Raw genomic sequence first — 47,188 nt, forward strand, 5'->3', positions numbered from 1 at the left:
CACCACCGGCGGCGGCGAGGCGGTCGAGACCGCCTGGAAGCTCGCCAAGCAGTACTTCAAGCTGACCGGCAAGCCCACCAAGTACAAGGTGATCTCCCGCGCGGTGGCCTACCACGGCACCCCGCAGGGCGCCCTGTCCATCACCGGCCTGCCCGCCCTGAAGGCCCCCTTCGAGCCGCTGGTCCCCGGCGCGCACAAGGTGCCTAACACCAACATCTACCGAGCCCCGCTCTTCGGCGACGACCCCGAGGCCTTCGGCCGCTGGGCCGCCGACCAGATCGAGCAGCAGATCCTCTTCGAGGGCCCGGACACGGTCGCGGCGGTCTTCCTGGAGCCCGTGCAGAACGCCGGCGGCTGCTTCCCGCCCCCGCCCGGCTACTTCCAGCGGGTCCGGGAGATCTGCGACCAGTACGACGTGCTGCTCGTCTCGGACGAGGTCATCTGCGCCTTCGGCCGCCTGGGCACGACCTTCGCCTGCGACAAGTTCGGCTACGTCCCGGACATGATCACCTGCGCCAAGGGCATGACCTCGGGCTACTCCCCGATCGGCGCCTGCGTCATCTCCGACCGCCTGGCCGAGCCGTTCTACAAGGGCGACAACACCTTCCTGCACGGCTACACCTTCGGCGGCCACCCGGTCTCCGCCGCGGTGGGCATCGCCAACCTCGACCTGTTCGAGCGCGAGGGCCTCAACCAGCACGTGCTCGACAACGAGGGCGCCTTCCGCGCCACCCTGGAGAAGCTGCACGACCTGCCGATCGTCGGCGACGTCCGCGGCAACGGCTTCTTCTACGGCATCGAGCTGGTCAAGGACAAGGCCACCAAGGAGTCCTTCAACGAGGAGGAGACCGAGCGGGTCCTGTACGGCTTCCTCTCCAAGAAGCTCTTCGAGAACGGCCTGTACTGCCGTGCCGACGACCGCGGCGACCCGGTCATCCAGCTCGCCCCGCCGCTGATCTCCAACCAGGAGACCTTCGACGAGATCGAGCAGATCCTGCGCGCCACGCTGACGGAGGCGTGGACGAAGCTCTGATCGTCCCGATCATCCGCTGAGATGATCATCACCGGCCCCGGTGCGGTCCGTTCGAGTGAGAACGGCGGCCCGGGGCCGCGTGCTGTCCGGCTTCCTCCGCGGCGACTCCTTACGGTGCCCAGTGACCGATCGGCCCCGCCTTCGTTCCCCCGGAAGGGGGACAAGACCGGGGAAATACGGATCAGAACCGAGGTGTACGCCCATGGAGGCCCCGCCGGACAACGACGTGCTCTGGGCCCGTGCCCTGCACTTCCAGCACCACGACGGCTCCCCCGCGCTGCAAGGAGTGTCGCTCGGTGTGCGCGAGGGCGAGATCCTCGCCGTGAGCGGCCCGCGCGGCAGCGGCAAGACCACACTGCTGCGGTGTCTGTCCGGACTGGTCAAGCCGCAGGACGGCGAGGTCTGGTTCAACAGCGTGCCGGTGCACACCATGGGTCCGCTCAGCCGCGAACGGCTGCGCCGCGACCGCTTCGGCTGGATCGACCCCGCCCCGGCGCTCGTCCCGGAGCTGAACGCCTGGGAGAACGCCGCGCTCCCCCTCATGCTGCGCGGCACCGGCCGGCGTCGGGCCAAGACCGCCGCCCTGGAGTGGCTGGACCGCCTGGACGTCGGCGGCAAGGCACGCAGGCGCCCGCACGAACTGCGGCAGGCCGAGCGGCAGCGCGTCTGCATCGCCCGCGCCCTCGCCGTCGCCCCGGCGGTCCTCTTCGCCGACGAGCCGACGGCCCCCCTGCACCGCGCGGACCGCGCCCACGTCCTGCGGACGCTCACCACGGCGGCCCGCTCGCACGGCATCACCGTCCTGCTCGCCACGCACGACGCGCAGACCGCCGCCCTGGCGGACCGCTCTGTGGCGCTCCTCGACGGACGGCGGGTACGGACCGTGCACCTGCCGCCGCTCGCCGAGACCACGGTGGCCACGGGTGCCGCCGGGACTCCCGGAACGGAAGGCCGGGCGGCGTGCTCGCTCTCCGCCTGACCCGCACCGCCCACCTCGCCGTCCATCTGCGCCGTCTGCTGGTCGCGATGGCCTCGGCGGGCACGGGCTTCCTGCTGCTGTGCGCCCTCGGCCACGCGCTGAGCCACCCCGACGCGCCCGGCGCCTCCGCCCTGCGCCTGGCCTGGTGCGCGGCGCCGCTGGCCGCCGCGGTGTACCTCGCGGTGGCCGTGGCCCGCACGGACCCCGGGACCCGGCCCCGCTCGGGGCTGTCGGCGATCGGCCTGGGGCCGGGCCGGCTGATGGCCGTCTCGGCGACGACCACCGCCCTGTCCGCGTCCCTCGGTTCGGTGGTGGCCCTGCTCGCCTTCCTCCACCTGCGCGGTGACCTGACCGGCCGGCCGGCCTCCGGCCGCGTGGCGGCCGACGCCCTGGCCGTCGGCCAGTCCCTCCCCGCCCCGGCCGTCCTGACCCTGCTGGTCCTCGTACCGGCCCTCGCGTCGGCCGCGGTGGCCCACACCCTGCGGCCCCGCGATCCCCGGCCCGCCGCGGCCCCCGCACCCCGCGGCTACGGCCGCTTCGGCGCGTACGGCTGGGGCAAGGCCCGCGAGACCTTCGGCGCCTACGGCCGCTTCGGCGCCCGCACCGCCACCGCTGCCCCTGCGGGCAGTCAGGCCGCTGGGGCGGCACGGGTGGGTGCAGGCGGCGCCCTGCAAACCCAGGCGAGTGATCCCCACCCCCCGGCCGCGACCCCGGCGGACGGCACCACACAGACGCTGGACGCCGCTCCCCCGCTCCCGGCGGACACTACCCCCGACACCCCGCCCGAGCCGGCCCCCCGCCCCCAGAACACCACCGCCCTCCCCTGGGGCATCGCCGTCCTCACCGCGGGCCTCACCGTCGAGACCTACACCGGCAACGCGGCCGGCGCGCCCACTCCCGGCACCGCTCCCTCCGCCGGCGTACTGATCGGCTGGGCCCTCACCGCCCTGGGCCTCGCGCTGGCCGGACCGGGCCTCACCCACCTGTGCGGCCGGCTGCTCCAGGCCGCCCGGCCCGGCGCCCTGCGCCTCCTGGCCGGCCGCGTCCTCATGGAGGAGTCGCAACGCGTCGGGCGTCCGCTCGGCGTCGTGGCCGCCGTCGCCGCCGCGGCCTACGTGACCGCGACCGTGTACGACGGGGACGGACCCGCCTTCGGCCCGCTCAGCACCCTGGGCGCCCTCCTCGTGGCGGGCTGCACCGTGGCCACCCTGCTCACCGCGGCCGTCGAGGCCCGGCACGCCCGTGCCGACACCACGGACGCCCTGCTGCGGCTCGGCGCGCCCCCGGCGACCCTGCGCGCCGCCGCCGCCGTACGCGCCGCCGCCCTGCTCGCCCTGTTCGTTCCGCTGGTCCTGATCGTCGCGGTGCTGGCGGCGCTGCCGCTGGACCACTGACCGGCGGAAAACATTTTCGAGAAAGTCCGCGCAACCGCGATGAGTTCCGGGGCCGCCTCCCGTCTAACCCTTCGAACGGCACGCCATACGAACCGCACCGCCGCAGCGGCACATCCACGGGAGAGGCCCCCCATGTACCAGCAGATGATCTTCCTGAACCTGGCCACCAACGACCTCGACGCCTCGAAGAAGTTCTTCACCGGGCTCGGGTACGGGATCAACGCCCAGTTCAGCGACGACACCACCGCCTCGATCCCGCTGAGCGACACCATCGTGGTGATGGTGCACACGCCGCAGAAGTACCGGGAGTTCACCAAGAAGGAGATCGCGGACTCGACGAAGTCCAGCGAGGTGCTGATCGCGCTGAGCGCCGAGAGCCGCGAGAAGGTCGACGAGCTGGTGGAGAAGGCGGTCGCGGCCGGCGGCTCGGTCTCCGGCGAGACCCAGGACCACGGCTTCATGTACGGCCGGGCCTTCGACGACGTCGACGGCCACACCTTCGAGGTCGTGTGGATGGACCCGGCGGCCGTCCAGGGCTGATCCGGCGCCTGCCTAGCATGGGCGGGTGGATCAGACACCCGCCCAGCGCAAGGCCCGGTCACCGCACGGGTCACCGTCCCTGTCACAGTTCCAGTCCCACCACGCCTCCCACGACCGGGAGATCGAAAGCCTCGCCGAGTTCGACCGGGTCGTCTCGGCGCACAGCAGCCTCGCCCACCACCGCGTCCAGGCCGTCGACCTGACGGACCGTACGGACGCCCTGCTCACCGCCGACCCCACGGGCGCCGTCTTCCTCGGCTGCCCGATGGACCCCCGCGCCGCTGCCCGGGTGCGCGCCGCCGGGGCCCTGGTCTTCCCGCCGATACCGGGCCTCCCCTTCGACCCCTACCGGGGGCAGGTCTACTCCCCCGACGAGTTGTACGCCGGCCTCGACGAGGGGTACGGGGCGACACCGGACGCCCTGGCCTACGACTGGTTCCAGCAGACCAAGGCCGACGGGGACGTCTTCGCCTCCATGCTGCGCGCCGTCCACGACGACGCCGTCTCGGACGCGCTGGACGAACTCGTCGCGGGCAGCCGGGTGGTGGGCGTCATGGGCGGCCACGCCATGGCCCGCGGCACCGCGGAGTACGCGGGCGCCGCCCGCCTGGGCCGGGAACTGGCCCGCGCCGGTCTCACGGTGGCCACGGGCGGCGGTCCGGGCGCGATGGAGGCGGCGAACCTCGGCGCGTACGCCGCCCCGTTCGACGACGCGATGCTGGACGACGCGCTGGTGCTGCTCGCCGAGGCCCCGTCGTTCACGCGGTCGATCGCCGACTGGGCGCGGTCCGCGTTCGAGGTGCGCGAGCGCTGGCCCGGGGGCGGCGCCTCGATCGGCATTCCGACCTGGTTCTACGGCCACGAGCCGCCCAACGCCTTCGCCGCGCACATCGCCAAGTACTTCGCCAACGCCACGCGCGAGGACGGTCTGCTGGCCCGCTCCACCGCGGGCGTGGTGTTCCTGCCGGGCGCGGCCGGCACCCTCCAGGAGATCTTCGACAACGCGACGCCGAACTACTACGAGTCGCGCGGCGAGCCCACGCCGATGGTGCTCGTCGACCGGGAGCACTGGACCCGGACGCTGCCGGCCTGGCCGCTGCTGCGATCGCTCGCGACGGGGCGGACGATGGAGTCCCGAATAGCACTGGTTGACCGAATCGACGAGGCTCCCGACGCGCTGAAACGTCTCGGCGGTTAATAAGACGGCAAAGTCAACGGCCAGGGCGGGCATATGCGTTGACACTTCTTACGCCCCACTTATAGACCAGTGAGGCTCATGGGTGTGCTGATGCCGCGTCATCGAGCGTCGGCACCCTCTTCACCCCCCGCATCCGCGCTCCCGTAAAGGACAAACGTGGCAGTCCTGTCCATAATCAGCCGCACGGCATCACGCCGTAGCGTCCGCGCCCTCGGCGTCGTCGCCGCCTCCGCGGCCCTGGCGCTCAGTGCCTCGGGCAACGCCCTCGCCTGCAACATCGGCGAGTTCTCCGCCGAAGCCAAGTGCGACGGCGACAACGGTGTCATCACCGTCACCGACGTGGACCCCGCCGGCATCCCGGCCACCGTCACCGTCTACCTCAAGGACGGCGACAAGCAGGTCGGCCAGCAGACGGTCAAGGGCTCCAAGGAGGGCACCACCGTCTCCTTCCCCGTGGACTGGCAGCCGAACACGGTGTACCGCATCCACGTGAAGGCCGACCGGTACGTCGACGAGGACATCCAGCCGGACGTCACCACCCCGTCGACCCCCTGCAAGACCGAGGACACGCCGTCCCCGACCCCGTCGGAGAGCTCCTCGACCCCGTCCGACGAGACGGAGTCCCCGGCGCCCGAGCCGTCCACGTCGGCCCCCGCGCCGTCGCAGTCGGAGAGCACCGCCCCGGCGGCGGTGCCGAACGACAACGCCCCGTCCCCGGCGGCCGGTGACTCCAACCTCGCCGAGACCGGTGCCAACTCCAACACCGGCATGATCGCCGGTATCGCGGCGGCCCTGGTCGTCGTCGGTGGCGGCGCCGTCTTCTTCGGCCTGCGCCGTCGCGGAGCGAACAGCGACAGCTGACGCCCGCTGCCCCGCGCAGATGCCTTCACCGCGGTGGCCCGTCCCGGTCCGGGGCGGGCCACCGTCGTTTTTCGGGCCGAACGCCGCCTTCTCCTCGCAGCGCGGCCCGCGGAACGCCTGCTCAGCCGAGCACGACGACCTCCGCCGCGTCGAACTCCACCCCGACCACGGCCCCGACCTCCGGCGCCGCCCGCAGCGCGCAGGCCGCCTCCAGGCGGGGCGCGTCCTCGGGCTGGAGATGCACGGCGACGTGCGTGCCGCGGAAGGTGCGGGCGGTGACCGTGCAGCGCAGGCCCTCGTCGGCGGGGACGACCCGGACCCCGGCCGGCCGCACGAGCACCGTCCGCGTGCCCTGCGGTGCGTCCTCGGGGACCGGCACCTTGCCCCACGGGGTGTTCGCGGCCTGTCCGGCGACGGACGCCTCGGCCACGTTGTCGAAGCCGAGGAAGCGGGCCACGAACGCGTCCGCCGGCCGCTGCCACACCTCCAGCGGCGTCCCCGACTGGGCGATCCGCCCGTCCCGCATCACCACGACCCGGTCGGCGAGCGCGAACGCCTCACCCTGGTCGTGCGTCACGGCCAGCACCGTGGTGCCCAACCGCCCGAAAAGCTCGCGCAGTTCGACCACGAGGCGCTCCCGCAGCGAGCGGTCCAGCTGGCCGAGCGGCTCGTCCAGCATCAGCAGCCGGGGGCGAGGCGCGAGGGCACGGGCCAGCGCCACTCGCTGCTGCTCCCCGCCGGAGAGCGCGGCGACGGACCGGCGGGCGGCGCCCGGCAGTCCGACCAGCTCCAGCAACTCCCCCACGCGGGCCCGCTGCTCGGCCCGGGACGCGCCGCGCATCCGCGGCCCGAAGGCGATGTTTCCAGCCACGTCCCGCTGCGGGAACAGCTGGTGGTCCTGGAACATCAGCCCGACCTCGCGCTGGTGCGCGGGCACCCCGGACTGGTCCCGCCCGTCCAGCGTCACCCGCCCGGCGTCCAGCGGCTGGAGCCCGGCGACCGCCCGCAGAAGCGTCGACTTGCCGCTGCCGCTGGGCCCGAGCACGCACACCACCTCGTGCTCGGCGACCCCCAGGTCGACGGCGTCGAGCACGGGCCGCCCGCCGAAGCGGACGGTTGCTCCTTCGAGGCTCAGCAGGCTGGGCGGCATGGTCAGAACTCCCCGCTCCGGTCGGTCCGCAGCCGCTCCAGCACCACCAGGGCCACCGCGCACACCAGCATCAGAATCGTCGAAAGGGCCATCGCCTGGCCGTAGTTCATCTCCCCGGGCCGCCCCAGCAGCCGCGCCACGGCGACGGGCAGCGTCGGGTTGTCGGGGCGCGCGATGAACACGGTCGCGCCGAACTCCCCCAGCGACACCGCGAACGCGAACCCGGCCGCGACCAGCAGCGCGCGCCGCACCATCGGCAGGTCCACCTCGCGCCAGACCCGCCACGGCGACGCACCCAGCACCGCGGCGGCCTCCCGCAGCCGCCCGTCCACCGCCCGCAGCACCGGCAGCATGGTCCGTACGACGAAGGGGACGCCCACCAGCGCCTGGGCGAGCGGCACCAGGATCCAGGAGGACCTGAGGTCCAGCGGGGGTTCGTCCAGCGCGATCAGGAACCCGAACCCGACGGTCACGGCCGACACGCCGAGCGGCAGCATCAGCAGCGCGTCGAACCCGCGCACGAAGCGGCCCGCGTCGCGCCGGGTGAGCGCGGTCGCGGCCAGCGCGCCGATCACCACGGCGATGCCGGTGGCGGCGACGGCGTACTGGAGGGAGTTGCCGATCGCCTCGATCGGCGGGACGAGGAAGGCGCCGCCGTCCTCGTGGGTCAGTGCCCGGTAGTAGCCGAAGCCGGAGGCGCCCAGCGACCGCTGGACCAGTACCGCGAGCGGCAGCACCAGCAGGACGACGATGACGCCGAGGACCCCGGCGAGCAGTGCCCACTGCCCGGCTCCACGCGGGCGGCGGGCGGTCGTGGCCGCGTCCACGAGCCGTAGCGCCGTCTCGCGCCGCCGCACCGTCCAGGCGTGCACGGCGAGGACGGCGGCGACGGCCGCGAACTGGATCAGCGTCAGCACCGCGGCCGTGGACAGGTCGAAGACCTGGGAGGTCTGGCGGTAGATCTCCACTTCGAGGGTGGAGAAGGTGGGCCCGCCGAGGATCTGGACGACGCCGAAGGAGGTGAAGGTGAACAGGAAGACCATCAGCGCGGCGGCGGCCACGGCGGGCGCCAGCGCGGGCAGTGTGACCTGCCGCCAGGCCCGCAGCCGCGAGGCGCCGAGCATCCGCGCGGCCTCCTCCTGCCGCGGGTCGAGCTGCGCCCAGAGGCCGCCGACGGTGCGGACGACGACGGCGTAGTTGAAGAAGACGTGCGCCAGCAGGATCGCCCACACCGTGGTGTCCAGGCGCACGCCCCACAGCTCGTCCAGCAGCCCGCCGCGCCCCACCAGGGCAAGGAACGCCGTACCGACGACGACCGTCGGCAGCACGAAGGGCACGGTCACCGCGGCCCGCAGGACCTGCTTGCCGGGGAAGTCGAAGCGGGCGAAGACGTACGCGCCGGGCAGCGCGATCAGCAGGGTGAGCGCGGTCGACGCCAGTGCCTGCCAGGTGGTGAACCACAGCACGTGCCGTACGTCGGACTGCGCGAGCACGTCCCCGATCCGCCCCAGCCGCCAGACCCCGTCGACCTCCAGGCCGCGCGCGACGATGGCGGCGACGGGGTAGGCGAAGAACACCGCGAAGAACGCGACGGGCACGGCCATCAGGCCGAGCCGGACCGCGCTCCCGCGCACGGTCCGCGTCGGCTCCGCCGCCTGCTTGCCTTCCCGGCTCACTTCAGTACGAGCGAGGTCCACGACTTGACCCACTGGTCGCGGTTGTCGGCGATCTTCGCCGGGTCGAGGGTCTGCGGGTCCTTCGCCTGCGGCCCGAACTTCGAGAACACCTCGGGGACCTCCGCGCCCTCCCGCACCGGGTAGACGAACATGTTCAGCGGCATGTCCTCCTGGAAGGTCCTGCTCAGCAGGAAGTCGAGGAGCGCCTTGCCGCCCTCGGGGTTCTTCGCGTTGCTGAGCAGGCCCGCGTACTCGACCTGCCGGAAACAGGTGCCGTCGGCGACGCCGGTGGGGGCGGTGGCCGGCTGCGGGTCGGCGTAGACGACCTCGACGGGCGGGGAGGAGGCGTAGGACACGACGAGCGGACGGTCGCCCTTGGCCTTCTTGCCGCCGGCCGAGCCGGAGAACTCCTCGTTGTAGGCCTGCTCCCAGCTGTCGACGACCTTGACGCCGTTCGCCCTGAGCTTCTTCCAGTAGCCCTCCCAGCCGTCGCCGTACTTGGCGGCGGTGCCGAGCAGGAAGCCGAGGCCCGGCGAGGAGCTGCCCGCGTTCTCGGTGACGAGGAGGTTCTTGTACTCGGGCTTGGCCAGGTCGTCGAAGGACTTGGGCGGGGTCAGCCGATGCTGGTCGAAGTACGCCTTGTCGTAGTTGACGCAGATGTCGCCGGTGTCGATCGGCGTGACCCGGTGCTTGTCCTGGTCGGCGCGGTACTCGGGCCGGACCTGGTCCGAGCCCTTGGCCTCGTACGGCTGGAACAGGCCGTTGTCGAGGGCGCGGGACAGCAGGGTGTTGTCGACGCCGAAGAAGACGTCGCCCTGCGGGTTGTCCTTGGTGAGGATGGCCTTGTTGACGGCCTGCCCGGCGTCGCCGTCCTCCAGGACCTTGACCTTGTAGCCCGACTTCTTCTCGAAGGCGGCGATGACGTCCTTGGACGCGGCCCACGAGTCGTGGCTGACCAGGGTCACGGTCTTGGAGCCGCCGGAACCGCTGCCGCCGGAGTCGTCGGACGACGATCCGCAGGCGGCGAGCGTGCCGACCATGCCGAGTCCGACGGCCAGGACACTGACCTTCTTGGTGATGCTCACTGAATTCCTCCTGGGTGACCAGGAGAAGACGCGGCCCCGCCCGGAACCCCTGGCGAGGGTCCCGGGCAGGGCGCAACAGCTCGAGTGGTGACCGATCTCCCTACCCAGAATGACCTGGGCCAGGTTCGGAGGGTCTGCGGCCGGTGCCGCACTCTCAGCGCTGTGGCGCTCCCCTGTCGGAATATGAAGATATGGCTGTGCTGACGTACTTCCGCCGGTCAGGTTACCGCTCGCTCGCGGCCAGCTGACCACACGCCCCGTCGATCTCCTGACCACGGGTGTCCCGGATCGTCACCGGCACACCGTGCGCCGCGATCGCCTCCACGAACGCCTTCTCGTCCTCGGGCCGGGACGCGGTCCACTTGGAGCCGGGCGTGGGGTTGAGCGGAATGAGGTTGACGTGCACGGGCCTGCCCTTGAGCAGCCGCCCGAGCCGGTCGCCGCGCCACGCCTGGTCGTTGATGTCCCGGATCAGCGCGTACTCGATGGACAGCCGGCGCCCGGACTTCGCCGCGTACTCGAACCCGGCGTCCAGCACCTCGCGCACCTTCCACCGCGTGTTGACGGGGACGAGGGTGTCGCGCAGCTCGTCGTCGGGGGCGTGCAGGGAGATGGCGAGGCGGCACTTGAAGCCCTCGCCGGTGAAGCGGTGGATCGCCGGGACGAGACCGACCGTGGAGACGGTGATCCCGCGCTGGGAGAGTCCCAGCCCGTCGGGCTCGGGGTCGGTGAGCCGGCGGATGGCCCCCACGACCCGGTTGTAGTTGGCGAGGGGCTCGCCCATGCCCATGAACACGATGTTGCTGAGCCGCGCGGGCCCCCCGGGAACCTCGCCGTCCCTGAGCGCCCGCATGCCGTCCACGATCTGGTGCACGATCTCGGCGGTCGACAGGTTCCGGTCCAGGCCGGCCTGGCCGGTGGCGCAGAACGGGCAGTTCATGCCGCAGCCGGCCTGGGAGCTGATGCACATGGTCACCCGGTCCGGGTAACGCATGAGCACCGACTCGACGAGCGTCCCGTCGAACAGCTTCCACAGCGTCTTGCGCGTGGTCCCCTGGTCGGTCGAAAGGTGCCGCACGACCGTCATCAGCTCGGGCAGCAACGCCTCCCGCAGCCCCTCGCGCGAACCGGCGGGGATGTCGGTCCACTGCTCGGGGGCGTGCGCGTACCGCGCGAAGTAGTGCTGCGAGAGCTGCTTGGCGCGGAACGGCTTCTCACCGATCGCGGCGACAGCCTCCTTGCGCTCGGCAGGCGTGAGATCGGCAAGGTGCCGCGGCGGCTTCTTGACTCCGCGCGGCGCGACGAATGTGAGTTCTCCGGGCTTAGGCATGGCTGTACCAGTGTCGCAGACATACGGAGAAGGACCCGCCGCCCTGTGGACAACGGGTCCCCCTCCGAAGAACCAGCAGGTCAGACCCATCCTGAAAGGGTCTTCGACCGGATCAGCCCGAGCCGACGAAGATCACCAGCAGCAACCACACCACCGGCGCCGTGGGCAGCAGTGAGTCCAGCCGGTCCATGATGCCGCCGTGGCCCGGCAGGAGGGTGCCCATGTCCTTGATGCCGAGGTCCCGCTTGATCATGGACTCGCCGAGGTCGCCCAGCGTGGCGCTGACCGCGACCACGAGGCCGAGCAGCAGTCCCTGCCACCAGGTGCCGTCGTCGATCAGGAACTGCATGCACAGCGCGCCCGCCACCATCGCGAAAGCCACCGCTCCCAGCAGCCCCTCGCGGGTCTTGCCGGGGCTGATGCGCGGGGCGAGCTTCTTCCTGCCGAAGCGCCAGCCGACGGCGTAGGCCCCGGTGTCGCTGACGACCGTCAGTATCAGGAAGACCAGCACGCGCCAGGCGCCGTCGCCGGCCGCCAGCATCATGGCGACGAACGTGGCCAGGAACGGCACGTAGAACGCGGCGAACAAGCCCGCCGTGACGTCCCTGAGATACCCCTCGGGCGGCTCCGTCATCCGCCAGACCAGGACCGCGAGCGCCGTGAGCGCCATGGCGACCCACGCTCCCTCGGCGCCGCGCGCGTAGCCGGCGACCACCATCGCGGCTCCGCCGATCGCGAGCGGCACCAGGGGCGCCTTGATGCCCTTGCGCTCCTCCAGCCGCTTGGTCAGCTCCCACAGGCCCACCACGACCGCGACCGCGATGACACCGACGAAGACCGCCTTGACGACGAACAGCGACGCGATGATCACCACGCCGAGCCCGACGCCGACCCCTATCGCGGCACCCAGGTCGCGCCCCGCGCTCTTCTTCTGCGGAGACGGCTGGGGCTGCGCCGGCTGCGGGACGTCGGGCATGGGCTCCGGATTCCGCGGCACCGCCGCATACGGCTGCGCCGACGTGCTCGGGTCGCGATACGGCTCGTCGCGAACGGACTGGTCGTGGAACGGCTCGTCCCGGAACAAGGGACCGCTCAGCCGAGCGGTCCCCTGGTCGTCGTCCTGGTCTCCGCCGTGTTCGGGTACGTCGGGCACGATGGGCATGGGGCGAGTCTGCTGCGCGTAGTGCGCATCGTACGCGGGACCCGCCGGGCCGGCGCCCTGGACGGGTCCCTGGTCGGACGGCCCCCAGTACCCGGCTTGTGGCGGCGCTCCCCAGGAAGAGTCGTTCATCAGACCTCGAGCAGCTCCGCTTCCTTGTGCTTCAGGAGCTCGTCCACCTGCGCGACGTACTTGGCGGTGGTGTCGTCGAGTTCCTTCTCCGCACGGCGGCCCTCGTCCTCGCCGACCTCGCCGTCCTTGACCATCTTGTCGATGGCGTCCTTGGCCTTGCGGCGCACGGAGCGGATCGAGACCTTGGCGTCCTCGCCCTTGGCCTTGGCCACCTTGATGTACTCCCGGCGGCGCTCCTCGGTCAGCTCGGGGAACACCACCCGGATGATGTTGCCGTCGTTGCTCGGGTTGACGCCCAGGTCCGAGTCGCGGATCGCCTGCTCGATGTTGCGCAGGGCCGTCTTGTCGAAGGGGGTCACCACGGCCATGCGCGGCTCGGGCACGGAGAACGAGGCCAGCTGGTTGATCGGCGTCGGCGCGCCGTAGTACTCCGCCACGATCTTGTTGAACATCGCCGGGTGCGCACGGCCGGTGCGGATCGCGGCGAAGTCCTCCTTGGCGACCACGACGGCCTTCTCCATCTTCTCCTCGGCCTCGAGGAGGGTCTCTTCGATCACCACTTGCTCCTGCGTGTCTTGAGTAGGCCCGGCTGCGGTTCCCCTGCGGGCGGCGGCCGGCTGCGTCGCGTTCTTCCTGCACGGTTCCCGACCGGCGGGACATTGTCCATCCCCCGGCCCGGTCCCGTCCCGTCCGTCCCCCGGACAGGTGGCGTCCGCGGACGGGGGGTGTTCTCCGGTCAGTCCCGGCTGCCCTGGTCACCCACGAGCGTGCCGATCTTCTCACCCTTGACGGCGCGGGCGATATTGCCCTCCTTCAACAGCTCGAAGACCACGATCGGGAGGCTGTTGTCGCGGCAGAGCGTGACGGCCGTGGCGTCGGCGACCTTCAGGTCCCGGGTGATGACCTCGCCGTAGCCGAGCGCGTCGAACTTCACGGCGTCCGGGTTGGTCTTCGGGTCGGAGTCGTAGACCCCGTCCACGCCGTTCTTGCCCATGAGCAGGGCCTCGGCGTCGATCTCCAGGGCGCGCTGGGCGGCGGTGGTGTCGGTGGAGAAGTACGGCATGCCCATACCGGCGCCGAAGATGACCACGCGGCCCTTCTCCAGATGGCGCACGGCGCGCAGCGGGATGTAGGGCTCGGCGACCTGGCCCATGGTGATGGCGGTCTGCACGCGGCAGTCGACGCCCTCCTTCTCCAGGAAGTCCTGGAGCGCCAGGCAGTTCATCACGGTGCCGAGCATGCCCATGTAGTCGGAGCGGGCGCGGTCCATGCCGCGCTGCTGCAGCTCGGCGCCGCGGAAGAAGTTGCCGCCGCCGATGACGATCGCGATCTGCGCGCCGTCCCGGACGACGGCCGCGATCTCACGGGCGATGGCGTGCACCACGTCGGGGTCGACGCCCAGGCCCCCACCGCCGGAGAAGGCCTCTCCGGACAGCTTCAGCATGAAGCGGCCGCGTACTTTGCCGTCGTCGCTCTTCTCGGCCTTGGTGGTCATGGAGATCTCGCCTCTTTTACGTGGGTCACACACACGAAGAAGGCCACTGCCGGTGGGGGCGTGTTTCGCATCCCATACGCGGCAATGGCCTCCTCGTCAGATCTGCTGTCGTCCGCCGCCACGCGCGCGTACGCAACGGCATACGCGAACGGCGCCGACGACTGCTGTCGACCCTACCGGGGTCGCACGTCCGTCGCGGTACGGACTCAGATGCCGACCTTGATGCGCGAGAAGCGCTTCAGGCTGACACCGGCCTCTTCCAGCACCTTCTGGACGGACTTCTTGTTGTCCAGGGCGTAGGGCTGGCCGAGGAGGGTGGCGTCCTTGAAGAAGCCGTTGAGGCGACCCTCGACGATCTTCGGCAGGGCGGCCTCGGGCTTGCCCTCGGCGCGGGTGGTCTCCTCGGCGACGCGGCGCTCGGACTCGACGACCTCGGCCGGGACGTCCTCCTTGGAGAGGTACTTCGGCGCGAAGGCGGCGATGTGCTGGGCGACGCCCTTGGCGATCTCGGCGTTGGGCTTGTCCAGCTCGACGAGGACACCGATCTGCGGGGGCAGGTCGGGCATCGTGCGGTGCATGTACGCGGTCACGAAGCCGCCGGAGAACCGCGCGAAGCGGTCCAGGACGATCTTCTCGCCGAGGTTGGCGTTGGCCTCGTCCACGTACGCCTGCACGGTCTTGCCGGGCTCGATCTCGGAGGCGAGCAGGGCCTCGAGGTCGGCCGGGGCGGCGTTGGCGACGTGCTCGGCGATGGTCTTGGCGACGGTCTGGAACTTCTCGCCCTTGGCGACGAAGTCCGTCTCGCACTTCAGCTCGACGAGGACGCCCGAGGTGTTGTCGTCGGCGATGATCGAGACGACGGCGCCGTTCTCGGCAGAGCGGCCCTCGCGCTTGGCGACGCCCTTCTGGCCCTTGATACGGAGCGCCTCGACGGCCTTCTCGACGTTGCCCTCGGCCTCGTCCAGCGCCTTCTTGCAGTCCATCATGCCGGCGCCGGTGAGCTCGCGGAGCTTCTTGACGTCGGCGGCGGTGTAGTTCGCCATGATTCCGGAATCTCTCTCGAAGTCTGAAGATCTACGGGCCGGACGGCGGGGGCTGTGCTGCCCCCGCCGTCCGGCACCCGAAGGTGGTGAGGGGTCAGGCCTGCTCGGCGTCCGCGGCCGGGGTCTCGGCGGGCGCCTCGGCGGCCGGGGCCTCCTCGGCGGCGGGAGCCTCGGCGGGGGCGGCCTCGGCAGCCGGCTCCTCGGCGGGCTTCTCGGCGGCCTCGGCGTCGTCCTTCTTCTCGGCCTTCTCGCCCTCGAGCAGGTCGCGCTCCCACTCGGCGAGCGGCTCGCCGGCGGCCTTCTCGCCCTTGGCACCGCCGGCGGCACCGGAGCGGGCGATGAGGCCCTCGGCGACAGCGTCGGCGATCACGCGGGTGAGCAGGGTGACGGAGCGGATCGCGTCGTCGTTGCCCGGGATCTTGTAGTCGACCTCGTCGGGGTCGCAGTTGGTGTCGAGGATGGCGACGACCGGGATGTTGAGCTTCCGGGCCTCGCCGACCGCGATGTGCTCCTTCTTGGTGTCCACGATCCAGACGGCGCTGGGCACCTTGGACATCTCGCGGATACCGCCGAGGGTCTTCTCCAGCTTGGCCTTCTCGCGGGAGAGGACCAGCAGCTCCTTCTTGGTGAGGCCGGAGGCGGCCACGTCCTCGAAGTCGATCTGCTCGAGCTCCTTCAGGCGCTGCAGGCGCTTGTAGACGGTCGAGAAGTTGGTGAGCATGCCGCCCAGCCAGCGCTGGTTGACGTAGGGCATGCCGACGCGGGTGGCCTGCTCGGCGATGGCCTCCTGCGCCTGCTTCTTCGTGCCGACGAACATGACCGTGCCGCCGTGGGCGACGGTCTCCTTGACGAACTCGTAGGCGCGGTCGATGTACGACAGCGACTGGAGCAGGTCGATGATGTAGATGCCGTTGCGCTCGGTGAAGATGAAGCGCTTCATCTTCGGGTTCCAACGGCGGGTCTGGTGACCGAAGTGGACGCCGCTTTCCAGCAGCTCCCGCATCGTGACGACGGCCATGGCCGTATCTCCTTGGTTTTCTCGGTTGTGCCGCGCGAGCCGGGACGGCTCCCGCGCCTGACGCCCGCGATGCGCCGTGCCGCAAGGGACCGAGGGGCGCTGACACCGGCCTCGGGAGGCCTCGTGTCGGGGCGTGCGAAGTCGACCCGGTGACCCGGATCGCCACCAGAAGTGTACGGGACCCGCGGGGTACCGGGTGACGCGGCTGTCCACAACCGGAGCGCGGTCCACAGGGCCGGGCGGCGAGGGGTCCTGGTGCGGGACGGTGCTCGCATGCGAACGAGGCGATGGGTGCGGGCGTGTGCCCGGGTGGTGGTGCTGTCGGCCGTCCTGACCGTCCTGGCCGTGCAGGGCGCGGGGCCGCCGCGCCCGGCGCCGGCGACGGCGGTGTGGGCCCTGCCGGACACGGTGGACCCGGTGGTGCCGGCCGTGGCCCGGTACTGGCCGGTCGGCACGCGGCCCCCGGTCCTGCGGGGCTGGGAGCCCCCGGCGACCCCGTACGGACCGGGGCACCGCGGCGTGGACCTGGCCGCGGACGGCGGTGCGCCGGTACGGGCGGTGGCCGCGGGGCGGGTGTCGTTCGCGGGACCGGTCGCGGGCCGGGGTGTGGTCTCGGTGGAATTGACCGGGACGGGCAAACCACCCCTGCGGACGACGTACGCCCCCGTAGAGGCGGCCGTGCGGAAGGGTGACGAGGTCGCGGCCGGGCAGCTGCTCGGCACGGTGGAGCCGACGGGCCCACACTGCACGGCCTGCCTGCACTGGGGTCTGCTGCGGGGCGAGGTCTATCTGAACCCGCTCTCCCTGCTCCCGCCGTGGCTGCTGAACGCGGGTCCGTCGAGACTGCTGCCGGTCCTGGGCGTACCGCTGCCCGGCCGCGCGGAGATCAGCCCCGCACGCCGCGCAGCGCCATGGAGACCGCCGCCTCCGTGATCGCGGTCGGCTCCTCCGCCGCGCCCAGTTCGATCCGCCGTACGGCCGCGTCGACGACGCCCTGGAGGAGCATCGCCGCCAGTCGCGGCTGGGCGTGCCCCATCTCGCCGAGCGCCTCGACGATCATCGCGACCAGTCCGCCGTGTGCCGCGCGGATCTTCTCCCGGGCGCCGGCGTCCAGCTCGCTCGCGGAGATGGCCACGACGGCCCGGTGCCGCCGGTCCCCGACCAGGTCGAGCTGCTTGCGCACATACGCCTCGACCTTGGCCTCGGGGGCCGTCTCGCGCTCCATCGCGGTCTCGACCTCAGCGGCCCAGACGGGGAAGTCGACGGCGCACAGCTCCTCGACCACTGCCGCCCGCGACCGGAAGTACTCGTAGACGGACGACCGGGCGAGGCCCGTCCGTTCGGCGAGGGCGGGGAAGGTCAGCGCCTCCGTTCCGCCGTCGGACAGCAGGGAGCGTGCCGCGTCCAGCAGGGCGGCACGCTGCATCGACCGGTGCTCGGCCACAGAGGCCGCTCGAATCCTTGGCACGTCACCACTTTACGGACGCGGCACCCCGTACGGGAGTCATCCGCCCGGCCGCCCGTCCTCCGACCGGGTCACCGGCGAGGTCGTCTCCCTGGCTCAGGTCCAGGTCAGCGACCGAAACTCGCCAGCTTGGCGCGCAGCTGCAGCACCGACTTGGTGTGGATCTGGCTGACCCTGCTCTCGGTCACACCCAGCACGTTCCCGATCTCGGCGAGCGTGAGGCCCTCGTAGTAGTACAGCGTGACCACGGTCTTCTCCCGCTCCGGCAGTGTGTTGATCGCCCGGGCCAGGAGCCGTCGCAGCTCCCGGTCCTCGGCGACCTCCACCGGATTGTCGGCGGCGGTGTCCTCCAGCGTGTCCATCAGACTCAGCCGGCCGCCGCCCTCGCTCCCCGCGTGCAGCAGCTCCTCCAGGGCCACCACGTTGGCCAGCGACAGCTGGCTGAAGACCGCGTGGAGGTCCTCCACCGCGATCCCCATCTCCACGGCGACCTCGCTCTCGGAGGGGGTGCGGCGCAGCCGTGCCTCCAGCGTCGCGTAGGCGCGCTCGACGTTGCGCGCCTTCTGCCGCACCGAACGCGGGATCCAGTCCAGGGCGCGCAGTTCGTCGATCATCGCGCCTCGGATCCGGGTGATCGCGTACGTCTCGAACTTGATCTCCCGGTCGACGTCGAACTTCTCGATGGCGTCGATCAGCCCGAACACCCCCGAGGAGACGAAGTCGGCCTGCTCGACGTTGGACGGCAGCCCCACGCTGACGCGGCCCGCCACGTACTTCACCAGGGGCGAGTAGTGCAGGATCAGCTGTTCCCGCAGCCGCTCGTCGCCGGTCGCCTTGTACGACCGCCACAACTCGTCGAGCGTCGAGGGGGCGGACGGTCGCACGCTGCCACCGTCGCGGGCGGCTGGGGGGATGGCCGCCCGGTCGGACCCGGAGGTGTGCTGGGGCATTCGTCGCCTAGTGCCGTTCTGCCGTGATGTGGATCTGCCTGTGGCCGCCGGTCTGCTCTCTGGTTGTCGCCTGCTGTCGGCCGTCTGCGTGGGGGTCATCGTGAGCGTAGCGTGACTGGACCGTCGCGGTGTGCGAAGGAGTGGGTGGTGACCCTACGCAGATACGTTCCGCCGAACGCTCTACAGGGGGGACGATGATCGCTCTGGGTGATCACTCGAATACCTCAACTGCCAGAATCCCCAGGGGCGTCGGGGTTCCCCCGGACGGCCGAACACGGTGCGTCAGCACGGGCTGCGACCGCCGCGAACCGAGATCATCGCCTGGCGTGTCAACTTCCAGCCGTCGCCGTGTCGTTCGACGTAACCGAGTGCTCGAAGCTCGTACAGCCTCGCGATCGCGTCGTCCTCGGTGGTCTGGGCGCGGCGTGCCGTCTCCGCCGCCGTCGCCGTTCCCCGCCCGGGGAGACCGGACAGCACCTGGCGGGTCCGGGGCTCCAGGAGGTCGGTGGGCAGGACGGGTCCGCGGCGCTCCGGAGGCAGCTCTCCCATGGCGCCCACCAGTTCGACCACCTCCGCGGCGTCGCCGACGAGCACCGCGTCGCCGCGCAGCAGCTCGTGCACCCCGGCGGAGAGGGCGCTGGTCGCCGGTCCGGGCACGCCCATCACGTGCCGGCCCAGCCGCCGGGCCGCTCGGGCGGTCACCAGCGAGCCGCTGCGGTGGGCGGCCTCGACGACCACGGTGCCCCGGGTGAGGGCGGCGATGACCCGGTTGCGCAGGATGAATCTGCTCGGCGTCGGATGGTCGCCCGGTGGCAGCTCTCCGACGACCAGGCCCTGCTCGGCGATCCTGGTGATCAGCGCGGTGTGCCCGGGAGGGTAGGGGCGGTCGACCCCGCAGGCGAGGACCGCCGCGGTGGCGCCGCCGGCACCGAGGGCACCGCGGTGTGCGGCGCCGTCGATCCCGTAGGCGCCGCCGGACACCACGACCCAGCCGCGCTCGGCCAGTCCGGCGGCGAGGGTGGTGGCCATGTGGGCGCCGTACTCGGTGCAGGCGCGGGCGCCGACGACGGCGACCGACCTGAGCGCCCACATGCGCAGACTCGGTCCGCCCCGCATCCAGAGCCCGAGCGGCCGGGCGTCACCGAGGTCGTCGAGCTGACCCGGCCACTCCGCGGTCCCCGGGACCACGAACCGCACCCCCGCGGACCGGGCGACGGCAAGGTCACGGCGGGGGTCGGCCAGGCCCGCCCGAGCGCACAGCCCGGCCCAGCGCTTCTGGCTCACTCCCGGCAGGGAGCGCCCGCCCTCGCGCAGGCGCCGCACCACCTCCAGGACCCCGCGCTCCCGCACCCACCGACCGCCCGTCTCGTCACCGGGCTCGAGCACCCGGGCGAGGAAGACCCGCCCGAGCAACTCACCGTCCACCGGTCGGTCACCCCGCGCCCCGCTCCCGTCGGCGTCGTCGCCCACGGCACCGGCGTCGTCCCCGGCCGCGACACGTGTCCCCGCGTCCCCCTCGGGTGGACCAATGCGACCGAGATGCACGCCCTCGGCCGGCCCGCTTCGACGGAGAGACACGGCGTCGTCGCCGAAGAGGGTGTCGTCCGTCGGCGACGGCGCATTCCCACTCATGGCGGCGCCCTCCAAGGGCACGGTCTCCCGGCTCACGGCGGCGTCGCCCGGAGGCGTGGCCTGCCCCCTCACCGCGTTTCCCGGCAGCGGCGCGGTCCCCTCGCCCGCAGCGGCATCCCCCGTCGGCACGGTCTCCCCGTTCACGTCAGCGCTCCCAAGGCCATCGGCACGCCCCGCGGGACTCCCGTGCGCAGTTGCAGTGCCAGGGCGACGTCCCGTGCGTCGGGGCGGTCGTGGCCGACGAGGTCCGCGACGGTCCAGGCGACGCGCAGGACCCGGTCGAGTCCGCGGGCGGTGAGCACGCCGCGCTCCAGGCTGCGCTCCGCCTCGTCCAGGGCACCGGGCGCGGCGCGCCAGCGGCTGCGCAGCTCTCGGCCGGGCACCTCGCTGTTCGACCGCCACGGGCTGCCCGCGAGGCGCGTGGCAGCCCGCTCCCGAGCCGCGCGCACCCGGTCGGCGACGGTCGCGGTGGCGTCGCCCCGGGGACCGTCCCCTGCCAGCTGGCTGCGCGTGACCCGGTCCACCTCGACCCGCAGGTCGACCCGGTCGAGCAGCGGCCCGGACAGTCTGGCCTGGTAGCGGCGGATCGCCGAGGGCGGGCACTCGCACAGCTCGTCGGTCCGGGAGAACCGCCCGCAGGGGCAGGGGTTTGCGGCCAGCACCATCAGGAACCGCGCCGGGAAGCGCACCACACCCGCGCTGCGCGCGATGACGACGTGCCCGGCCTCCAGCGGCTGGCGCAGGGCGTCCAGCGCGTGGCTGCTGAACTCGGGTGTCTCGTCCAGGAACAGGACGCCTCGGTGCGCCAGCGACACCGCTCCCGGCCGGGCGATGCCGGGGCCGCCCCCGACGAGGGCCTGCATCGTGGCGGAGTGGTGCGGGGCGCAGTAGGGAGCCACGTCGATCAGGGGCTTGCCCGGCGGCAGCAGGCCCGCCACCGAGTGCACGGCGGTGACCTCGAGGGACTCCGCCCGGCAGAGCCGGGGCAGGATGGCGGGCAGCCGTTCGGCGAGCATGGTCTTGCCCGCGCCGGGCGGTCCCTCCAGGAACAGGTGGTGGCGGCCGGCCGCGGCGACCTCCACGGCCGTGCGTGCCGACTCCTGGCCGACGACGTCGGCGAGGTCGTGGCCGTGGTCGTGCTGGGCCGCTCCCACACTGTGCATTCCGGTGGCCGCGCCCGTGCCGGGCATGCGCAGACCGGCCAGGAGCGGGTCGGGACGGCCCTGCTGGTCCTGCTGCTCCTCCTCCGGCACGGGTTCGTCGGCGAGGACGGCGATCAGCTGGCGCAGGCTGCGCACGCCGAGCACCGACACGCCCGGCACCAGCGACGCCTCGGCGGCGGCACACTCCGGCACGACCACCTGTTCGTACCCGGCGTCGGCCGCGGCCAGTACCGCGGGCAGGATGCCGCGCACCGGCCGCACCCGGCCGTCCAGGCCCAGCTCGCCGATCATCACGATGTCGGCGAGCACCCGTGGGTCGATCCGCTCCGCCGCGCCCAGCACGGCCGCGGCGACCGCCAGGTCGAAGCCACTGCCGCTCTTGGGCACCGAGGCCGGACTGAGGCCCACCGTCAGCTTCTTCTGCGGCCACTCGGCGCCCGAGTTCACCACCGCGGCCCGCACCCGGTCCCGGCTCTCGATGAGGCTCTTGTCCGGCAGTCCCACCAGCGTGAAGGCCGCCACGCCCGGTTCCAGATCGGCCTGGACCTCGACCACCACGCCCTCGACGCCGACGAGCGCCACCGAGCACGTACGCGCGAACCCCATCACGCCACCCCCCGGGCATGCTCGACCACGGGGGCGCCGCGCTGCGGGAGGAGCACGCCGACCAGGTCGATGCGGACGCCGCCGGGTGGGGCTCCTCCGTGGGTCTGGATCCAGCGCTCCGCGAGCCGCCGCAGCCGCTCGGCCTTGTCCGGGGTCACGGCGGCCATGGGGTGCTGGAAGGAGCCGCCCCGGCGCGTCTTGACCTCGCAGACGACCAGGACGTCCCCGTCCCTGGCCACGATGTCGATCTCGCCGGTCCTGCCACAGCGCCAGTTGCGCTCCAGGACGGTCAGCCCGGCCCCGGTCAGCCGGCGGACGGCGAGTGTCTCGCCGTACTTGCCCATCGCACCTCGTGCGTTCATGTCGGCACCACCTCCGGCGCCAACGATCACGCAGACGGGCTGATCCCGTCACTCACGGTGAACTACTCACCGGTTGTGGAAAACTCCGTCACCCGCCGGGCAACTCCAGGTCGCTCTTGTTCAGCTCCTCGATGTTCACGTCCTTGAACGTGAGTACCCTCACCTGCTTGACGAACCGGGCCGGCCTGTACATGTCCCACACCCAGGCATCGGCCATGGAGACCTCGAAGAACACCTCGCCCTGTACCGAGTGCACCTGCATCTCGTAGTCGTTGGTGAGGTAGAAACGCCGCTCGGTCTCGATCACGTATTTGAACAGACCGACGACATCGCGGTACTCCCGGTAGAGCTTGAGCTCCATCTCGGTCTCGTACTTCTCGAGGTCCTCGGCGCTCATGGCATGTTCCCCTTCAGCCGTGCGGTCCCCCCATTGTGCGCCAGTACCGTGCGCCCCTAGACGATTTCGGTGTCCAGGGTCACCGGACCGGCCGGGGGACCTTCGTCGAGCAGCGTGCGCAGCAGCCCGGCGAGTCTGGTCGGATACACCGTCTCACGTGCCCGGGTCAGTTCCTCACACGTCCACCAGCGCGCTCCGGCGACGCTGCGCCGCTCCAGTTCGGTGAGGCCGACAGCCTCGGTGGCGGTCTGGGCGGTGCGGGCCAGGTAGTACCACTCGTCCTGGTCCCAGCGGCGGCCCGCGAAGGGGAAGGAGCACCTGCGCCGCCACAGCACCGGGCCGAGTTCGACGTCGGTGATGCCGGTCTCCTCCAGCAGCTCGCGCCGGGCGGCCTGGGCACGGGTCTCGTCGCCCTCCACGCCGCCGCCGGGGGTGAACCACCAGTCGTCGGCCGGGTCGTCCGGTTCGTGGCCGTGCAGCAGCAGGATGCGGTCCTCGGGGTCGAGCAGCACGACCCGGGCGACCCGGCGCAGTCCGCCCTCGTAGGTGTCCTGTCCCGCCGGGGTCGCCTCAGCGGCCACCGGTCGGCTCCGCTCCCTTTCGGGCCCGGGACGCCCCGGCCCGCTTGGCGAGGGGACCGTAGGCCGCGCCGCCCAGGATCAGCACGGCTCCGGCGATCACCACCGCGACGACGGTCCGCAGCGGACCCGGCGAGGAGAGGTCGCCCAGCGCCTCGAAGCCGGTGGGCCGCTCCAGCATGCCGTTCATCGGCCAGGCCACGGCGTCCACGCGGGCGTTCACGGCGCCGCGCGACACCGTGCCGCCGGCCGTGTCGGTGAGGTGGGCGGTGGAGTCCACGGAGTTGTCGCGCTCGTCGCCCAGCAGGAACAGGCGGCCCTCCGGGACGTTGACCGTCTGGAAGTCGCTGATCTCGGCCGGGGTGCCGGCGGGCAGGTACGGCTCGTCGATCACCTTGCCGTTGACCGTCAGCTTGCCCTTCTGGCAGCAGGAGACGGTGTCCCCGCCGACGGCGACGACCCGTTTGACCATCGGGGCGTTGGCCCAGGTCGCGTCCTTGAACACGACGACGTCGCCCCGGCGGACGTCGGCGCCGTCGATGCGCTGCGCCAGGACCCGGTCACCGGCGTCGATCGTCGGCGTCATCGAACTGGTCGGCACGGTGTAGGGCCGGTAGACCACCGCTCCCCAGCCGAATCCGCCGAGGAACAGCACCAGGCCCAGCGCCACCGCGATGCCGGACAGCCGCTGTCCGGTCCGGCTGCCCACCGGACTCCTGTTCGCTCCGCCGCCGCGCGGGACCGTACGTGTCGTGCTCTCGCCACCCATGGAGCGGCACCTTACCCGGCGGTACGCCAACGGGGCAGCCCCCTCCCGGGGGCCGGAAGGGGGCTCTTCGAACGTCGGCGCGATCCGGCGGGCTCAGCGGGTCTCGGCCGGAGCGGTGCGGCGACGACGCCACCAGACGACCGGGACCACACCGGCGACGGCCAGGCCCTGCGGGGCGACCGACAGCGCGGCGGCGGCCGAGGGCTGGTCCTGGAGCCCGTCCTGGCCGAAGGTGTCGGGGACCGGCAGGGTGCTCCAGCGGTTCATCGGCCAGGCGACCACGATGGCGCGGCCGACGACCTCGTCCACCGGGACCATGCCGCCGTTCTTGTCCGACTGGTTGTAGCGGGAGTCCCGGGAGTTCTGCCGGTGGTCGCCCATGACCCAGATCTTGCCCTCGGGGACCGTGACCTTGAACCGCCCGCCCTGGTCGTCGTCCGAGCACGGCGTGTTGCCTGGGTAGACGTACGGCTCGTTCAGCGCCTTGCCGTTGACCTTGAGCGGGCCCGTCTTGTTGCACTCGACCGTGTCACCGGCGACGCCGATGACCCGCTTGATCAGGTCCTTCTCGTCGGCGGACGGCATCAGGCCGATCCAGCTGAGGACCGTCTGCAACGCGTTCGGGTCGGGCGTCGGCTCGCCCGCCAGCCAGTCGTCCGGGTCGTGGAAGACGACGACCTCGCCGCGCTCGGGCTCCGAGCCGAACCAGGGGGTCAGCTTGTCGACCAGGACCCGGTCACCGATCTGAAGGGTGTTCTCCATCGAGGACGAGGGGATGGAGAACGCCTGCACCAGGAACGTCTTGATCAGCAGGGCGAGCACCAGCGCGATGCCGATCAGGATCGGCAGTTCCTTCCAGAAGGAGCGCTGCTTCTTGGCCGCGGGAGGGGTCGCGGGCGGCATCCCGCCGACTCCCTCGTCCTCCGTCCCGCCGTTGTGTCCGCCCTGGCCGTGCTGTCCGTTCGTCACCCTGCCGTCCTCGGTCCCGGAGCCGTACCCGGAGTCCGGGGCGCCGACCGCGGTCGGACCGGAGCTCTCCTCGGGGCGTCCGCGGTTCTCCTCGCCGTCGTGACCGGACCGTGCGCCAACCGCCACATCCCCCACGCCAACTCCTTACTCTCTGCCGCCGCCTGCCCCGGAAACGGCGCAGGCCCACCACTCCCATAACGAGCGGGAGTTCCGCAGGGGTCGGGAGTTCAATCATCGCGTTCGGATCGTAGGGGGCAACCCTATGCGACAGCTCGGGAGCGGCGGTCGAACCGGAGGCCGCGTCGGACACGGAGGCGTACGTCTCCGGTTCGTCCAGGGTGGTCCAGTGACCGAACGGCCACGCGATCACCATGGCCCGTCCCACCACCTCGTCCTGGGACACCGTCCCGAAGTCGGTCTCCTGGTGGAAGCGGGAGTCGGCGGAGTTGGACCGGTGGTCGCCCATCACCCACAGCCGCCCCTCGGGGACGGTGACGTCGAACGGCGTGCGGGACGGGCTGTCCCCGGGGTACAGGTAGTCCTCGTTCAGGGGAACGCCGTTGACGGTGACGCGTCCTTGTTTGTCGCAGCACTTGACGTGGTCCCCGCCCACCGCGACGACCCGCTTGATGAGGTCCTTCTCGTCGTCGGACGGCAGCAGTCCGATGAAGGCGAGGCCCTCCTTGACCTGTTTGACGACGACGGGGTCGTCCTTCTTGGTGGTCTGCTCGCCCTGGAGCCAGCCGCCCGGGTCCCGGAAGACGACGACGTCCCCGCGCTGCGGCTCGGACCCGAACCAGGGGGTGAGCTTGTCCACCAGGACCCGGTCGCCGATCCGGATGGTCTGCTCCATGGAGCCCGAGGGGATCACGAAGGCCTGCACGAGGAAGGTCTTGAGCACCAGCGCGATGAGGACCGCGACGCCGATGAGGAGCGGGATCTCCTTGACGGCGCCGCGTCTGCGCCGCCGTTTGACCTTGCGCTGGAGCTTGCGGCGTTCGGCGCGGGAGCGGCCGCCGGACGGTGCGGCGGTGCGCCGCGACCCGGTGGGCAGCAGATTCTCCGTGGGGCTGCTGGGCGCTCCTCGCGGCTTGCCCCGGCTACCCATCGGCGTCCTCGCCGCGCGAGGCCCCGGCGCCCGCCTCCGCGTCCGGCACGCGCGCGTAGCCGTCGGGGCGGTCGAGCCGGGTGGCGTGGCCGAAGGGCCAGACAATCCAGTCGGCGCGGCCGATCACGTCGTCCAGCGGGACCATCCCGCCTCCCGGGGAGCCCAGGTGGTCGCGGGAGTCGCTGGAGTCGGCGCGGTGGTCGCCGAGGACGAAGAGGGTGCCGTCGGGGACGACGACGTCGAAGGGGACTGTGGACGGGCGGTCGCCGGGGTACAGGAAAGCCGACTCGTCGACCGACTGGCCGTTCACCCGGACCCTCCCCTCCTCGTCGCAGCACACCACGTGGTCCCCGCCCACACCGACAACGCGTTTGATGTAGTCGCCGTGCCCGAAGCTCCCGGTGCCGTCGAAGACGACGATGTCTCCCCGCTGCGGCCGGCCATCGAAACGGTACGCCAACTTGTTTACGAGAACGCGGTCGCCGATCCTCAATCCCCGCTCCATCGATCCGCTGGGGATCTGGAACGGCTGCAGCACGAAGGTGCTGACCAGCAGCAGGAGCAGCAGGAGGGCCAGCAGGACCACGGTGATCCGGCCGCCCGGCACCCAGTCCGTGATCCGCCCCGCCAACGCGGAACGCGACCGTCCCTCCGGGCCCTCCGGGTCCGAGGGCTGCTCGGAGTCGGAAGGGCGGGAGGAGCGGTCGCGCTCCGTGTGCTGTGTTTCGATGTCCATCGGGGCCAGATGCTATCCGGCCCCGGCGCGGACCTCGGAGGGCGCTCAGCTCTCGCGCTTCTCCTTGATCTTCGCGGCCTTGCCGCGCAGCTCGCGCAGGTAGTACAGCTTGGCGCGGCGGACGTCACCGCGGGTGACGAGCTCGATCTTCTCCACGATCGGGGTGTGCACCGGGAAGGTGCGCTCGACGCCGACGGAGAAGGAGACCTTGCGGACCGTGAAGGTCTCGCGCACGCCGGCGCCCTGGCGGCGGATGACCACGCCCTTGAACTGCTGCACACGGGAGCGGTTGCCCTCGATGACGCGCACGTGGACGTTGACGGTGTCGCCGGGGCGGAAGGCCGGGACGTCGCTGCGCAGCGACGCGGCGTCGACGGAGTCGAGCAGGTGAGACATTTCGTCTGCTTTCCTCGCTGATGCCACAGGTCATCAACGGAAACTAGGTGTTTCGGAATCAGGGTCGTGCGGGTCGGGACGGGCGTCGTCTCCCCCTGTGGCAGGGGCGCGCTCCGGACGGACGCACAACAGCGGCCTATTCTTCCATGCCCGGGGTCCTGCGCCAAAATCGGCCGTACGGTTCCCCGTCCGGGTCGGGCTGCCAGCCCAGGATGGAGAGCATCTCGCGGTCCTTCTTGTCGAAGGCGGCGGGATCGCACCGTTCGATCAGGTCGGGCCGGTTGGCCGTGGTGCGGCGCAGGGCCTCGTCGCGGCGCCAGCGGGCGATCTTCCCGTGGTGGCCGCTGAGCAGCACGTCCGGGATGCCGCGCCCGCGCCACAGCGGCGGCTTGGTGTGGACGGGGCCTTCCAGCAGGTTGGCCATGGCGCCGGGGGCGAAGGAGTCGTCCCGGTGGGACTCGGCGTTGCCGAGCACGCCGGGCAGCAGCCGGGCCACGGCCTCGGTGACGACGAGTACGGCGGCCTCGCCGCCGGCCAGGACGTAGTCGCCGATGGACACCTCGTACACGGGCATCCGGGTCGCGTACTCGTCGACGACGCGGCGGTCGATGCCCTCGTACCGGGCGGGGGTGAAGATCAGCCAGGGCCGTTCGGAGAGGTGGACGGCGAGTTCCTGGGTGAAGGGCCGACCGCTGGGCGTGGGCACGATCAGGGCGGGCTCGCCGGACCCCGTCTCGTAGCCGTCGGCCAGCACGGAGTCCAGCGCGTCGCCCCACGGCTCGGTCTTCATGACCATGCCGGGGCCGCCGCCGTAGGGGGTGTCGTCGACCGTGTTGTGGCGGTCGTACGTCCACTCGCGGAGGTCGTGCACGTGGACGCCGAGCTGTCCGCGCGCGCGTGCCTTGCCGACGAGGGAGACGTTCAGCGGTTCCAGGTACTCGGGGAAGATCGTGACGACGTCGAGCCGCATCACGCCTCGTCCCCGGCGGTGTCCTCGGCGTCCGCGTCCTCGTCCCCGGCGGCGTCCCGCGCGGACGCGATCTCGGCCCGGTCGTCGATCAGTCCGGGCGGCGGGTCGATGACCGCGCGCTGCCCGTCGAGGTCGATCGCGGTGACGATCTCGGAGACGAACGGCACGTAGACCTCACTGCCGTCGGGGCGCTCCACCACGAAGAGGTCCTGCGTGGGCAGGTGGGAGATCTCGGAGATGCGGCCCACCTCGGTGCCGCCGGCGGTCACCACGTCGAGGTCGATCAGCTGGTGGTCGTAGTACTCGTCCTCGTCCTCGGGCCGCTCGTCGGGGTCCACGTCGGCGATCAGGAGGGTGTTGCGCAGCGCCTCGGCACCGGTGCGGTCGTGGACGCCGACGAAGCGCAGCAGCAGGCGGCCGCTGTGCACCCGGCCGGTCTCGATGGTGAGCGGCCCGGTGGAGGCGGGATCGGTGGCCAGGACGGCTCCGGGCCCGAGCCTCAGCTCCGGCTCGTCCGTGCGGACCTCGACGGTCACCTCGCCCTTGATTCCGTGGGCGCGGCCGATGCGCGCGACTACCAGCTGCACTGTGCTTGATCTCCTGTCGGTACTGCGACGAGCCGGTCGGGCTCATACGACTGCGGGCCGGGGACGGCCCAGTGGCCTTCCCCGGCCCGAGCCGGTGCTGCGATTGGCGTCAGCGGACGTGGTCCACGTCGACGAGGTCGACACGGACACCGCGCCCTCCGATGGCGCCCACGACGGTGCGCAGGGCGCGTGCGGTGCGGCCGTTGCGACCGATCACCTTTCCGAGGTCGTCCGGGTGGACCCGGACCTCGAGCACCCGCCCGCGGCGCAGGTTGCGCGAGGCGACCTGCACATCGTCAGGATTGTCGACGATGCCCTTCACGAGGTGCTCGAGAGCCTCCTCGAGCATGCTCAGGCCTCGGACGCGGAGGACTCGGCAGCGGCCTCGTCCTTCTTGTCGGCCTTCTTCTTCTGGGTGATCGCCTCACCCTTGCCCTCGTCCTCGCCACCGATCGCCTCGAAGGACGGGCGGGCCGCCTTCTCGGCCGGCTGCAGCAGCGGAGCCGGGGCGGGCTCGCCCTTGAACTTCTGCCAGTCGCCGGTCTTCTTCAGGATGGCGAGCACGGGCTCGGTCGGCTGGGCGCCGACACCGAGCCAGTACGCGACACGCTCGGCGTCGACCTCCATCACCGACGGGTTGTACGTCGGGTGGTACTTGCCGATCTCCTCGATGGCCCGGCCGTCACGGCGGGTACGGGAGTCGGCGACGACGATGCGGTAGTGAGGCGAACGGATCTTGCCCAGACGCTTCAGCTTGATCTTGACTGCCACGGGAGTGGGTTCTCCTGGTTTTGACGTGGTTGGGCACGGCGAGAGAGCCGCGTGGGGTTGCGGTACCCGAGTGCCCGATGGACGCGTCAGCCGGAGGAGAGAGGGGTCCTGTGCGACTGTCGAGTACAGCTAGCCATTGTGCCACACGCGGGCAGGCCCGTCGGACCGAGGGCACCGGGCCCGCCCGTGGGCGGACCGCTCGGCTCCCGACGGAACCCGGCCCCGGTCCGGCTGCCACGAGCAGCCGGACCGTCAGCTCACTCCCGCGCCGACCACCTCCGGGATCCGGAACGGCTTGCCGCAGCCGCCGCACATGATCGGGGCCTGGGCCAGCACCGACGGGACGACGCGGACGTTGCGCCCGCAGTCGCAGACCGCCTTCACGCGCACCCCTCCCCCGGAGGAGCCGTGACGGGCGGCCGGACCGCGGAAGCTGCGGGCCGTGTCGGTCGCGGTGGCGACGGTGTGGGCCTTCAGCGCGCGCTGCAGGCGTTCGATCGTCGGGCGGTAGCGGCGCTTCGCCTCGGGGGTGAGCGTGACCAGCGAGAAGCCGCTGCTGGGATGCGGCTCCTCGGGATGGTCCAGGCCCAGCTCCTCGGCGATCGCGAGGAACCGACGGTTGTGATAGCGCCCCGCGCGGGAGGTGTCGCGTACTCCGCGCGCGGCGGCGATGCCGTGGACTGCCTCGTGAAGCAGTCGCTCGAAGGAGAGTTCGTGGCCGCAGGCGGACGACGACTCTCCGATCAGGGACTCGGGCGCGGCAAGATCGGGCAGCTCGGTGTGGTGCCGCTGAATGTCGGCCCACGCCTGCGCCAGCTCTGCGGCGAGAACAGGTGGTGTCGTGCTCACGTAATGACAACGAGCCGGGGTGCCGCTGTGTTCCTATTCCGGGGCATCCCAAATAATTTGCACGTACCAGTCAGTTGCCGCTGATGCGTCCCGACGAGGGCGGGTGCGCTGATCTGCGGAGAAGCCTCACAGCTCGTACCAAGCTGGTGCGTAGTCCGACGTACGCGCCGGCGCGTAGCCGCCGTCCACTCGCCGGAGTGCGGGACTCGCGCGGGCGCAAGGGCCGTTTCGGCCGCTGTCGCGCCGGAGGGACGCGGTCCGGGTGGGACGCGTCGACGGACGCGACGTTACCGGGTACGCCGCCGGCGTGCGGCACCGCCCCGTCTCCCGGCCCCTCCGGGCCCCGCGCGGGCGCCGTCGACCTGGCCGACCTTGGCCGGAACCGTGCCGTCCGTGCGGCGGCCACCCACGGTCATCGCCCAGCGACACGATCCGGCCAACCGGTCGAGGGGGCGCGACGGGGTCGCCCCGGGTACCGCGCGGTCAGACCCATGTTGCCGGGAAGTGAAATCTCGCCACGCTGCCGGGGATCGGGCAAACCGGGCCCCGCTACCACTGGACGCCGGGGCGAGCCCGGAGTTACCTGGCATACGGGGGAGTTGCGAGCGCACTGCACGGGGGCCATGGAATCGGGCACGGCGGCAACACTCGGCGATTGGGGCACTTTCCTATGACACCTACGCTCGTGCGGCAGCACCCATCTCACGCGAGGGCGACGCCTCACGTGGACCTGCGGGCACGCGCGCGTGACTGGTCCGAGATACAGGAGCGGATGCTCGTACCGCTCTACGAGGCCGTCTACGAGCGACTGGACGTGGGCGGCGACACCCGGATGCTGGGCCTGGGCTGCGGTTCCGGTCTCGCGCTGCTGATGGCCGCCTCGCGCGGTGCCACGGTGACCGGAGTCGACTCCCGCTCCCCGGACCTCCTGGCCCTGGCCCGTCGGCGCCTGCTGTCCGGGGCGTCCGAGGAGCCCGGAACGACCGCGGGACCCGGGGCGGGCGGCGCAGTCGGCACGCGCGCGCGTGCCGACGCGCCACGGATCGTCGAGGGCTCGCCCGAGGACGCGGCGGACCCCACGGCACCGGCGTTCACCCTGGTGACCGCCTTCGAACCCACCGGATGCCGCGCGGGCGACGCGGAGGAGCTGGGCGAGCTGCTCGCCCGGGCGACGCCGCTCGCCGCACGCGGGGCGGCCGTGGTGCTGGCCGGCTGGGGCCCTCCCGAGCGGTGCGCCACGACCTCGGTGCTGCGGGTGGCCGCCAAGCTCACCGACCCGATGCGCGGCCCGGGCGGCTGGCGCCCCGCCCTGCGCGACGACCTGGAGGAGGTCGCCCAGCGGGCCGGACTCAGGCCGGACGGCTCGGGGCGCGTGGCGTGCCCGTTCGGTTACGCCGACCCGGACAGCGCGGTGCGCGGACTGCTGTCCACCGGGCTGTTCGACGCGGCGGTCGCGGCGACCGACCGGGAACAGGTCGACAAGGAGCTGACGGAGGCCCTGCACCCGCACCAGCGGCCGGACGGGACCGTGTGGATGCCGAACGTGTTCCGCTACCTGATCGCACGAGTCCCCTGACGATTGGCTCCGACCGTTTCCGGCCGAGTGCGTGCGGCACCTGACGCGTTTCTTCCGATGCAGGTGTGAAGGGTGTGAAGAAGCCGGTCCGGGGCTCGGGCGGTTCCCCCCGGTGGATCATGGACCTCTACCCTGATCCACCGTTCGGGGGAACAGACACATCTGCATACAGGAGCCCGTAGTGCCGCACCGCAAGACCGCTCTGCGCCTCGCCGCGCCCGTCGCCGTCCTCGCCCTGGCCCTCACCGCGTGCGGGGGCGGGGACGACGACACCGGCACCGGCGCGAAGAGCGGAGCGACCGCCGAGGCGGCCTCGCCGTCGCCCTCCCAACCCGAATCGGGCGGCGACATGGCGCAGGGCGAGAGCGCGACGGGGAAGGTCGCGGAGGACCCCGGCGAGGTCACGTACGACGTCGTGGCCCAGAAGGTCGAGGTGGGCACCGAGGCGGAGGCCGCGAAGGCGGTGGCGGACGCCGCGGACGCCAAGGGCAAGGTGCTGGCCACCGCGCACATCAAGTACACGCACAAGGCCGGGCCCGCCCTGACCGAGGGCTCCGACGTGCACGACGGCACCACCGTCTTCGCGGACGGACAGCGCGGCGGCGTCCTCATCGGCGCCTCCGAGGACGCGCCGGGTTGCGAGGACCCGTACGACGTCGAGAGCTGGAAGCAGGGCGAGAGCCACGTCTTCTGCGAGACCTATGTGATCCCGGCGGGCGCGACCAGCGTCGAGGTCCACTGGTCGGAGGAGGACGGCGAGCCCTACGTCTGGAAGTTCCCGCAGAGGCAGTGACCGCGCACGCACCCGGACGGCCGCTCAGGCCTCCGGGTCGTCCTTCGTCAGCCGGGTGATCCCGGCGATGCGGTACGCCTCCGCCTCGTCCAGCGTCTCGCTCGCCAGCAGCGACTCGGCGAGCGCGTCGAGCTGCCCCCGGTGGTCGCGCAGCTTGCGCACGGCCTCCTCGTAGCAGGAGTCCACGACCCGTCGCATCTCGCCGTCGATCGCGTCGAGCGTCTGCGGCGCGGCGGCGAGACCGTACGCCTGCTGGGCGTCGCCGGGGAGGGCGGAGAGCCGTCCGACCCGCTCGCTCATGCCCCAGCGGGCGACCATGCCGCGGGCGATGTTGGTGACCTGTTCCAGGTCGCTCTCCGAACCCGTCGTGATCATCCCGTACACCACGTGCTCGGCCGCCATGCCGCCGAGCGCGCCGATGATCCGCCCGCGCAGGTACTCCTCCGTGTACGCGTACTTGTCCGCGTCCGGCGTCGACAGCGTCACCCCGAGGGCCCGGCCGCGCGGCACGATGGTGATCTTGCGAACGGGGTCGGCGCCCGGCTGCAACATGCCCAGCAGGGCGTGACCGCTCTCGTGGTACGCGGTGCGCCGGCGTTCCTCCTCGGGCATCACCAGAGGGCGCTCGGCCCCCAGCTGGACCTTCTCCAGCGCCTCGGAGAGGTTCGCCTGCGTCACCCGGTCCTGCTTCCGCTTGACCGCGAGCAGCGCCGCCTCGTTGGCCAGGTTGGCGAGTTCCGCGCCGGTCATGCCCGGTGTCGTACGGGCGACCTGGGCGAGGTCGACGTCCGGGGCGAGCGGGATCTCGCGGGTGTGGATCTCCAGGATCGCCTTCCGGCCACTTCTGTCCGGCGGCGAGACGCTGACCACCCGGTCGAAGCGACCGGGGCGGGTCAGGGCGGCGTCCAGGATGTCGGCACGGTTGGTGGCGGCGATGACGATCACGCCCTCCGAGCCGGAGAAGCCGTCCATCTCGGTCAGGATCTGGTTCAGGGTCTGCTCGCGCTCGTCGTGGCCGCCCATGCCCGACCCGCCGCCGCGGGCACGGCCGATGGTGTCGATCTCGTCGATGAAGATGATCGACGGCGCCACCTTGCGGGCCTCGGCGAACAGCTCCCGCACCCGGGAGGCGCCCACGCCCACGATCATCTCGATGAACTCGGACGCCGACGCGGAGAAGAACGGCACGCCCGCCTCTCCGGCCACCGCGCGCGCGAGGAGCGTCTTCCCGGTGCCGGGCCGGCCGGTCAGCAGGACACCCCGGGGCATCTTGGCGCCCATCCGGCGATAGGCGTCCGGGTTCTTGAGGAAGTCGACGACGTCGCTCAGCTCGCCCTCCACCTCGTCGATCCCGGCGACGTCGGCGAAGGTGGTGCGCGGCTCCCCGGCCTCCAGCTCGACCGGCTTGGGCGGCGCCTTGCGGCCGAGCATGCCGCCCGCCCCGCCGCCCAGGGCACCCCGCATGCGCCGCGCGACGAAGATCCACAACACCACCAGGAGCAGCATCGGGGCCAGCGCGATCAGCAGGTTGACCAGGAAGCTGCGGTGCTGCACGACGGGCTCGGCGGTGACCGTGACCTTGTTCTTCGTCAGGTCGGCCCAGAGCCGGTCGTCCGCGAAGGTCGGCCGCTCGGTCGTGAACTTGGTGTACGTCCCGTCGCCCTCGGGATTGTCCCGGGCCTTCTTCAGCTGGCCCTGGATCGCGTCGCCCTTGGCGTAGATCTTGCTGACGTTGCCCTCGTCGACCTGCTTGCTGAACTCCGTGTAGGAGATGGTCGGCTCGTCGCCCTCGTTGAAGAAGGAGAGCACGAGGTTGGCGATGAGGTAGACGATCAGCGCGGCCAGGACCAGGTTCCACCAGCCGCCGCGCATCCTCCTGCCCCCGGGCGGCGGCTTGGGCGGCTCGTCGGGCGTGCCCTCGGTCCGCCAGGGCGGCTCGGGTGCCTTGCGCGGCGGGGACGGATTGGTCATATCCGGACGCTACGACAGGAAAGCCGCGCGGGCATGTGGGTGTACGGCGCCGGGGCGCCCCTCGGTCTCGTCGAGGGGCGCCCCGGTGCGGTGCCGCGTGCGGAACGGGCGGTCAGCCCATGAACTTCTTGAACTCGTCCGGCAGCTCGAAGTCCTGCCCGCCCTGCTGGGGCAGTCCCAGCGCACCGCCGCTCTGGGCGGCGGCGGCACGACGGGCGGCCTCCTCCTGTTCCTGCTGCTTGCGCTTCATCGGGTTGCCCGAGCGCTGCTTGCCCTTGGCCTTCTTCTGCTGCTTCTTCTGCCGCCCCGGCCCGCCGCCCATGCCGGGCATCCCCGGCATCCCGGGCATGCCGCCGCCCTGGGCCATGCGGGACATCATCTTGCGGGCCTCGAAGAACCGCTCGACCAGGTTCTTCACCGCGCTGACCTCGACGCCGGAACCCTTCGCGATACGGGCGCGGCGGGAGCCGTTGATGATCGTCGGCTCCTGGCGCTCGGCCGGGGTCATCGACTTGATGATGGCGGCCGTGCGGTCGACGTCGCGCTCGTCGAGGTTGTTGATCTGGTCCTTCATCTGGCCCATGCCGGGCAGCATGCCGAGCAGCTTGGAGATGGAGCCCATCTTGCGGACCTGCTCCATCTGGGCCAGGAAGTCGTCCAGGGTGAAGTCCTGGCCCTTCTTGGACGCCAGCTTGGAGGCCATCTTCTCGGCCTCTTCCTGGCTGAACGTCTTCTCCGCCTGCTCGATCAGGGTGAGCAGGTCACCCATGTCGAGGATGCGGGAGGCCATCCGGTCCGGGTGGAAGGCGTCGAAGTCCTCGAGCTTCTCGCCGTTCGAGGCGAACATGATCGGCTTGCCGGTCACCGAGGCGATCGACAGGGCCGCGCCACCGCGGGCGTCGCCGTCGAGCTTGGAGAGCACCACGCCGTCGAAGCCGACGCCGTCGCGGAAGGCCTCGGCGGTGTTGACCGCGTCCTGACCGATCATCGCGTCGACGACGAAGAGGATCTCGTCGGGGCTGACGGCGTCGCGGATGTCCGCGGCCTGCTGCATCAGCTCCTGGTCGATGCCCAGACGGCCGGCGGTGTCGACGATGACCAGGTCGTGGACCTTGGACTTGGCGAACTCGATGGAGTCCTTGGCGACCTTGACCGGGTCGCCCACGCCGTTGCCCGGCTCGGGGGCGTAGACCGCGACACCGGCGCGCTCGGCGACGACGCTCAGCTGGTTGACGGCGTTGGGGCGCTGGAGGTCGCAGGCCACGAGCAGCGGAGAGTGGCCCTGCTCCTTGAGCCAGTGGCCCAGCTTGCCCGCGAGGGTGGTCTTACCGGCACCCTGCAGACCGGCCAGCATGATCACGGTCGGCGGCTGCTTGGCGAAGCGCAGACGGCGGGTCTCGCCGCCGAGGATGCCGACCAGTTCCTCGTTGACGATCTTGAGGACCTGCTGGGCCGGGTTCAGCGCCTTGGAGACCTCGGCGCCGAGGGAGCGCTCCTTGACCTTCTTGATGAAGGCGCGCACGACGGGCAGGGCGACGTCGGCTTCGAGGAGCGCGATGCGGATCTCGCGGGCCGTGGCGTCGATGTCCGCCTCGGTCAGCCGTCCTTTGCCCCGGAGGGATTTAAAGGTGGCTGACAGGCGGTCGGAGAGAGTATCGAACACGGCGGCGTAGGTCCTCGCGTCGGCGTTGGTGTGGGTCGCCCTCCAGGGTATCCGGCCCGGCAAGCAATTCGTCCCTGCCCGCTGCAGAGAGCGGACAGGGACTGGAAGTCCCGCGGGTGCGGGGAGCAGGTTGGCGTCCATGCCGGCCTCTGAAAACCTGCCCGGACCATCCCCGCGTCGGCGGGGAGCACATCCGGTCAACGCATGACACGACCACAAGGTCACGCCCGCAGCGACTCCTCCAGCTCCCGAGCCACCGATGCCGCCTCGTCACCCGGCAACGGCGCGCCCTTGCCGCGCGTGACGTAGAAGGCGTCCACCGCGTTCGCCCCCAGCGTCGACACGTGCGCGCTGCGGACCCGCACGCCCGCCGCCTCCAGCGCCCGCCCGAGCCGGAACAGCAGCCCCGGCGCGTCCTGGGCGCGGACCTCGATCACCGTGGCCAGCCGGGACGCGGCCGGTGCGACGGCGACGCGGGGCGGCGGCGGCTCCACGCCCCGGCGCCTGGGGTGGGCGGCGTCCCGTTCGGCGAGCCGTCCGGCGATGTCCAGGGTGCCGTCCAGGGCCCGGACCAGGTCGGCGCGGAGCCGGGCGGCCTGGGGCAGGGAGCCGTACTGGGCGGCGACCCGCCAGTCGAGGAGCAGGACGGAGCCGTCGACGCCGTGCGGCAGCGGCAGGGACCTCAGCTCGGCGGTACGGACGGTCAGCCGGTGCAGGGCCAGGACCCCGGCCACCGCGGGCAGCACCCCCGCCTGGTCGGGTACAGCGATCAGCAGCTCGACGCCGAGCGGCTCGGGGCCGTCGGCCGTCGCCGCGTCGGGCGTCGCGGAACCGATGGCCGGGGGCTCGGTCTGGGCCCGCAGCGCCAGTACCGGACCACCCGTGCGGAAGGCCTCGACCGCCAGCCGCTCCTGCTCCGCGGTGGGCGCGGCGGCCGCGGGTTCGGCCTGCGGTTCACCGGCCAGCACCCCGGCGACCCGCTTCACCAGGTCGGCGACGAGGGAGCCGCGCCAGGACGACCAGGCGGCGGGCCCGGTGGCCAGCGCGTCCGCCTCGGTCAGGGCGTGCAGCAGTTCCAGCGTGTGCTCCGTGCCGACCGCCTCCGCGACCGCGCGCACGGTGGCCGGGTCGTCGAGGTCGCGCCGGGTGGCCGTCTCCACCAGTAGGAGGTGGTGGCGTACGAGGGTGGCCAGGACCGCCGCGTCCGCGCGGTCGAAGCCGATGCGCGTCGCGACGTCCCGGGCGATGGTCTCGCCGGCCACCGAGTGGTCGCCGGGCCAGCCCTTGCCGATGTCGTGCAGCAGCGCGGCGACCAGCAGCAGGTCGGGGCGGTGCACCCGGCGGGTGAACCCGGCGGCGCGGACGGCGGTCTCGATCAGGTGCCGGTCGACGGTCCACAGGTGCACGGCGTTGCGCTGCGGGCGGCAGCGGACCCGTTCCCAGTCGGGCAGCAGCCGGGTGACCAGGCCCTCGGCCTCCAGCGCCTCCCAGACCTGCACCGTGGGCCGGCCCGAACCGAGCAGGGTCACCAGTTCCTCGCGGGCCTCGGCGGGCCAGGGCGTGGGCAGGGGGCGCGCGGTGGCCGCCAGGCGCCGTACGGCGTGCAGGGAGAGCGGGAGTCCGGCCTGTGCGGCGGCGGCCGCGGCACGCAGCGGGAGCACGGGATCGCGTTCGGGGCGCGCGGTGCGGGCGAGCACCACCTCGCCGTCCTGCTCCACGACGCCCTCGGCGAGCGGGGAGCGCTCGGCGACCGGTTTCCCGCCGTTCATCATGGCGCGCAGCCGCGGCCGCACGGAGCGGGAGCGCAGTACGCGCCCCACTTCGCGCCAGGTGACGTCGCCCGCGTAGGAGATGACGCGGGCCGCCTCGTAGACCTGCCGCAGCAGGGCGTCGGCGTCCAGCAGGCCCAGCTCGGCCGCCACCTGGTCCTGTTCCTGCAGCGCCAGCCGGTCGGTCGCCCGGCCCGTGGCCAGGTGGAGGGCATCGCGTACGTCGAGCAGGCGGCGCCGGGCGTCGGCGAGTCCCTCGCGCGGGGCGTCGGCGAGCCAGGAGGCGGCGACGGCACGCAGGGCGGTGGCGTCGCGCAGGCCGCCCCGGGCCTCCTTGAGGTCGGGTTCGAGCAGGAACTGCAGCTCGCCCTGGCGTTCGGCGCGCTCGGCGCACAGGTCACGGAGTTCGGGGAGGCGTTTGGGGGCCTGGTTGCGCCAGTCGGCGAGGACGGCGGTGCGCAGGGAGGCGGTCAGGCCGGGGTCTCCGGCGAGGTGGCGGGCGTCCAGGAGGCCGAGTTGGACTTTCAGGTCCTCGCCCGCGGTCTTCCGGGCCTGTTGCGGGGTGCGTACGGAGTGGTCGAGGTCGAGGCCGAGGTCCCAGACCGGGTACCAGAGGCGGTCGGCGAGGGCGGCGACGGCCTTGTCATCGCGGCCGTCGTGCAGCAGGAGCAGGTCCAGGTCGCTGCGCGGGGACAGCTCGCCGCGCCCGTAGCCGCCGACCGCGACGAGCGATACTCCCGGCTGTCCCCCGGTGCCCGCGCCGAAGAGGCCCGCCAGCCAGTCGTCGGTCAGTTCGGCGAGCGCCCTGCGGCGCGGCGGCCCGGACCGCGCCCCCTCGGTGAGGAGGCGCAGCCGGGCCGCCGCGTAGCCGCCGGGTCCCGAGTCCTCTGCTTCTGGCGTCACGTCCGTACTCGTCACCCGGCGACTCCTGTTCGTTGGTCGTGTCAGAGCGCGTCGGGTCCGCGCTCGCCGGTCCTGACCCGTACGGCCGTGTCGACCGGGACCGCCCAGACCTTGCCGTCGCCGATCTTGCCGGTGCGGGCCGCCTTGACCACGACGTCGATCAGCTGCTCGGCGTCGTCGTCCTCGACCAGGACCTCGATACGGATCTTGGGCACGAGGTCGACGGTGTACTCGGCACCCCGGTAGACCTCGGTGTGTCCGCGCTGGCGGCCGTAGCCGCTGGCCTCGGTGACGGTCAGGCCGTGGACCCCGAAGGCCTGGAGGGCCTCCTTGATCTCGTCGAGCCGGTGCGGCTTGACGACGGCGGTGATGAGCTTCATGCGTCCACCTTCTTGCTCGGGGCCGACGCCGCCGCGGAGGCGGCCGGCGTGGCGGTCGTCCGGGCGGCACCGCCGCCGGCGCCGCTGAAGTCGTATGCGGTCTCGGCGTGCTCGGCCTGGTCGATGCCGGCCACCTCGACGTCCTCCGATACCCGCATGCCGATCGTCTTGTCCAGCAGGAAGGCGAGGACCGCGGAGACGACCAGGGAGTAGGCGAGGACGCCGAAGACGCCCGCGCACTGCTTCCAGAACTGGTCGAGGCCGCCGCCGTAGAAGAGGCCCTCGACGTCGGACTGGCCCTTGCCGCTGGCGAAGAAGCCGATGAGCAGCGAGCCGAGGATGCCGCCGACGAGGTGGACGCCGACCACGTCGAGGGAGTCGTCGTAGCCGAACCTGTACTTCAGGCCGACGGCCATGGCGCACACCACTCCGGCGATGAGGCCGACGGCGATCGCGCCGAGCGGGGAGACGGCGCCGCCCGCCGGGGTGATGGCGACCAGGCCGGAGACGGCACCGGAGGCCGCGCCCAGGGTGGTGAAGGCGCCGTGCCGGATCTTCTCGTAGGCGAGCCAGCCGAGGACGGCGGCGCCGGTGGCGACCTGGGTGTTGACGAACATCAGCGCGCCGACGCCGTCGTCGTTGCCGAGCCACGAGCCGGCGTTGAAGCCGAACCAGCCGAACCAGAGCAGGCCGGCGCCGAGCATGACCAGGGGCAGGCTGTGCGGGCGCATCGGGTCCTTCTTGAAGCCGACCCGCTTGCCGATGACGAGGATCACGCCGAGCGCCGCGGCACCGGCGTTGATGTGCACGGCCGTGCCTCCGGCGAAGTCGATCACGCCCAGTTCGAAGGCCCAGCCGCCCGCGCCCCAGACCCAGTGGGCGACGGGGAAGTAGACGATCGTCGCCCACAGGGCGATGAACAGCGCCCAGGCCGTGAACTTCACGCGGTCCGCGAGGGCACCGCTGATCAGGGCGGGGGTGATGATGGCGAACATCATCTGGAAGACCAGGAACACGAAGACGGGGATGGTGTAGCCGTCCCACAGCTCGGTCAGGCCGATGTTGCTGAGGCCCACCCAGTCGGAGTTCCAGCCGATGACACTGCCGGAGTCGGTGCCGAACGCCATGGAGAAGCCGTACAGCACCCACAGGACGGTGACGATGCCGAGGCTGATGAAGCTCATCATCAGCATGTTCAGGGTGCTCTTGACCCGGACCATTCCTCCGTAGAAGAAGGCCAGGGCCGGCGTCATGAGCATCACCAGGGCGGAGCAGATGAGCATGAAGCCTGTGTTGGCGGCGGAGAGCTGTGTCTCCGCGGCGAGCGTGATGGCTGGAGCCATCGGCGTCTCCTCGTCGTTGGTACGGCCCCGTGCGGGCGAAGCCTGGGCGGGCGGGTGAGGGGTGGGCCGGTTATGCGCCATGAGATTGGCGCAGCGCGGTTTCGGTGGGTGCCCCTCGTTGTTTCGCCGCCGTGACGAAGGCGCGGTGCGTGTTACGCGTGGGTGAACGGCTGGTTCGCCGGCTGGGTCACCGCTATCGTGACGCGGCCTTACCGACGATCGGCGCAACCATCGATTGAGCCACCCCGACGGCGAGCAACCAGGTCCGCGAGAGCGGCGCGGTTTAGGCGCGAAAAGGGGTGCCGGCCGCGGCGGCCTCCGAATGACCTGGCATGGGGGAGCCGAGTCGGGCAGTTCGGGAGGGCCGGCCGCGGCCGGGGCTGGTGGGGGTTCAGACCGCTTCGGCGGTCTCCGGCAACTCGACGGCGAGCCGTTGGGTGAGGTCGACGACCTCACCGAGGTCGCCGAAATCGCGTACGGCCGTGTCGACGGTCTTGCGGATGCGGGTGTTGACGCGTTCGGAGCGGACCTTCTTGGCGATGCCCATGGCCTCGACGGCCAGGACGGCACTCTCCTCCGGTTCGCGGCGCAGCAGGTGGACGGTGGCCATGCCGATCAGGTTCAGCGCGTAGGAGCGCTGATGTTCCTCGTCCTTGGCGAAGAGCTCCACGGCCCGGCGCATCAGGGGGTCGGCGAGGGAGGCGTAGGCGGGGCTGCGGCCGGCCACGTAGGCGAGGTCGCGGAAGGAGTGGCTGTTCTCCCCGTACAGCTCGGCCTCGGAGAAGAAGCGGATCCAGTCGGGGTCCGGCTCGTCCCACTCGTCGGCCTCGGCGAAGATGTCCTCGGCCATGCGCACCGCGCGCTTGCAGCGGCCGGGCTGCCCCATGTTGGCGTAGGCGCGGGCCTCCATCGCGTACAGCATCGACTGGGTGCGGGGGCTTGCGCAGTCCCGGCTGCCGTACTGCGCGAGGTGGATCAGCTCCAGGGCGTCGTCGGGCCGGCCGAGGTGGATCATCTGGCGGCTCATGCTGGAGAGGATGTAGGAGCCGAGCGGCCGGTCCCCCGCCTCCTTGGCGGCGTGCAGGGCGAGTACGAAATACTTCTGGGCGGTGGGCTGGAGCCCCACGTCGTACGACATCCAGCCGGCCAGCTCGGCCAGCTCGGCGGCGACCTTGAAGAGCTTGGCGCGGGTGGTCTCCGTCTGGGGTTCCTGGAGCAGGTCGGTGACCTCGTGCAGCTGGCCGACCACGGCCTTGCGGCGCAGACCGCCGCCGCACTGGGCGTCCCAGCGGCGGAACATCACGGCGGTGGACTCCAGCAGGTCCAGCTCCGGCCGGGACAGGCGCCCACGCGCGCGGGTGGTGGGCGCCGCGGGCTCGCGTCCGGCCCCCGGCGGGGTGGCGGAGGGCGTGGGGACGAGCCAGCGCTGCATGGGTTCGATGAGGGACGGGCCCGCGGAGAGGGCCAGCGAGCTCCCGAGGAAGCCGCGCCGCGCCAGCATGAGGTCGCTGCGCGAGAACTCGCTGATCAGGGCCACGGTCTGCGGGCCCGTCCAGGGGAGGTCGACGCCGGTCGCGGAGGGCGTGGGGCGGGTGGAACGCAGGCCCAGGTCCTCGACGGAGACGACGACGCCGAAACGCTCGGAGAACAGCTCGGACAGGATCCGCGGGATCGGCTCGCGGGGGTTCTCCCCGTCGAGCCAGCGGCGCACGCGCGAGGTGTCGGTGGAGATGTGGTTGGCGCCCAGCTGGCGGGCCCGGCGGTTGACCTGGCGGGCCAGCTCGCCCTTGGACCAGCCGCTGCGGGCGAACCAGGAGGTGAGCAGCTCGTTCGGGCGCTTGTCAGCGTGCGACGCGCTCGCCGCGCCCGTACCGCTTCCGCCGTTGCCACTCACTGGAACGCCCCCATCCCTGAGACCACCTGTCGCCGAGTGCGCCAAGCCCTATCAGAATGCCGGTGGTTACGGCCCTCCGTCCGGCGGTTGACACCCTTCGAACGGAAAGCCCGGTTGCCCCCGGCATACCCACAAGTGCATGTGCCCCACGGCTCCATGCACACAAAGTAGTCCTGCGATCACTCACCCAGCCATGGCGATTGCGGAATCGCCACCATTCGCCACCCCTTCGAATGAACTCGCGGTGGCCGGGGCGCGATTCACTTGACATAGGCCAACCGGAAGTCGGTGCAACGGTGCACACCGGGGCGTGCGCCGTCGGACGCACCACCCGGAGTGCTTCCGGACGCCGTCTGAACCGCGCCGGACTGGGGAGTTGGAAACAGAGAGTCACGCTTTACGTCCGCTGCGTAACCACTGCTGCGTCGGACCCGTTGGAGGGGGCATGGGCTTCACGATCGGCATCGGCAGCAGTCGGGGCATGCGCGAGATCCGGTCCGGTGCGCGCCGCCGCGGCCGCGCCTCGGAGTGCACCGTCGTGGCCGAGTTCACGGGGCTGTGGGGCTGGGACGTGGTGCCGGGCGCCCGGACCGCCGGTGGCACCTGTTCGTGCGGTCTGCCCGATTGTCCGGCGCCGGGCGCGCACCCCCTGGACTTCGCGCCCCGGGTGCCCGCCGGGGCGACTCTGGACGAGGCGACCGAGGCCTGGGCCGGGTTCCCCGGCGCGGCGGTGATGCTCGCGGTCGGGCGGACCTTCGACGTGATCGAGGTGGCCGAGTCCGCCGGGCTGCGGGCGCTGGCCCGGCTGGAGCGCATGGGCCTCCCGCTCGGTCCGGTCGCGGCCACCCCGCAGGGCCGCGCCCACTTCTTCGTCGCGCCGGGCGCCGCCGCCGAGCTGCCCCGGCTGCTGTACCGCATGGGCTGGGACGATCCGTCGGCGCTCGACCTCAGCGGCCTCGGTCCCGGTACGTACATCACGGCCCCGCCCTCCGACCGCGGTGGCCGGGGCCCGGTGCGCTGGCTGCGGCCCCCCGCCCTCGACTCGGCCACGAAGCCACCGGCGGCACGGCTGCTGCTGGGCACCCTGGCATACGTGGCCCACCGGTCCCGGGCTTAGCACCCGCGCTGCCCCCGTACGTCCGTACGCCGAAGCGCCCCCGACTCCGGCCGGGAGCACCGACCCTGCACTCACTTCGCGCGTCGTCGCGCGTCCTGGCGCCCGCCACTCGGCGGACACGGGCGGCGGCACGATTCGCCGCACCTCCGAGCGCGCCCAAGCCGCCGGCACTCCCCCGCGTGGCCGCCACCCGGCGCCCGCCACCCGCCCGCTCCACACGGCGAAGCGCCCGTCTCCCGGTTCGGGAGGCGGGCGCTTCTCGCGCGGGTGCGGGCGCGGGGGCGCCGGCAGACGGCGTCACTCGCCGATGAGGGCATCCACGAAGGCCGCCGGCTCGAACGGCGCCAGGTCGTCCGCGCCCTCGCCGAGTCCGATCAGCTTGACGGGCACGCCCAGCTCGCGCTGGACGGCGACCACGATGCCGCCCTTGGCCGTGCCGTCCAGCTTGGTGAGCACGATGCCGGTGATGTTCACGACCTCGGCGAAGACCCGGGCCTGGATCAGACCGTTCTGGCCGGTGGTGGCGTCGAGCACGAGGAGCACCTCGTCCAGCGGCGCGTGCTTCTCCACGACGCGCTTGACCTTGCCCAGCTCGTCCATCAGGCCGGTCTTGGTGTGCAGGCGGCCGGCGGTGTCGATGAGCACGACGTCCGAGCCCATCTCCTTGCCCTCCTTGACCGCGTCGAAGGCCACGGAGGCCGGGTCGCCGCCCTCGGGCCCGCGCACGGTGTGGGCCCCGACGCGCTCGCCCCAGGTCTGGAGCTGGTCGGCGGCTGCGGCGCGGAAGGTGTCGGCGGCGCCGAGGACGACGCTGCGGCCGTCGGCCACCAGGACACGGGCGAGCTTGCCGGTGGTGGTGGTCTTGCCGGTGCCGTTCACCCCGACGACCATCACGATGCCGGGCTTGCTCGTGGCGGGCTCGGTCTTGACCTCGCGGTCCATGTCGGGGCCGACGAGGGTGATCAGCTCCTCGCGCAGCAGGGTGCGCAGCTCCTCGGGCGTGCGGGTGCCGAGGACCTTCACCCGCTCACGCAGGCGCTCGACCAGCTCCTGGGTGGGCTGCACGCCGACGTCGGCGGTGAGCAGCGTGTCCTCGATCTCCTCCCAGGTGTCCTCGTCGAGGTGCTCCCGCGACAGCAGGGTCAGCAGGCCCTTGCCGAGGGCGTTCTGCGAGCGGGAGAGGCGGGCACGGAGCCGGACCAGTCGGCCGGCGGTGGGCTCGGGAACCTCGATCTGAGGGATCTCGAGCTCTTCGACGACGGGCGGCTCCTCGACGGTGGCGGTGCCGCCGTCCGGGAGGTCGACCTCCTCTATCGTCCGGCGCGTTTCGTCGCGCGGCGTCTCGGCCTCGTCGCCGACGTGCGGCTCGGCCGGAGGGGCGGTGATGTCGGGCGTGGCGGGGGGCGGCTCGGGCAGCTGCTTCTTGCGGCGGCTGCCGACGACCAGCCCGCCGAGCGCGCCGATCACGACCACGGCGATGACTACAGCAAGGATGACGATTTCCATAACGGGACCAGTATGCGCGACCCGCGTCACGGCTCCCCGCCGACGGCCGCTCGTGGCTTCCGACAAAGGACAAAGGCCCCTGGAGGGCAGGAGTCGGAGCAAAGTACGATGGAGAAGGCCGCATCAACGCGCGTAGAGTCCCGACCGCCCCCTCTTCCCCACGATCGAGGCACGGACCCCCCACATGAGCAAGACCGCCGAGAACGAAGGCGCCCTGGAGACCCGCGGCATCGAGCAGGTGCCCGACCACGAGCGCACCGCCCGGACCCGCGAGCTGTTCCCGACCTGGGTCGGCGCCAACATCAGCGTGCTGCTGCTCACGATGGGCGCGAGCCTCGTCGTGGCGTACCGGCTCAACTTCTGGCAGGCCCTGGTCGTCGCGGCCGCGGCGCCCGTCGTGTCGTACGGCCTGGTCGGTCTGATCGGCATCGCCGGCAAGCGGGGCGGCGCTCCCGGGATGGCGCTGTCCCGTGCGGTGTTCGGGCAGCGGGGCAATCTGCTGCCGGGTTCGCTGATCTGGGTGGCCCGCTGGGGCTGGGAGACGATCAACGCGGTGACCGGTGCCTATGCCGTGCTCACCGTCCTGGACATCGTGTTCGGCATCCGCGCCAACAGCGTGCTGGACCTGGTGACGCTGCTCGCCTTCGTCGTGGCGACGTTCGCGATCTCCGGGCTGGGCATCAACGCCGTGCAGAAGTGCAACAAGTACGCGGCGTACCTCTTCGGCGCCTTCTCGGTGCTGGTGCTGGGCTACCTGGTCGTCGACACCGACTGGTCCGCGGTGTTCGACCGGTCCGCCGGTTCGGTGGCCGCGATGATCACCGGCGTCGGCCTGATCGCGGCCGGCGGCGTCAGCTGGATCCCGTCCGCGCCGGACTTCACGCGGTACCTGCCGCGCACGGCCTCCTCGAAGGGGATCGTCGGGGTCACGGTCGGCGGTGCGGGGATCGTCGTGCTGCCGATGGTGCTGATGGGCGCGGTCATGGCGGTCTCCACGCCGGACCTCGCGTCGGCCGCCGACCCGGTCTCCTTCCTGGGCGAGATCCTGCCGACCTGGATCGCCGTGCCGTACCTGCTGATCGCGCTGATCGGCATGCTGCTGATCAACTCGATGTCGATGTACTCGGCGGGCTTCACCGCGCAGACCCTGGGCTTCAAGGTCCCGCGGCACTGGGCGGTCTCGGTGAACGCCGTGATCTCGCTGGTCTTCGGCGGCGTGCTGATGCTGGTGGCGACCAGTTTCATGGGCTCGTTCATCGCCTTCCTGTCGCTGCTCGCGGTGGCCTTCTCCGCCTGGGTCGGCGTGTTCGGCGCGGACATGCTGCGCCGCCGGGAGTACGACGGCGAGGCCCTGGCCGACACCGGCTGCACCAGCGCCTACTGGTACCGCGGCGGCTTCTCCCCCGCCGCCGTCGCCGCCTGGGCGGTGGGCCTGGTCGCCGGTCTGATGTTCACCACGTCCGACTGGTTCACCGGCCCGCTCGCGGCGAACAACGTGATCGGCGAGTACGGACTCGGCTGGGTGGCCACCGTGGTGATCTCCGGCCTGCTGTACGTCGTCCTGCCGAAGCCCGCGGTGGCCGTCCCGGCGGCGCCGGTGGAGCAGGCGGCGGAGCCCGAGACCGTGCGCGTCTGACAACGAGTTCCGCGGCGGCTCCGGCCGTGCGGACACCCGACGACACCGCCGCCCCGCCCGGAGAGTGACCGGGCGGGGCGGCGGACGGTGCGGGGAGAGGGGCAGCGGGGACTTGGCCCTCCTCCCCGGGTTCGGGGCGGGCGGGTCAGCCCATTTCCTCCAGGGCCTTGCCCTTGGTCTCCTTCACGAACTTGAGCACGAAGGGGATGGAGAGGGCGGCGAAGACCGTGTAGATC

At 71.9% G+C, this 47,188-nt stretch carries 43 protein-coding genes, 1 pseudogene and 1 riboswitch (1 of these 45 running past the window's edge); of the genes and pseudogenes, 11 read left to right on the forward strand and 33 right to left on the reverse strand.

What is annotated here, in order from left to right:
- The 6 genes from ACZ56V_RS34740 to ACZ56V_RS34765 form a co-directional block, all read left to right on the forward strand.
- Window positions 1–1,033, forward strand: partial view of an aspartate aminotransferase family protein gene (locus ACZ56V_RS34740; protein WP_356365719.1) — the 3' portion only. It extends 341 nt beyond the left edge of the window; only the last 1,033 of its 1,374 coding nucleotides appear in the window; its start codon lies beyond the left edge, outside the window; the stop codon is at window positions 1,031–1,033.
- A 202-nt stretch (window positions 1,034–1,235) separates the two neighbouring features.
- Window positions 1,236–2,012, forward strand: coding sequence for an ABC transporter ATP-binding protein (locus ACZ56V_RS34745; RefSeq protein WP_104632524.1), 777 nt, complete (start codon window positions 1,236–1,238; stop codon window positions 2,010–2,012).
- Window positions 1,994–3,406, forward strand: a complete 1,413-nt coding sequence (locus ACZ56V_RS34750; RefSeq protein ID WP_468947575.1) for a hypothetical protein — start codon at window positions 1,994–1,996, stop codon at window positions 3,404–3,406. Before ACZ56V_RS34745 ends, ACZ56V_RS34750 begins: the two co-directional genes overlap by 19 nt.
- Window positions 3,407–3,538: 132 nt before the next feature.
- Entirely contained in the window at window positions 3,539–3,946 is a 408-nt protein-coding gene (locus ACZ56V_RS34755; RefSeq protein ID WP_398914845.1) for a VOC family protein, read from the forward strand.
- A gap of 79 nt (window positions 3,947–4,025) precedes the next feature.
- Window positions 4,026–5,144, forward strand: coding sequence for an LOG family protein (locus ACZ56V_RS34760; protein WP_468947603.1), 1,119 nt, complete (start codon window positions 4,026–4,028; stop codon window positions 5,142–5,144).
- Between the two features lie 156 nt (window positions 5,145–5,300).
- Window positions 5,301–6,005, forward strand: coding sequence for an LAETG motif-containing sortase-dependent surface protein (locus ACZ56V_RS34765; protein ID WP_104632528.1), 705 nt, complete (start codon window positions 5,301–5,303; stop codon window positions 6,003–6,005).
- A gap of 121 nt (window positions 6,006–6,126) precedes the next feature.
- Here ACZ56V_RS34765 and ACZ56V_RS34770 read toward each other — a convergent pair whose 3' ends face one another.
- The 9 genes from ACZ56V_RS34770 to rpsB form a co-directional block, all read right to left on the reverse strand.
- Window positions 6,127–7,155 (reverse strand): ABC transporter ATP-binding protein, encoded by a 1,029-nt coding sequence (locus ACZ56V_RS34770; RefSeq protein WP_398914843.1) that lies wholly within the window; start codon window positions 7,153–7,155, stop codon window positions 6,127–6,129.
- A 2-nt stretch (window positions 7,156–7,157) separates the two neighbouring features.
- A complete protein-coding gene (locus ACZ56V_RS34775) occupies window positions 7,158–8,759 on the reverse strand; it encodes an ABC transporter permease (protein ID WP_398914994.1) in 1,602 nt (533 codons plus the stop codon).
- Between the two features lie 68 nt (window positions 8,760–8,827).
- Entirely contained in the window at window positions 8,828–9,916 is a 1,089-nt protein-coding gene (locus ACZ56V_RS34780; RefSeq protein ID WP_468947577.1) for a thiamine ABC transporter substrate-binding protein, read from the reverse strand.
- A 79-nt stretch (window positions 9,917–9,995) separates the two neighbouring features.
- Window positions 9,996–10,101, reverse strand: a riboswitch (TPP riboswitch).
- A gap of 38 nt (window positions 10,102–10,139) precedes the next feature.
- The gene (gene rlmN, locus ACZ56V_RS34785) at window positions 10,140–11,246 is read right to left on the reverse strand and encodes a dual-specificity RNA methyltransferase RlmN (RefSeq protein ID WP_104632532.1); all 1,107 of its coding nucleotides are present in this window, start codon (window positions 11,244–11,246) and stop codon (window positions 10,140–10,142) included.
- A gap of 112 nt (window positions 11,247–11,358) precedes the next feature.
- A complete protein-coding gene (locus ACZ56V_RS34790; protein ID WP_468947578.1) occupies window positions 11,359–12,537 on the reverse strand; it encodes a phosphatidate cytidylyltransferase in 1,179 nt (392 codons plus the stop codon).
- The gene (gene frr, locus ACZ56V_RS34795) at window positions 12,537–13,094 is read right to left on the reverse strand and encodes a ribosome recycling factor (protein ID WP_104632573.1); all 558 of its coding nucleotides are present in this window, start codon (window positions 13,092–13,094) and stop codon (window positions 12,537–12,539) included. Before frr ends, ACZ56V_RS34790 begins: the two co-directional genes overlap by 1 nt.
- Before the next feature lie 179 nt (window positions 13,095–13,273).
- A complete protein-coding gene (pyrH, locus tag ACZ56V_RS34800) occupies window positions 13,274–14,032 on the reverse strand; it encodes a UMP kinase (protein ID WP_104632534.1) in 759 nt (252 codons plus the stop codon).
- A gap of 206 nt (window positions 14,033–14,238) precedes the next feature.
- Window positions 14,239–15,075: a translation elongation factor Ts gene (gene tsf, locus ACZ56V_RS34805; protein ID WP_398914836.1), complete on the reverse strand. Its 837-nt coding sequence runs from the start codon at window positions 15,073–15,075 to the stop codon at window positions 14,239–14,241.
- Window positions 15,076–15,169: 94 nt separating this feature from the next.
- On the reverse strand, window positions 15,170–16,093 hold the full coding sequence (rpsB, locus tag ACZ56V_RS34810) for a 30S ribosomal protein S2 (protein ID WP_398914834.1): 924 nt from the start codon (window positions 16,091–16,093) through the stop codon (window positions 15,170–15,172).
- Window positions 16,094–16,366: 273 nt separating this feature from the next.
- On the opposite strand from rpsB, the gene ACZ56V_RS34815 reads away from it, so the two are divergent.
- Window positions 16,367–17,026 carry a murein hydrolase activator EnvC family protein gene (locus ACZ56V_RS34815; RefSeq protein WP_467383627.1) on the forward strand — a complete coding sequence of 220 codons (660 nt, stop codon included), beginning with the start codon at window positions 16,367–16,369 and terminating at the stop codon, window positions 17,024–17,026.
- Here ACZ56V_RS34815 and ACZ56V_RS34820 read toward each other — a convergent pair.
- The 17 genes and pseudogenes from ACZ56V_RS34820 to ACZ56V_RS34900 all read right to left on the reverse strand — a co-directional run bounded on the left by ACZ56V_RS34820 (window position 16,980) and on the right by ACZ56V_RS34900 (window position 30,401).
- The gene (locus ACZ56V_RS34820; protein ID WP_104632538.1) at window positions 16,980–17,537 is read right to left on the reverse strand and encodes a TetR/AcrR family transcriptional regulator; all 558 of its coding nucleotides are present in this window, start codon (window positions 17,535–17,537) and stop codon (window positions 16,980–16,982) included. The genes ACZ56V_RS34815 and ACZ56V_RS34820 overlap by 47 nt on opposite strands.
- 128 nt (window positions 17,538–17,665) lie before the next feature.
- Window positions 17,666–18,508, reverse strand: coding sequence for an RNA polymerase sigma factor WhiG (whiG, locus tag ACZ56V_RS34825; RefSeq protein WP_398914830.1), 843 nt, complete (start codon window positions 18,506–18,508; stop codon window positions 17,666–17,668).
- A gap of 282 nt (window positions 18,509–18,790) precedes the next feature.
- Window positions 18,791–20,140 (reverse strand): DNA-processing protein DprA, encoded by a 1,350-nt coding sequence (gene dprA, locus ACZ56V_RS34830; RefSeq protein WP_468947581.1) that lies wholly within the window; start codon window positions 20,138–20,140, stop codon window positions 18,791–18,793.
- Between the two features lie 140 nt (window positions 20,141–20,280).
- Window positions 20,281–21,909, reverse strand: a complete 1,629-nt coding sequence (locus ACZ56V_RS34835; protein ID WP_468947582.1) for a YifB family Mg chelatase-like AAA ATPase — start codon at window positions 21,907–21,909, stop codon at window positions 20,281–20,283.
- Entirely contained in the window at window positions 21,909–22,271 is a 363-nt protein-coding gene (locus ACZ56V_RS34840) for a YraN family protein (RefSeq protein ID WP_198601462.1), read from the reverse strand. The genes ACZ56V_RS34835 and ACZ56V_RS34840 overlap by 1 nt, the downstream gene beginning before the upstream one ends.
- An 88-nt stretch (window positions 22,272–22,359) precedes the next feature.
- Window positions 22,360–22,668: a DUF2469 domain-containing protein gene (locus ACZ56V_RS34845; protein WP_003965949.1), complete on the reverse strand. Its 309-nt coding sequence runs from the start codon at window positions 22,666–22,668 to the stop codon at window positions 22,360–22,362.
- Window positions 22,669–22,724: 56 nt separating this feature from the next.
- Complete coding sequence (locus tag ACZ56V_RS34850; RefSeq protein ID WP_468947585.1) at window positions 22,725–23,249, reverse strand: NUDIX hydrolase; 525 nt, start codon at window positions 23,247–23,249, stop codon at window positions 22,725–22,727.
- Window positions 23,239–24,015, reverse strand: coding sequence for a signal peptidase I (gene lepB / locus ACZ56V_RS34855; protein WP_398914821.1), 777 nt, complete (start codon window positions 24,013–24,015; stop codon window positions 23,239–23,241). Before lepB (ACZ56V_RS34855) ends, ACZ56V_RS34850 begins: the two co-directional genes overlap by 11 nt.
- Before the next feature lie 93 nt (window positions 24,016–24,108).
- Window positions 24,109–25,119 (reverse strand): signal peptidase I, encoded by a 1,011-nt coding sequence (gene lepB, locus ACZ56V_RS34860; RefSeq protein ID WP_398914819.1) that lies wholly within the window; start codon window positions 25,117–25,119, stop codon window positions 24,109–24,111.
- A pseudogene (gene lepB / locus ACZ56V_RS34865) lies at window positions 25,010–26,092 on the reverse strand (signal peptidase I); the annotation flags it as partial. The pseudogene lepB (ACZ56V_RS34865) and the gene lepB (ACZ56V_RS34860), both read right to left, overlap by 110 nt.
- Window positions 26,085–26,828, reverse strand: a complete 744-nt coding sequence (gene lepB / locus ACZ56V_RS34870; protein WP_398914817.1) for a signal peptidase I — start codon at window positions 26,826–26,828, stop codon at window positions 26,085–26,087. The gene lepB (ACZ56V_RS34870) and the pseudogene lepB (ACZ56V_RS34865), both read right to left, overlap by 8 nt.
- Window positions 26,829–26,873: 45 nt before the next feature.
- A complete protein-coding gene (rplS, locus tag ACZ56V_RS34875; protein ID WP_016432403.1) occupies window positions 26,874–27,224 on the reverse strand; it encodes a 50S ribosomal protein L19 in 351 nt (116 codons plus the stop codon).
- 136 nt (window positions 27,225–27,360) lie between these two features.
- Window positions 27,361–28,194 carry a tRNA (guanosine(37)-N1)-methyltransferase TrmD gene (trmD, locus tag ACZ56V_RS34880; protein ID WP_356365684.1) on the reverse strand — a complete coding sequence of 278 codons (834 nt, stop codon included), beginning with the start codon at window positions 28,192–28,194 and terminating at the stop codon, window positions 27,361–27,363.
- Complete coding sequence (gene rimM / locus ACZ56V_RS34885) at window positions 28,194–28,781, reverse strand: ribosome maturation factor RimM (protein ID WP_468947588.1); 588 nt, start codon at window positions 28,779–28,781, stop codon at window positions 28,194–28,196. Before rimM ends, trmD begins: the two co-directional genes overlap by 1 nt.
- A gap of 109 nt (window positions 28,782–28,890) precedes the next feature.
- Window positions 28,891–29,130, reverse strand: coding sequence for an RNA-binding protein (locus ACZ56V_RS34890; protein ID WP_003973401.1), 240 nt, complete (start codon window positions 29,128–29,130; stop codon window positions 28,891–28,893).
- A 2-nt stretch (window positions 29,131–29,132) separates the two neighbouring features.
- Window positions 29,133–29,552 carry a 30S ribosomal protein S16 gene (gene rpsP / locus ACZ56V_RS34895; RefSeq protein WP_007444852.1) on the reverse strand — a complete coding sequence of 140 codons (420 nt, stop codon included), beginning with the start codon at window positions 29,550–29,552 and terminating at the stop codon, window positions 29,133–29,135.
- Window positions 29,553–29,804: 252 nt separating this feature from the next.
- Window positions 29,805–30,401 carry a hypothetical protein gene (locus tag ACZ56V_RS34900; RefSeq protein WP_052838381.1) on the reverse strand — a complete coding sequence of 199 codons (597 nt, stop codon included), beginning with the start codon at window positions 30,399–30,401 and terminating at the stop codon, window positions 29,805–29,807.
- 670 nt (window positions 30,402–31,071) lie between these two features.
- On the opposite strand from ACZ56V_RS34900, the gene ACZ56V_RS34905 reads away from it, so the two are divergent.
- Both ACZ56V_RS34905 and ACZ56V_RS34910 read left to right on the forward strand, forming a co-directional pair.
- Window positions 31,072–31,977 (forward strand): SAM-dependent methyltransferase, encoded by a 906-nt coding sequence (locus tag ACZ56V_RS34905; RefSeq protein ID WP_468947591.1) that lies wholly within the window; start codon window positions 31,072–31,074, stop codon window positions 31,975–31,977.
- 181 nt (window positions 31,978–32,158) lie between these two features.
- Window positions 32,159–32,770: a hypothetical protein gene (locus tag ACZ56V_RS34910; protein ID WP_468947593.1), complete on the forward strand. Its 612-nt coding sequence runs from the start codon at window positions 32,159–32,161 to the stop codon at window positions 32,768–32,770.
- Between the two features lie 24 nt (window positions 32,771–32,794).
- Here the strand turns inward: ACZ56V_RS34910 and ftsH are convergent, their stop codons facing one another.
- From ftsH to nsdA, 6 genes are all read right to left on the reverse strand, one after another.
- Entirely contained in the window at window positions 32,795–34,741 is a 1,947-nt protein-coding gene (ftsH, locus tag ACZ56V_RS34915; RefSeq protein ID WP_468947594.1) for an ATP-dependent zinc metalloprotease FtsH, read from the reverse strand.
- A gap of 112 nt (window positions 34,742–34,853) precedes the next feature.
- Window positions 34,854–36,404 (reverse strand): signal recognition particle protein, encoded by a 1,551-nt coding sequence (gene ffh, locus ACZ56V_RS34920; RefSeq protein ID WP_398914804.1) that lies wholly within the window; start codon window positions 36,402–36,404, stop codon window positions 34,854–34,856.
- 221 nt (window positions 36,405–36,625) lie between these two features.
- The gene (locus ACZ56V_RS34925; protein WP_468947595.1) at window positions 36,626–39,091 is read right to left on the reverse strand and encodes a [protein-PII] uridylyltransferase; all 2,466 of its coding nucleotides are present in this window, start codon (window positions 39,089–39,091) and stop codon (window positions 36,626–36,628) included.
- A gap of 26 nt (window positions 39,092–39,117) precedes the next feature.
- Window positions 39,118–39,456, reverse strand: coding sequence for a P-II family nitrogen regulator (locus ACZ56V_RS34930; protein ID WP_003973409.1), 339 nt, complete (start codon window positions 39,454–39,456; stop codon window positions 39,118–39,120).
- A complete protein-coding gene (locus tag ACZ56V_RS34935) occupies window positions 39,453–40,799 on the reverse strand; it encodes an ammonium transporter (RefSeq protein WP_398914800.1) in 1,347 nt (448 codons plus the stop codon). The genes ACZ56V_RS34930 and ACZ56V_RS34935 overlap by 4 nt, the downstream gene beginning before the upstream one ends.
- Before the next feature lie 391 nt (window positions 40,800–41,190).
- Window positions 41,191–42,693 (reverse strand): transcriptional repressor NsdA, encoded by a 1,503-nt coding sequence (nsdA, locus tag ACZ56V_RS34940; protein ID WP_398914799.1) that lies wholly within the window; start codon window positions 42,691–42,693, stop codon window positions 41,191–41,193.
- 445 nt (window positions 42,694–43,138) lie between these two features.
- On the opposite strand from nsdA, the gene ACZ56V_RS34945 reads away from it, so the two are divergent.
- The gene (locus ACZ56V_RS34945; protein ID WP_467383612.1) at window positions 43,139–43,810 is read left to right on the forward strand and encodes a bifunctional DNA primase/polymerase; all 672 of its coding nucleotides are present in this window, start codon (window positions 43,139–43,141) and stop codon (window positions 43,808–43,810) included.
- Window positions 43,811–44,107: 297 nt separating this feature from the next.
- Here the strand turns inward: ACZ56V_RS34945 and ftsY are convergent, their stop codons facing one another.
- Window positions 44,108–45,316, reverse strand: a complete 1,209-nt coding sequence (gene ftsY, locus ACZ56V_RS34950) for a signal recognition particle-docking protein FtsY (protein ID WP_104632554.1) — start codon at window positions 45,314–45,316, stop codon at window positions 44,108–44,110.
- A gap of 184 nt (window positions 45,317–45,500) precedes the next feature.
- Here ftsY and ACZ56V_RS34955 point away from each other — a divergent pair, with 184 nt between their 5' ends.
- The gene (locus ACZ56V_RS34955) at window positions 45,501–46,952 is read left to right on the forward strand and encodes a cytosine permease (protein ID WP_468947598.1); all 1,452 of its coding nucleotides are present in this window, start codon (window positions 45,501–45,503) and stop codon (window positions 46,950–46,952) included.
- The last annotated feature ends 236 nt before the right edge of the window (window positions 46,953–47,188 follow it).

The sequence above is a fragment of the Streptomyces sp. NPDC034099 genome, from assembly GCF_055575415.1.

Coding starts and splice junctions, on each gene's coding strand:
- ACZ56V_RS34935 (WP_398914800.1), bottom strand. CDS start 40,799: ATGGCTCCAGCCATCACGCTCGCCGCGGAGACACAGCTCTCCGCCGCC.
- ACZ56V_RS34790 (WP_468947578.1), bottom strand. CDS start 12,537: ATGAACGACTCTTCCTGGGGAGCGCCGCCACAAGCCGGGTACTGGGGG.
- ACZ56V_RS34955 (WP_468947598.1), top strand. CDS start 45,501: ATGAGCAAGACCGCCGAGAACGAAGGCGCCCTGGAGACCCGCGGCATC.
- rpsB (WP_398914834.1), bottom strand. CDS start 16,093: ATGGCCGTCGTCACGATGCGGGAGCTGCTGGAAAGCGGCGTCCACTTC.
- pyrH (WP_104632534.1), bottom strand. CDS start 14,032: ATGACCACCAAGGCCGAGAAGAGCGACGACGGCAAAGTACGCGGCCGC.
- lepB (WP_398914821.1), bottom strand. CDS start 24,015: ATGGGTGGCGAGAGCACGACACGTACGGTCCCGCGCGGCGGCGGAGCG.
- whiG (WP_398914830.1), bottom strand. CDS start 18,508: ATGCCCCAGCACACCTCCGGGTCCGACCGGGCGGCCATCCCCCCAGCC.
- ACZ56V_RS34755 (WP_398914845.1), top strand. CDS start 3,539: ATGTACCAGCAGATGATCTTCCTGAACCTGGCCACCAACGACCTCGAC.
- ACZ56V_RS34815 (WP_467383627.1), top strand. CDS start 16,367: ATGCGAACGAGGCGATGGGTGCGGGCGTGTGCCCGGGTGGTGGTGCTG.
- rlmN (WP_104632532.1), bottom strand. CDS start 11,246: ATGCCTAAGCCCGGAGAACTCACATTCGTCGCGCCGCGCGGAGTCAAG.
- ACZ56V_RS34775 (WP_398914994.1), bottom strand. CDS start 8,759: ATGGCCGTGCCCGTCGCGTTCTTCGCGGTGTTCTTCGCCTACCCCGTC.
- ACZ56V_RS34845 (WP_003965949.1), bottom strand. CDS start 22,668: ATGAGCGCCGAGGACCTCGAGAAGTACGAGACCGAGATGGAGCTCAAG.
- tsf (WP_398914836.1), bottom strand. CDS start 15,075: ATGGCGAACTACACCGCCGCCGACGTCAAGAAGCTCCGCGAGCTCACC.
- ACZ56V_RS34890 (WP_003973401.1), bottom strand. CDS start 29,130: ATGCTCGAGGAGGCTCTCGAGCACCTCGTGAAGGGCATCGTCGACAAT.
- ACZ56V_RS34930 (WP_003973409.1), bottom strand. CDS start 39,456: ATGAAGCTCATCACCGCCGTCGTCAAGCCGCACCGGCTCGACGAGATC.
- trmD (WP_356365684.1), bottom strand. CDS start 28,194: ATGCGGCTCGACGTCGTCACGATCTTCCCCGAGTACCTGGAACCGCTG.
- rplS (WP_016432403.1), bottom strand. CDS start 27,224: ATGTCTCACCTGCTCGACTCCGTCGACGCCGCGTCGCTGCGCAGCGAC.
- ACZ56V_RS34840 (WP_198601462.1), bottom strand. CDS start 22,271: ATGAACGCACGAGGTGCGATGGGCAAGTACGGCGAGACACTCGCCGTC.
- dprA (WP_468947581.1), bottom strand. CDS start 20,140: ATGAGTGGGAATGCGCCGTCGCCGACGGACGACACCCTCTTCGGCGAC.
- lepB (WP_398914817.1), bottom strand. CDS start 26,828: ATGGACATCGAAACACAGCACACGGAGCGCGACCGCTCCTCCCGCCCT.
- ftsY (WP_104632554.1), bottom strand. CDS start 45,316: ATGGAAATCGTCATCCTTGCTGTAGTCATCGCCGTGGTCGTGATCGGC.
- ACZ56V_RS34770 (WP_398914843.1), bottom strand. CDS start 7,155: ATGCCGCCCAGCCTGCTGAGCCTCGAAGGAGCAACCGTCCGCTTCGGC.
- ACZ56V_RS34745 (WP_104632524.1), top strand. CDS start 1,236: ATGGAGGCCCCGCCGGACAACGACGTGCTCTGGGCCCGTGCCCTGCAC.
- ACZ56V_RS34905 (WP_468947591.1), top strand. CDS start 31,072: ATGACACCTACGCTCGTGCGGCAGCACCCATCTCACGCGAGGGCGACG.
- ACZ56V_RS34835 (WP_468947582.1), bottom strand. CDS start 21,909: ATGGGGTTCGCGCGTACGTGCTCGGTGGCGCTCGTCGGCGTCGAGGGC.
- ACZ56V_RS34945 (WP_467383612.1), top strand. CDS start 43,139: ATGGGCTTCACGATCGGCATCGGCAGCAGTCGGGGCATGCGCGAGATC.
- ftsH (WP_468947594.1), bottom strand. CDS start 34,741: ATGACCAATCCGTCCCCGCCGCGCAAGGCACCCGAGCCGCCCTGGCGG.